Origin of the sequence: Clostridium sp. NSJ-49 (genome assembly GCF_014287725.1) — a bacterium.
In the GTDB taxonomy this organism is placed as follows: Bacteria; Bacillota; Clostridia; order Clostridiales; family Clostridiaceae; genus Clostridium; species Clostridium disporicum_B.
The window spans coordinates 1-46,042 of sequence record NZ_JACOOP010000029.1 but is presented as its reverse complement, the minus strand read 5'-3'; the positions used below and the strand labels follow the sequence as shown (position 1 = coordinate 46,042).

43 protein-coding genes, 1 pseudogene and 1 other annotated feature are annotated in these 46,042 nt (G+C 28.0%); of the genes and pseudogenes, 30 read left to right on the top strand and 14 right to left on the bottom strand.

Features of this window, described 5'->3' with window-relative positions; all coding sequences use genetic code 11:
* The first annotated feature begins 330 nt into the window (after window positions 1–330).
* Window positions 331–948, top strand: coding sequence for a peptidoglycan recognition family protein (locus tag H8S10_RS11265; RefSeq protein ID WP_070205677.1), 618 nt, complete (start codon window positions 331–333; stop codon window positions 946–948).
* 382 nt (window positions 949–1,330) lie between these two features.
* On the opposite strand, the gene H8S10_RS11260 is transcribed toward H8S10_RS11265, so the two are convergent.
* The gene (locus H8S10_RS11260) at window positions 1,331–2,113 is read right to left on the bottom strand and encodes a hypothetical protein (protein ID WP_186838931.1); all 783 of its coding nucleotides are present in this window, start codon (window positions 2,111–2,113) and stop codon (window positions 1,331–1,333) included.
* Window positions 2,114–2,567: 454 nt separating this feature from the next.
* The gene (locus H8S10_RS11255; RefSeq protein WP_186838930.1) at window positions 2,568–2,813 is read right to left on the bottom strand and encodes a TIGR03905 family TSCPD domain-containing protein; all 246 of its coding nucleotides are present in this window, start codon (window positions 2,811–2,813) and stop codon (window positions 2,568–2,570) included.
* Between the two features lie 168 nt (window positions 2,814–2,981).
* On the opposite strand from H8S10_RS11255, the gene H8S10_RS11250 reads away from it, so the two are divergent.
* Window positions 2,982–3,857 (top strand): hypothetical protein, encoded by an 876-nt coding sequence (locus H8S10_RS11250; RefSeq protein ID WP_055265976.1) that lies wholly within the window; start codon window positions 2,982–2,984, stop codon window positions 3,855–3,857.
* On the opposite strand, the gene H8S10_RS11245 is transcribed toward H8S10_RS11250, so the two are convergent.
* A complete protein-coding gene (locus tag H8S10_RS11245; RefSeq protein WP_055265975.1) occupies window positions 3,854–4,387 on the bottom strand; it encodes a DUF4364 family protein in 534 nt (177 codons plus the stop codon). The two genes, H8S10_RS11250 and H8S10_RS11245, sit on opposite strands and share 4 nt — an antisense overlap.
* 121 nt (window positions 4,388–4,508) lie before the next feature.
* Here H8S10_RS11245 and H8S10_RS11240 point away from each other — a divergent pair, with 121 nt between their 5' ends.
* Entirely contained in the window at window positions 4,509–5,261 is a 753-nt protein-coding gene (locus H8S10_RS11240) for a polysaccharide deacetylase family protein (protein WP_186838929.1), read from the top strand.
* Between the two features lie 113 nt (window positions 5,262–5,374).
* The gene (locus H8S10_RS11235) at window positions 5,375–6,046 is read left to right on the top strand and encodes a single-stranded DNA-binding protein (RefSeq protein ID WP_186838928.1); all 672 of its coding nucleotides are present in this window, start codon (window positions 5,375–5,377) and stop codon (window positions 6,044–6,046) included.
* A 52-nt stretch (window positions 6,047–6,098) separates the two neighbouring features.
* Here the strand turns inward: H8S10_RS11235 and dapD are convergent, their stop codons facing one another.
* Window positions 6,099–6,806 carry a 2,3,4,5-tetrahydropyridine-2,6-dicarboxylate N-acetyltransferase gene (gene dapD / locus H8S10_RS11230; RefSeq protein ID WP_055265971.1) on the bottom strand — a complete coding sequence of 236 codons (708 nt, stop codon included), beginning with the start codon at window positions 6,804–6,806 and terminating at the stop codon, window positions 6,099–6,101.
* Between the two features lie 141 nt (window positions 6,807–6,947).
* Between dapD and H8S10_RS11225 the strand changes: the two genes are divergently transcribed.
* Complete coding sequence (locus H8S10_RS11225; RefSeq protein WP_186838932.1) at window positions 6,948–7,487, top strand: cob(I)yrinic acid a,c-diamide adenosyltransferase; 540 nt, start codon at window positions 6,948–6,950, stop codon at window positions 7,485–7,487.
* A gap of 31 nt (window positions 7,488–7,518) precedes the next feature.
* Here H8S10_RS11225 and H8S10_RS11220 read toward each other — a convergent pair whose 3' ends face one another.
* The 4 genes from H8S10_RS11220 to H8S10_RS11205 all read right to left on the bottom strand — a co-directional run bounded on the left by H8S10_RS11220 (window position 7,519) and on the right by H8S10_RS11205 (window position 10,422).
* Window positions 7,519–7,683: a hypothetical protein gene (locus tag H8S10_RS11220; protein WP_172675756.1), complete on the bottom strand. Its 165-nt coding sequence runs from the start codon at window positions 7,681–7,683 to the stop codon at window positions 7,519–7,521.
* Between the two features lie 94 nt (window positions 7,684–7,777).
* Window positions 7,778–8,530, bottom strand: a complete 753-nt coding sequence (gene dapB / locus H8S10_RS11215) for a 4-hydroxy-tetrahydrodipicolinate reductase (RefSeq protein WP_186838927.1) — start codon at window positions 8,528–8,530, stop codon at window positions 7,778–7,780.
* 11 nt (window positions 8,531–8,541) lie between these two features.
* Complete coding sequence (gene dapA / locus H8S10_RS11210) at window positions 8,542–9,420, bottom strand: 4-hydroxy-tetrahydrodipicolinate synthase (protein WP_186838926.1); 879 nt, start codon at window positions 9,418–9,420, stop codon at window positions 8,542–8,544.
* A gap of 18 nt (window positions 9,421–9,438) precedes the next feature.
* Entirely contained in the window at window positions 9,439–10,422 is a 984-nt protein-coding gene (locus H8S10_RS11205; protein WP_186838925.1) for an aspartate-semialdehyde dehydrogenase, read from the bottom strand.
* A 198-nt stretch (window positions 10,423–10,620) separates the two neighbouring features.
* On the opposite strand from H8S10_RS11205, the gene H8S10_RS11200 reads away from it, so the two are divergent.
* From H8S10_RS11200 to hslO, 3 genes and pseudogenes are all read left to right on the top strand, one after another.
* Complete coding sequence (locus H8S10_RS11200; RefSeq protein ID WP_055265962.1) at window positions 10,621–10,872, top strand: small, acid-soluble spore protein, alpha/beta type; 252 nt, start codon at window positions 10,621–10,623, stop codon at window positions 10,870–10,872.
* A gap of 138 nt (window positions 10,873–11,010) precedes the next feature.
* Window positions 11,011–11,784, top strand: a pseudogene (locus H8S10_RS11195) (class I SAM-dependent methyltransferase); the annotation flags it as partial.
* Window positions 11,785–11,800: 16 nt separating this feature from the next.
* A complete protein-coding gene (gene hslO, locus H8S10_RS11190; protein WP_055265959.1) occupies window positions 11,801–12,676 on the top strand; it encodes an Hsp33 family molecular chaperone HslO in 876 nt (291 codons plus the stop codon).
* A gap of 100 nt (window positions 12,677–12,776) precedes the next feature.
* Here hslO and H8S10_RS11185 read toward each other — a convergent pair whose 3' ends face one another.
* Window positions 12,777–13,478, bottom strand: coding sequence for a DUF6873 family GME fold protein (locus tag H8S10_RS11185; protein ID WP_186838923.1), 702 nt, complete (start codon window positions 13,476–13,478; stop codon window positions 12,777–12,779).
* A 133-nt stretch (window positions 13,479–13,611) separates the two neighbouring features.
* Between H8S10_RS11185 and ytxC the strand changes: the two genes are divergently transcribed.
* The 6 genes from ytxC to pheT all read left to right on the top strand — a co-directional run bounded on the left by ytxC (window position 13,612) and on the right by pheT (window position 21,341).
* Window positions 13,612–14,502: a putative sporulation protein YtxC gene (gene ytxC, locus H8S10_RS11180; RefSeq protein WP_186838922.1), complete on the top strand. Its 891-nt coding sequence runs from the start codon at window positions 13,612–13,614 to the stop codon at window positions 14,500–14,502.
* A gap of 248 nt (window positions 14,503–14,750) precedes the next feature.
* Window positions 14,751–16,097: a TrkH family potassium uptake protein gene (locus tag H8S10_RS11175; protein WP_055265956.1), complete on the top strand. Its 1,347-nt coding sequence runs from the start codon at window positions 14,751–14,753 to the stop codon at window positions 16,095–16,097.
* 10 nt (window positions 16,098–16,107) lie between these two features.
* On the top strand, window positions 16,108–16,779 hold the full coding sequence (locus H8S10_RS11170; RefSeq protein ID WP_055265954.1) for a TrkA family potassium uptake protein: 672 nt from the start codon (window positions 16,108–16,110) through the stop codon (window positions 16,777–16,779).
* Window positions 16,780–16,790: 11 nt separating this feature from the next.
* Window positions 16,791–17,573: an RNA methyltransferase gene (locus H8S10_RS11165; RefSeq protein ID WP_055265952.1), complete on the top strand. Its 783-nt coding sequence runs from the start codon at window positions 16,791–16,793 to the stop codon at window positions 17,571–17,573.
* Between the two features lie 61 nt (window positions 17,574–17,634).
* Window positions 17,635–17,855 (top strand) — a binding site (T-box leader).
* Between the two features lie 70 nt (window positions 17,856–17,925).
* The gene (gene pheS / locus H8S10_RS11160; RefSeq protein ID WP_055265949.1) at window positions 17,926–18,945 is read left to right on the top strand and encodes a phenylalanine--tRNA ligase subunit alpha; all 1,020 of its coding nucleotides are present in this window, start codon (window positions 17,926–17,928) and stop codon (window positions 18,943–18,945) included.
* A gap of 17 nt (window positions 18,946–18,962) precedes the next feature.
* Window positions 18,963–21,341: a phenylalanine--tRNA ligase subunit beta gene (pheT, locus tag H8S10_RS11155; protein WP_186838921.1), complete on the top strand. Its 2,379-nt coding sequence runs from the start codon at window positions 18,963–18,965 to the stop codon at window positions 21,339–21,341.
* 276 nt (window positions 21,342–21,617) lie between these two features.
* On the opposite strand, the gene H8S10_RS11150 is transcribed toward pheT, so the two are convergent.
* On the bottom strand, window positions 21,618–22,499 hold the full coding sequence (locus H8S10_RS11150) for a phosphatidylglycerol lysyltransferase domain-containing protein (protein ID WP_186838920.1): 882 nt from the start codon (window positions 22,497–22,499) through the stop codon (window positions 21,618–21,620).
* A gap of 201 nt (window positions 22,500–22,700) precedes the next feature.
* On the opposite strand from H8S10_RS11150, the gene H8S10_RS11145 reads away from it, so the two are divergent.
* The gene (locus H8S10_RS11145) at window positions 22,701–23,237 is read left to right on the top strand and encodes a hypothetical protein (protein WP_186838919.1); all 537 of its coding nucleotides are present in this window, start codon (window positions 22,701–22,703) and stop codon (window positions 23,235–23,237) included.
* Window positions 23,238–23,316: 79 nt separating this feature from the next.
* Here the strand turns inward: H8S10_RS11145 and H8S10_RS11140 are convergent, their stop codons facing one another.
* Window positions 23,317–24,234: a radical SAM protein gene (locus tag H8S10_RS11140; RefSeq protein WP_055265942.1), complete on the bottom strand. Its 918-nt coding sequence runs from the start codon at window positions 24,232–24,234 to the stop codon at window positions 23,317–23,319.
* Between the two features lie 144 nt (window positions 24,235–24,378).
* Here H8S10_RS11140 and zapA point away from each other — a divergent pair, with 144 nt between their 5' ends.
* The 6 genes from zapA (at window position 24,379) to H8S10_RS11110 (ending at window position 32,081) form a co-directional block, all read left to right on the top strand.
* On the top strand, window positions 24,379–25,269 hold the full coding sequence (zapA, locus tag H8S10_RS11135; protein WP_186838918.1) for a cell division protein ZapA: 891 nt from the start codon (window positions 24,379–24,381) through the stop codon (window positions 25,267–25,269).
* Window positions 25,270–25,408: 139 nt separating this feature from the next.
* Window positions 25,409–27,763, top strand: coding sequence for a U32 family peptidase (locus H8S10_RS11130; RefSeq protein ID WP_186838917.1), 2,355 nt, complete (start codon window positions 25,409–25,411; stop codon window positions 27,761–27,763).
* 11 nt (window positions 27,764–27,774) lie between these two features.
* Window positions 27,775–28,116: a hypothetical protein gene (locus H8S10_RS11125; RefSeq protein WP_186838916.1), complete on the top strand. Its 342-nt coding sequence runs from the start codon at window positions 27,775–27,777 to the stop codon at window positions 28,114–28,116.
* Between the two features lie 18 nt (window positions 28,117–28,134).
* Window positions 28,135–30,492 (top strand): endonuclease MutS2, encoded by a 2,358-nt coding sequence (locus H8S10_RS11120; RefSeq protein WP_186838915.1) that lies wholly within the window; start codon window positions 28,135–28,137, stop codon window positions 30,490–30,492.
* Between the two features lie 122 nt (window positions 30,493–30,614).
* On the top strand, window positions 30,615–31,064 hold the full coding sequence (locus H8S10_RS11115) for a DUF523 domain-containing protein (protein WP_055265932.1): 450 nt from the start codon (window positions 30,615–30,617) through the stop codon (window positions 31,062–31,064).
* A complete protein-coding gene (locus H8S10_RS11110) occupies window positions 31,065–32,081 on the top strand; it encodes a hypothetical protein (RefSeq protein WP_186838914.1) in 1,017 nt (338 codons plus the stop codon).
* Between the two features lie 48 nt (window positions 32,082–32,129).
* Here H8S10_RS11110 and H8S10_RS11105 read toward each other — a convergent pair whose 3' ends face one another.
* Together H8S10_RS11105 and glmS are read right to left on the bottom strand one after the other, a co-directional pair.
* Window positions 32,130–32,294 carry a hypothetical protein gene (locus tag H8S10_RS11105; protein WP_186838913.1) on the bottom strand — a complete coding sequence of 55 codons (165 nt, stop codon included), beginning with the start codon at window positions 32,292–32,294 and terminating at the stop codon, window positions 32,130–32,132.
* 22 nt (window positions 32,295–32,316) lie between these two features.
* Window positions 32,317–34,143 carry a glutamine--fructose-6-phosphate transaminase (isomerizing) gene (glmS, locus tag H8S10_RS11100; RefSeq protein ID WP_055265929.1) on the bottom strand — a complete coding sequence of 609 codons (1,827 nt, stop codon included), beginning with the start codon at window positions 34,141–34,143 and terminating at the stop codon, window positions 32,317–32,319.
* Window positions 34,144–35,103: 960 nt separating this feature from the next.
* On the opposite strand from glmS, the gene H8S10_RS11095 reads away from it, so the two are divergent.
* The 9 genes from H8S10_RS11095 to H8S10_RS11055 all read left to right on the top strand — a co-directional run bounded on the left by H8S10_RS11095 (window position 35,104) and on the right by H8S10_RS11055 (window position 45,033).
* The gene (locus tag H8S10_RS11095) at window positions 35,104–35,691 is read left to right on the top strand and encodes a 50S ribosomal protein L25 (protein WP_186838912.1); all 588 of its coding nucleotides are present in this window, start codon (window positions 35,104–35,106) and stop codon (window positions 35,689–35,691) included.
* Window positions 35,692–35,802: 111 nt separating this feature from the next.
* Entirely contained in the window at window positions 35,803–37,530 is a 1,728-nt protein-coding gene (locus H8S10_RS11090; protein ID WP_055265924.1) for a phospho-sugar mutase, read from the top strand.
* Window positions 37,531–37,768: 238 nt separating this feature from the next.
* Window positions 37,769–38,860, top strand: a complete 1,092-nt coding sequence (locus H8S10_RS11085; RefSeq protein WP_186838911.1) for a hypothetical protein — start codon at window positions 37,769–37,771, stop codon at window positions 38,858–38,860.
* Between the two features lie 18 nt (window positions 38,861–38,878).
* Entirely contained in the window at window positions 38,879–39,625 is a 747-nt protein-coding gene (locus H8S10_RS11080) for a WecB/TagA/CpsF family glycosyltransferase (RefSeq protein ID WP_186838910.1), read from the top strand.
* Window positions 39,612–41,150 carry a murein biosynthesis integral membrane protein MurJ gene (gene murJ / locus H8S10_RS11075; RefSeq protein WP_186838909.1) on the top strand — a complete coding sequence of 513 codons (1,539 nt, stop codon included), beginning with the start codon at window positions 39,612–39,614 and terminating at the stop codon, window positions 41,148–41,150. The genes H8S10_RS11080 and murJ overlap by 14 nt, the downstream gene beginning before the upstream one ends.
* A gap of 3 nt (window positions 41,151–41,153) precedes the next feature.
* Window positions 41,154–42,428: a glycosyltransferase gene (locus tag H8S10_RS11070; protein WP_186838908.1), complete on the top strand. Its 1,275-nt coding sequence runs from the start codon at window positions 41,154–41,156 to the stop codon at window positions 42,426–42,428.
* 5 nt (window positions 42,429–42,433) lie between these two features.
* On the top strand, window positions 42,434–43,591 hold the full coding sequence (locus H8S10_RS11065; RefSeq protein ID WP_055265916.1) for a glycosyltransferase: 1,158 nt from the start codon (window positions 42,434–42,436) through the stop codon (window positions 43,589–43,591).
* Between the two features lie 2 nt (window positions 43,592–43,593).
* Window positions 43,594–44,226: a cyclodeaminase/cyclohydrolase family protein gene (locus H8S10_RS11060; protein ID WP_055265914.1), complete on the top strand. Its 633-nt coding sequence runs from the start codon at window positions 43,594–43,596 to the stop codon at window positions 44,224–44,226.
* A 24-nt stretch (window positions 44,227–44,250) separates the two neighbouring features.
* Complete coding sequence (locus tag H8S10_RS11055) at window positions 44,251–45,033, top strand: hypothetical protein (RefSeq protein ID WP_186838907.1); 783 nt, start codon at window positions 44,251–44,253, stop codon at window positions 45,031–45,033.
* A gap of 69 nt (window positions 45,034–45,102) precedes the next feature.
* Here H8S10_RS11055 and pdaA read toward each other — a convergent pair whose 3' ends face one another.
* A complete protein-coding gene (gene pdaA, locus H8S10_RS11050) occupies window positions 45,103–45,846 on the bottom strand; it encodes a delta-lactam-biosynthetic de-N-acetylase (RefSeq protein WP_231071846.1) in 744 nt (247 codons plus the stop codon).
* Window positions 45,847–46,042 lie beyond the last annotated feature (196 nt).

The window sequence follows — 46,042 nt, the reverse complement described above, 5'->3', positions numbered from 1 at the left end:
AGAAATGGTATATTATTGAATGAAAAGAAAATAGTGTAAAGGTATATTTTTACAGAGAATAGGAGGTTTATAACCTCCTATTTGTCGTGTCAAAAAACTTGTTCATTTAGAAATAATTTCATATAAATATATGAATAAAAAATAAAAAGACCGTCTACTGAAATGATTTTAAAAATCATTTCAGAGACAGCCTCTTTTTTTATTTACAAATTATAAAATAAAAGTAATTAATTTAGGTGATTGTACTAGAAAAGATTATTTTATAGGTTAAAATATAACGGTTCTCTTCATGTGAAAATTATAATAGATATAATATGAAGAGGTGTTTTTATGAAAAATGGATTAAAATATATAACATATATAATAGTGATTGCTTGTATAATATTTTTATTTAAACCTAAAATTTTAAAAGCTGTTGGATGGAGCTATAAAGATATATACAATGTTAATATTAAAACAGAAGAAATTGAGAGTATGTATAAGGATTTAGATATACAGTATTTAAGATATGAATGGGCGGAAGAATTAGATATTGATAATGAACCTACAATATTGGTTTATCATCATACAGCAATAAAGAACATATCTCCAGAAGATATAGATAAATTACATAAAAATAAAGGTTGGAAGGGAATTGGATATCATTATTATATAAGGAAAGATGGAACTATTTACAAGGGAAGAGAGGATGAGGCTGAAGGATCTCATGTGAAAGGATATAATAAGAAATCTATAGGTGTTTGCTTAGAGGGAAACTTCGAAGAAGAGTATTTAACAGACGAACAAATAGAAGCGTTAAAGAAGCTTTCAATATATATATGTTTAAAATATAATATAAAGGATATTCTTCCTCATAAAGAGTTAGGAAATACTCTTTGTCCAGGAAAGAATTTTCCATTAGAAGAAATTAAAAATGATATTATAAAAGAGCTTAAAAGTATTAAGTAATAAAGAAAAAAGAGTTGTTTTAAAGCAACGGGTTCCGATTTGAGGTGCAAAGTAATGAAATCACATGCAAAATCACACCACAAATCACAACTATAATCACAGAATTAAAATAATAAAAAATGGAGATAACACTATGTTTAAATTAGTCTTATCTCCACTTTTATTTAATTCACAATGTATTAATATTAGTCGTTATTTCTTATTAATATTATTAATAAATTTTATAAGTGCAAATATTCCTAACCCAATTAAGATTACTATTGTAATCGGTAAAAAAGTTGCTAATACACCAATCATAAGTCCCCTCCTCTAAGTAAAAAGTAATACAGCAGCTCGCCATAATTTAAAATTGTTCCTTTAAATATACTCGACAACTTGAAAGTTAACTCTCAAAATTTCTCTGTATACCTAATAACATAGCAGATGGTCCATCTTTATATATATCATATAAATTACCTATATTTGAGGCTAAATAAAGTTTTCCACTAATTGCTGCAAACTTGTCCCAATATGCACCGCAATTAGACTCTTCTAAATACTCTTTTTGTTTAAGTATATTTGTTTCGGATAATGCCCTTTGTAATTTTCTCACCGAATTCTGATAGTATGTTTGTATCATAGAACTAAAATTATATGAACTTATTTTATCATTGAAGGATAATAAGTGTGCAAACCCTTCATCAAATATAATGTAAGTAAGTTTATCTTCATATATCTTATCAATAACAGGATAGTCAGCATGTATACAAGTATGTGATATTTCATGTGTAATCATTCCTATAATTAATGATACAATATCATCTCCCTCTTTTTCATAACTCATAAACCTTATCAAATCAAAAATAACATATTCTCTCCCATTATGCTCACGAACCATTGCATCGTAAGGTGATGGACATCCAACAGCCAGTATTATATTTACATCATTAATTAAACTTTTCCACTCTGGAAACAATGTTGAAAATAATTCTACATTATATGGAGTAAAACTTATTAAACTTTCATATGTTTTTTCATATATTTCTTTAATCTTTTCTTTATACTCATTTTTAGGTCTATCAAAAGTATATTCTCCTTTGTCTAATATACTATTAAACAGCCAATGACTTTTATAATCATCTTTTCCTACTAAATAACTTTTAATCATTGAATCATCAATATTCATCTACTTCCCTCCAATAGTTTAATTTATTATATATTGCCTAATATATAATAAAAAATCTCATCACTAAATTCCTATTTCGCTCACAAAACAATTGTTCATTATTTATTTAATATTATACTAACATGATTTACAAAAATATTCCATAAGACCTATTTCCACTAGCAATATTGTATGACAAATCACATATCAATTCACATATATATTCTCAAAGATAATATATTTATTATTTTTTTAAAAGACCTGCGATTTTATATGTGATTTATGTTGTGATTATATAGAAATATTTATTTGTGTATCCATTAATATTCAAGTATTTAAGCCATTTATAAAAGAAAAATCACATGTGAATCTTAGTGTGATTCTGAATGTGATTTTAGTTGAGATTTTAGGTTAATTAGTAACTTTTGTACCTAGAAAAGGAACCCGTTGGTTTTAAAGCAACTCTTTTTGTATATTAAGCATTTTTCATTGATAATAAAGCTTTAGCTAATTGATCAGGGCAAGAAGTTCCTTTAGAACCACATTGAATTCCTTGTAATTTATCAATTGCATCGTTAATATTCATACCTTTAACTAGTGAAGAAATACCAAGTAAATTTCCAGCACAACCTCTTACGAAATTAACATTTTCAATTTTATCATCTTTTACATCAATATGTATTTCTGTTGAACAAACACCAGAAGTCTTGTAAATATACATTTAAATGCCTCCCCATAATAAGTAATAACAATAATATTATAAATCCTTATACAATAAAAAGAAAGAATCAAAATAAAATTATGTAATATTGAAAAAATGTGCCAAGTTTTATAAAGATGCATATATTAAAAGTACAAGAGGTTTCAACCTAAAGGAGGTGAAATAAGGGTGAACTCTATATTAGTTTGTAACACAGGAGCAGATTCCCTTTCAAGAATTATTTTAAATGATTTGCATTTAGAAAAGATAACATTTAATTTAGGTGAGAAACCTATAGGACCTAATGGAATCGAGGTCTATGATGATGGGTTTATAACTACTAATAGTTACAGTGACTCAATATCATTTTTTGATAAAAAATATCTTAAAGAGATAAAAAATGCAAAAATAGGACCATCGCCTAATGATTTAATAGTATATAAAAAGAAAGTTTATACTATTTGTGGGGAATCAAATTCAGTAGTAGTATATGATATTCTAGAGGATAAAGCATTATATGAAATTGCTACAGGAAGCTGGCCTTATAGCGTAGAAGCTGATATTGAAAAAGGAATAGCATTCATAGCAAATTTTGAAAGTAATGATATTACAGTTATTAATATGGATAATAATAATGTTATAAAAAAGATAGATGCTAATGAGTATCCTACAAAGGTATTGTTATCTAAAGATAAAGAATTTTTGTATGTATGTGAAAGTTACTTAGGTCATGATAAAAGTGGTTTTTTAGATGTGATTTCAGCTAAAACATTAAAAAGTATAAAGAGAATTACTGTAGGTAGTTCCCCTATGGATGTTATAGAGGGGGAGGAAAACATATATGTATCAAATTTTACTGATGGAACAATAAGCGTAATAAATAAGGGCAACATGATTCTTCAAGAAAGTATATATGTTGGAGGAATGCCTAAAGGAATGATTACTCATGAAAATAAAATATTTGTTTCAGATTACTTAAAAGGAAAGATATATGTTATAGAAAATAACAAAATAAATAAAGTCATAGCAATCGAGTCTGAACCCAATGCCATGACTTTGTTTTAATCTTCATCAGAAAATAAACTTTGCATAATTCTAGTATAAATATCTGAAGGATTATCTTTCCATTTGCTGCATAATGCTTTAGCTTGAGATTTTGTTGGAACAGACACCTTCAAGTCGATTAATAGCATCTCATCTTCGAGAGCTTTAAGATTAACAATAAAAGAATCGCTATTTTCTATAGTATAATCGCTATAAATAGTTAATTCCTTTTTTATATTATCAATTACTGAGGAGATATAATTATCAATTATATCTCTTTTTATTGGTGAAATTCGTTGCGTGAAGAACGAAAGCACCTTTTCACCTTTAGTAGTAATCGTTAAAAGCTTTTTATCATTTTTTTCTATATATTTTAGAAACTCAGAAGATAATAGCTCAGTTATATATTGCTGTAAAGTAAAATAATTAATAAAATTATTTTCTAAAATTATTTCAGTTAACTGAGTATTTGATATTGGATGCTTTAATGATTTTATAACATATAAAACTAATAATTTATTTTCTGCTAATTCTGCTGAATTTTCGTACATACTAAACCTCCATTATATAAGGGTCTATTTTATTATAACATAAATTTAGAATTGTGGAATAATATAGGCATTAATATTATAAATAAAGAATATAAATTATTATGGACAAAGGAGGAGTGATATGTTTAGAAAAAGAAAGATTATAATAGCTATATTTTTGATTATTGGAACTATGGTTACATCTATTATAGGAGCAAAATCTATGTTAGTTAATGGTAATCTTGATAAGAAGCCTATTTTTAAAGTTAATACAGATAAAAAGCAAGTGGCATTAACCTTTGATGTTAATTGGGCTGAAAATGAATATCTGTATGACATATTAGATGTACTAAATAAATATAATGTAAAAGCGACATTTTTTGTAATGGGCAAGTGGATTATTTATCCAGAAGGGAATAAAGAAAAGCTAATAAAGATTAATGAGATGGGACATGAAATAGGAAATCATAGTTATGTTCATCCAAGTTTTACAAAAATTGATGAGACTAGAATGTTAGAGGAATTAACAAAGACAGATAATATTATATACGAAACTATCGGGGTCAAGCCTACGCTATTTAGATTTCCAAGTGGAGATTATAATGATAAAGCATTACAATTTGTTTCAGAAAATGGATATAAATGTATACAGTGGAATTGTGATTCGGTTGACTGGAAGCAATCAGGTAAAGATATTGAATATGAAAGAGTTATGAAAAATGTAAGCGCTGGATCAATAATGCTATTTCATAATAATGCAAAGTATACTCCAAGTAATTTAGATAGAATAATTCCTAAACTCCAAGAAGAAGGATATGAATTTGTTACAGTTGGAGAGCTTACAGATTATGATGAGTACTATATAGATGAAAATGGAGAGCAACATAAAAAATAAATATTAGAAATATATTGAAATTTAAGATAATATTGTATTATAATGGAAATAAATCCTTGTGGGGTAAAAGCAATAAAAAATCAAACTAATTACTAAGGGAGAGAGGGGTAACGATGGATAATTTGATGTTAAATAACAAGATTTATCTTGAAGGAAAAATTGTAAGTGAATTAGAATTCAGTCATGAAATGTATGGAGAGGGATTCTATACTTTTTACATGGAGGTGCCAAGGTTAAGTGATTCTGTAGACTTATTAAATATTACAATATCCGAAAGGCTTATAAGTAATATGAATATATCTGTAGGAAATGAAATAATAGTTTTAGGACAATTAAGATCTTATAATAAGTTTGTTGATGGTTCTAATAAACTGATATTAACTGTGTTTGCTAGAAACATAGAGCCATGTATAGAAAGAAGTAAAAATCCAAATGAAATATTCTTAGATGGATATATATGTAAAGAACCTGTTTACAGAAAAACTCCGTTTGGAAGAGAAATCGCAGATGTTTTATTGGCTGTAAATAGAGCATATAATAAATCAGATTATATTCCAACTATAGCTTGGGGAAGAAACTCAAGATTTTGTCAAACACTTGAAGTTGGAGATAATATAAGGGTATGGGGTAGACTTCAAAGTAGAGAATATCAAAAAAAGGTAAATGATAATGAAGTAATCAAGAAGATTGCATATGAAGTGTCTATATCTAAGATGGAAAGAGTTACAGAAGAAACAGAAAATAATAATAACAATACTTCTCCATCTGAAGAAGGTGCTGTATAATTCATTTATATAAAAAAGGAGCTAATAAGCTCCTTTTTTATATTATAAAATATTAACGTAAATCATCTATAAATTTAGTTTTGCTTTTAGTTTTAGCATCTACATTTTTTATTATTTTAGCGGGTGTCCCTGCAACAACAACTCCAGATGGAACATTTTTTGTAACAACAGAACCTGCGGCTACAACAGAACCTTGACCTATTTTGATACCTTCTAGTATAACTGCATTTGCACCTATAAGAACATCATCATCTATAATGCAAGGTTCTTGGCTTGGAGGTTCTAATACTCCGGCGATTATAGCACCAGCTCCTATATGAACTCTCTTACCAATTTTCCCCCTAGCGCCAATAACTGCATTCATATCAACCATGGTATAATCACCTATTTCTGCTCCGATATTAATTATTGCTCCCATCATTATAATCGAGCTTTTACCTATCTTAACACCCTCCCTAATTATAGCTCCAGGTTCAATTCTGGCATTTATTGAAATGATATCTAATAGTGGAATAGCAGAATTTTTTCTATCAGCTTCTAGACGATAATAGTTAATATTCTCTTTGTTATCAATTATAAACTTTGATATGTATTCAAATTCACCGAATAATATATAAAAGTTATTAGAGCCATACCACTCTATATTTTTATCGTTAATATCATTTAGAGAACCATTTATATAAGCTTTTATTGGTGTAGATTTTTTTATGTTTTTTATATATTTGACAATCTCATCATGATCATTAAAGTTATAACTCATAATATCCTTCCTTTCAAGATTTAGATTAAATAAATTAATCGTAATTATTATAATTATAATAAAGAAATAATAAGAATATGATTAAATGAAAATTATTTACTAAAGTATAAGTTTGTAATAAAATTTTTAAGAGGAGTGATTATTATGAAGCTAGAAAAAGGATTAGTTCAGGTATACACAGGAAATGGGAAAGGTAAAACTACAGCATCTATAGGCTTAGGAATAAGAGCATATGGTAACGGATTAAAAGTTATTATGATACAGTTTTTAAAAAGTGGTATTACTGGAGAACTAAATGTCTTAAATAATTTAGGAGAAAATTTTAAAGTTTATAGATTTGAAAAAGAAAAAGATTTTACTTGGAATCTTACTGATGAGCAAAAAGAAGAGTTAAAGAAAGAAATAACAGAAGGATTCGATTTTGCAAAGAAGGTAGTAAAAGAAGATCTGTGTGATATGTTAATTTTAGATGAAGTTATGGCATCTGTTAACGGAGGATATATTAAAGAGGATGATGTGGTAAAATTAATTGAAAACAAGCCAGAGAATATGGAAATTGTTTTAACAGGTAGAAATGTACCTAAATCTATAGCAGATAAAAGTGATTTGATAACAGAAATGAAAGATATAAAACATTACTTTAATAAGGGTGTTCCAGTTCGTAAAGGAATAGAATTTTAAATTAAAAAGAAGAGTTTTAAAACTCTTCTTTTTAATTTCCTGCAGGATTATAGTGCTCGCTAGATACACCTTCTCTCTTTACTGATTTATGCTTTCTATTAGGGTTATGATTATGACCTTCTTCGGTTATTGGAGTTTGATAATTACATTTTTCCATTCTAGCGTATTTATTATCGGGTTGACTATCTTTTGGCATATTAAACCTCCTATAAATTGTTTTACAATTATAGTATGTCTATATGCTATAAATATTATTAATAAAGATGATAAACATTAGTTTAGGCCTTTAATTAAAAATTAAGCATACTTTCCATATCATATAATCCAGGAGATGTAATTTTACTCATATACTCACAAGCTTTTAAAGCTCCAATAGCAAATACTTCCCTTGAAATAGCTTTATGGGTTAATTCAATTACTTCGCCGGTTCCAGCAAAGATTATTTCGTGATCACCCACTATTGAACCACCTCTTATTGCATGTAGAGCTATTTCTTCTTTTTTACGTTTATTTTTACCGTAGCGTCCATAAACAAAATTAGTTTTAGTGTCTATAGAGTTAGATATTGTATTAGCTAGTAATAAAGCTGTTCCACTAGGAGAGTCTACTTTTTGATTGTGATGCTTTTCTATTATTTCAATATCATAATTATCGTATAAGAGGGGAGTAATTTTCTTTAAAATTATATTTATTAGATTAATACCGTAAGACATATTAGCTGATTTAAAAATAGGAATAATATCAGCTTTTTCTTTTATCAAATCTAAGTCACTAGAGCTATATCCAGTAGTACATAATATTAATGGCTTTTTTGTTTTTTCGCTTAATAATATTAAGCTTTCTAGAGCTGTTGGTCTAGAAAAATCTAATAATACATCATAGGTGGTATTTATATTTGATAAGGAAGTAAAAACAGGAAATTGAGTATCACAAGGATATTTATCAACACCGGCTATAATATTTAAGTCTGGAAATTGACTTATAACATCTGTTATAACTTTTCCCATTTTTCCACAACATCCATTTAGAAGAATTTGAATCATAAAAACACCCCTTAAATTAAATTATAATTTTCTAATGTTTTAACTAATTTAATTTTATTTGTATCATCCATTTCATAAAGTGGAAGTCTTAAATTTCCAACATTTTTTGATAATAAGTTAAGAGCTGTTTTAACAGGAATGGGATTGGTTTCTATAAACAGCATATTACAAAGCTCTAAATAATCTAGTTGTAGTCTTAAAGCTTCATCATAATTTCCATTTAAAAATTCTGATGCAATATTATGGATTACTTTAGGAACTATATTAGCAGCCACTGATATAACACCAAGGCCACCTAATGACATTATAGGAATTATCTGATCGTCATTTCCAGAATAAATATCAATTGAATCACCACAAAGTGCTTTCATTTTAGCAATTTGACTAATATTACCGCTAGCTTCTTTTATAGCAATTACATTATTTAGAGTAGATAACATTAAAAGTTGCTCAGGAGTAATATTCAATCCCGTTCTACTAGGAACATTATATGCAATAATTGGAGTGTTTACAGAATTGTTAATTGCTTCAAAATGCTTTATAAGACCTTTATTATTAGTTTTATTATAATAAGGTGTAATGATAAGTAGGCCATCAACACCAACACTTTCTGCATATTTGCTCATGTTAATGGATTTAGTAGTATCGTTAGTACCTGTACCAGCAATAACTGGTATTCTATTTTTTACTACATCTACTGTGAATTTAATTGTATTTTTCCTTTCTTCTTCTGTCATAGTTGTAGCTTCACCAGTTGTACCACAGATTATTATAGCATCAGTTCCTTCAGAGATATGCCATTCAAGCAATTCTTCAAGTTTATTATAATTAATTCCACAATCATTAAAAGGAGTAACTATTGCAACTCCAGAACCTTTAAAAATTGACATAATATGACCTCCTATAAATTATTTTATTAATGTTTCAAGGATTTGCACCGCATTTAAAGCAGCACCTTTTCTCAAGTTATCGCCTACAACCCAAAGATTAAGACCATTTTCAATGCTAAAATCTCTTCTGATTCTTCCAACAAAAACATTATCTTCTCCATCTACAATAATAGGCATAGGATATTTTAATGATTCTTTTTCATCATAAACAGTTAACCCACTAGTGTTGTTGAAAATAGTTATTATATCATCTAAATTATAACTATTTAAAAGCTCTACATTTATGCTCTCGCTATGACAGTTTAATACTGGAACTCTAACTGTCGTAGCTGTAATTTTTAAGTCATTATCATGAAGAATTTTTTTTGTTTCATTTATCATTTTTATTTCTTCTTTTGTATATCCATTATCTAAAAATACGTCAATTTGAGGGATACAATTATTAAAAATTTGATAAGGAAATTTAGTAGGGGTTATTCCAGAAGCACCATTTTTAAAATCATTAATTCCTCCAATTCCTTCGCCAGATACAGCTTGATAAGTTGAATATATAATTCTCTTTAGTCCATAATTATCTTTTAATGCCTTTAGTGGAATCATAGCTTGTATTGTTGAACAATTTGGATTAGCAATTATACCTTTATGGTTTTTTAAATCTTCGGGATTTACTTCTGGAACTACTAGAGGAACATCATCATTCATTCGCCAAGCATTAGAGTTATCGATGACGATAGCACCATATTTAGTGAAAAGTGGAGCAAAGTATAAACTTGCATCACCACCTGCAGAAAAAAGAGCATAATCAATTTTTTTATCTTTTATATTATTTTCACTAGTTTCTTGAACTAAATAGCTATTACCTCTAAATTTAAGATGGGTTCCATTAGACTTTTTTGAAGCGAAAAGGTAAAGCTGATTAATTGGAAAATTTCTTTCTTCTAAAATACTTAGAAATTTTCTTCCAACATTACCGGTAGCTCCGACTATTGCAATATTGTACATAAGTTATCCTCCTACAAATAAGTAAAATAAATTTAAATTAAATAATCTTTATTTAGGAATTTTTAATCTAATTAAGTTAATTATTCACCATAGTAACAATATATGAGGGACAACTAAATAAGTTATAAAAATATAGGGGGATAAATATAATGTTGTTGGAGAAAATACATATAACAAATTTATTAAAGGGGAACTAATATGAGTAAAACACCATTAAAAAAAATTATTAAATCAAAATTAAAAAGTAATAAAGAATTAACACCTGAAGAGCTTTTAAGAGAAAAAATAAAATATGAAATAGCAGATGAATTAGGATTAAAGGAGAAAGTTGATGAGTATGGATGGGCAGGTTTAACAGCTGAAGAAACAGGGCGTATTGGAGGTATTATGACTAAAAGAAAGAAAGAATTAAAAATACCTACTAATGATGAGATCTTAGGTAGAAAGTAAATTAAATGTTATTTAGCATAAGAATAAAAAATATGATAAATAGAAGTTTCGGTTATCGTTGACTAAAAGTACTTTTACATATATTATAGTTTGTAGAAAAATATAGCTTTGGGTTAGTTATATTTCTACAAATTTTACCTAAATAAATCACTACAAGTGAGGGGGGATTTTATGGCATATGGTGAATTCGCCAAAATCTACGATGAACTTATAAATGAAGATATAAATTATGATGAAATGGTTAGTAGAATAATTGATATTTGTAAAGAAGAAAATATTAATTTTAATAACTATTTAGATGTAGCTTGCGGAACTGGAAATGTTACTATACGCTTAGCTACAAAATTTAAAGATGTTTTTGCTGTAGATTTATCAGAAGATATGCTACGTGAAGCTTTTGAGAAGTTTAAAGTTAATAAGATAAAAGGTAAAGTAATATGTCAAGATATGACTGAGTTAAGATTAAATAAAAAATTTGATTTAATAACATCAGTTCTGGATTCTACAAATTACATAATTGATGAAGAAGGAATAGTATCTTATTTTCAGTCTATAAATGAGCACCTAAACGATGATGGAATATTTATATTTGATATAAATTCATATTATAAACTATCACAAATATTAGGAAACAATATATATACATATAGTGAAGAAGAAGTTTTCTATACATGGGAAAATACTTTCGAAGATAATTTGCTTTCAATGTTCTTGACCTTCTTTGTTAAAAATGGAGATTTATATGAAAGATTTGAGGAAGAACATTTAGAAAGAGCTTACAAAGAAGAAGATATTGAAAAATATTTAAAACTTGCAAATTTAGAGATAATAAATAAATTTGATGGATATACTGATTGTAAAGTTAAAGCGGATAGTGAAAGATTAGTGTATGTTGTAAAGAAGAGTAGATAATTTGGAGGGAAGTTAAATGAAAGATACAATTATAACAGCGACAGCTAAAGAAGGAATGGTTAGAATTATTGCAGGGTCAACTACAAATTTAGTTGAAAAAGCACGTGAGATACATGAATGTACACCAGTTGCAGCAGCAGCTTTAGGAAGATTGTTAACTGCAGGTGCTTTACTAGGAAGTACGTTAAAATCAGAAAAAGATGTAACTACTCTTAAGATAAATGGTGGAGGAGATGCAGAAGGAGTAGTTGTAACTGCGTATAAAGGTGGTATAGTTAAAGGATATATAGGAAATCCTTATGGAGATTTACCATTAAACTCAAAGAATAAATTAGATGTTGGTGGATATATAGGAAAAAATGGAAATTTAATTGTGATTAAGGATTTAGGATTAAAGGATCCATATGTAGGGCAAGTACCGATATTTTCAGGAGAAATAGCTGAGGATTTAGCTTATTATTTTACAGTTTCAGAACAAACACCTTCTGCTGTAGCGTTAGGAGTTTTAGTTAATACTGATTATTCAATAAAATGTGCTGGTGGTTTTATAGTACAAATGATGCCAGGTGCTGATGATTTATTAGCAGATGTAATAACATATAGGTTAGAAGAAATTCCATCAATAACGACTCTTCTTGATGAAGGTAAAACAATCAAAGAAATAATAGAATATATTTTTGATGGTATGGATCTTAAAATATTAGAAGAAGTTGAACCTGAATTTAAGTGTAACTGTTCAAGAGAAAAAGTTGAAAAGGCATTAATATCTATAGGCGAGAAAGAGCTTAGAGAAATTGCTGAAGAAGGAAAAGATGAAGAGCTAAAATGTCATTTCTGTAATGCTAGCTATGTATTTACAAAAGAAGATATACAAAAATTATTAAATAGTTAATGTTTTACACCACTAAATTGTTATAGTTTAGTGGTGTTTTTTAATAACAAAATATATTCAACTTTTAAGATACTTATACGTATTATATAAAAGAGTAAATTTACAGACATAGTAAGCTGCCTCTATCAATTAACTTGCCTTCATGTAAATAAACTGGAGTAATATCATATTTGTTTAAAAAATGTTTTATTTCTTTTCCATATTTATATTTGTTTAAATTACCAAAAAAGGCTAAAGAGTTATCGCATATTTTTCCACCAACTCCACCAATAAAACCATAATTTAGTCCTGGTAATAATATATCTCCAGGAGGAAGTAGTAAAATATCATAACCTTCAGTTTTTAAAGTATCATATATTCCTTTATCATTTGTTATGATAGCTTTATTTCTAACCGGTAGTATTGAGCATTTAGAATAGCCTTGTTTAACGTTGATGAACTTTTTATTATCCAAGGAAGAGATAAGATTCTTATCTGTATATTTAAAATTATGGATAATATCATCGTCTAATATTGCGGCATTTAACATGATATTTCCAGGATATTTTTCTGCAAGAGAACTAAAACTTTTTATATAGGTAATATCATATAGTTTAAGTTTTTCAATAAAAGTATCATCAATATCTTTTTGTATAATTATTTTTTTTTCTTTTTTATCAATTATATTTAATTGTATATCTACGTGACCATCAATAGCATCATATAATATTGGATTTTTTGGTACTTCTATAAAGTTTATATTAAGTTTTGATAGCGAATTTTTTTCAGTTGTTGTAGTTCTATAATCAATAAATGCAACCATATAAGCCCACCTTTAATAATTTTAATATAAACGTATATGAAAAATAATAAAAAATCAAGGGTTGTTTACCTAAGATTGATAGTATATAGATAATTTTTTTATACATACTATTATTAAGAAGGGAGTGAAATCTATGATAGTATTGAATTTACGTCGTAATGATGATTTTGATTTCGTAAAAGAGCTACAAGAATTGAGAGACATACTAAAGAAAAAAAACATTACGATAGGGATAGTAGAAAGTTTTGAAGGTGACACTCATTCAGTTAAGGTTATATGTGATGAAAAGTGTTATGACGAAAAAGTTAAAAATACACTTTATTTATATATAAGTAATATATTATATAATATTATACTTGAACAATATAGAAAAAAAGAGATGTTTGACTTTCTAATGGAAAATTACTTTTTTTTAAAGCAAGATGAAATATTAGAAGTTGAAGAGATTATTACGAGCGTTTTAAAAGGGGATTCTACAGTAAATGATGATAGAATGATATATTGTATAAATAAAGTGAATTCTATAATTGAAAAAATAAAAGAATGTTTAGAAGAAAATGAAGAGATTAATATTCAAGGGTTTATAACTTTTAGAATGAAAGAACTAAGGCAAGGGATTGAAGATGTAATAGAAAAAGTTGTAGAAGAATACATGGTAGAAAAAGAATATAAGGAATTTGTGAAATTATTAAAATACTTTGTTGATATTCAAGAGAGCAGAATTGATGAAATAAATATTTATATACAAGATGGTGGAGGATATATTATTAAAGATAAATATGGTAATGATATATTTGAAGAATTTATTAAAGAACTTTCAGAGTGTAAGGTAGATACAGAAGCTAATATAGAGGATATTATAATAAGTGGCTTAATTACTAATGCACCTAAAAGTGTAATAATTCATGGGAAAGATAAATGTAATAATAAAGAGTTCATAAATACAATAATTAATGTCTTTGGCGAAAGAGCATATTGTTGTAAAGGATGCAGTGAGTGCAAAATAGTTAAGACAAAAATCTAGTTATGTTATTATTAAGAAAAATATAGTTTCTAATTTTTAGATTTAGGAATTATTAAAATAGATTATTTTAAGGCGACTAGGATAGTCGCCTTTATTATATTACTAATAAAATTTTATACAGTACTATGAAAATAAATGTAAAGATGGTAAAATACATGGAGGACAAATATTACTACCCAACAAATAAAAATAATATATGTAGAGCAAAATAATAAAAGTAGTTAAAATGAAACCTACGAGGTGAGGATATGCAATTTAATTTAAGAAAAAGTAATAAACTTAAAGGAGTACAGATTTTAGCATTAGGTTTCTTAGTAGTGATATTAATAGGTGCTATAATTTTAACGTTACCGATATCATCTGCTACTAGACAATATACTAATTTTTTAGATGCACTATTTACATCAACATCAGCTGTTTGCGTAACAGGGTTAGTAACGCTAGATACTGGAACTCATTGGAGTATGTTTGGTCAAACAATTATTATGCTTTTAATTGAAATTGGTGGCTTAGGATTTATGTCTTTTACAACACTGATAGCAATTATATTAGGTAAAAAAATAACATTAAGAGATAGGTTGATATTACAAGATGCTATGAATACATTTAATATTCAGGGACTTGTAAAGATGGTTCAATATGTATTAACATTTACTATAACTGTTCAACTATCAGGGGCACTTTTATTTTCAACACAGTTTATTCCTAAATATGGAATAGGTAAAGGGATGTTCTATAGTTTATTCCATTCTATTTCAGCTTTTTGTAATGCTGGATTTGACTTGTTTGGTAACTTTTCAAGCTTAACAAGTTATAGTAGTAATTGGGTAGTTATATTAGTAGCTAGTGCTCTAATTATTATTGGGGGTATTGGTTTTGCTGTTTGGATTGAAGTATATAACTTTAAAAGTATGAAAAAACTTTCTATACATTCTAAAATGGTTATTTTAGTTACTGCTATTTTGGTTGTAGGAGGAACAATACTTATGTTTATTTTCGAACATAATAATCCAAATACATTGGCAAATATGAATATAGGAGATAAGCTTGTAAATTCATTTTTTGCAGCTGTAACTCCAAGAACTGCAGGATTTAATTCTATTTCTACAGATGGAATGACAAATGCAGGTAATTTATTAACAATTATACTTATGTTTATAGGTGGATCTCCAGGATCAACAGCTGGAGGAATTAAAACAACTACAATAGGAGTATTAATAGTAACTGTTATTTGTGTTATTAGAGGTCGTGAGGATGCAGAAGCATTTAAAAAAAGATTTCCTAAAGAGTTAGTATATAAGGCTTTTACATTATTTTTTATAGGTGGAGTTTTAGTGATGAGTGCTACTATGCTTTTATCATATACAGAACAAGGAGCATCATTCCTTTCACTTTTATATGAAACTACATCAGCTTTTGCAACGGTAGGATTAACTGTAGGATTAACTCAACAGCTTACTGAAGTAGGTAAGGTTTTAATAATGATAATGATGTATTTAGGTAGAGTTGGCCCATTAACAGTAGTTCTATCATTAATGAGAAACAAAAAAAATAATGGTGTAAAATATCCAGAAGGAAAAATTCTAATAGGTTAGGAGAGTAATTATGTCAAAAAATAAACAATTCGTAGTTATAGGGTTAGGGAGATTTGGAGAGTCTGTTGCAAAGACACTTTATGGATTAGGCCATGATGTATTAGCTATAGATATGGATGAAGATATGGTTCAAGAGATTTCAGACTCTGTAACACATGCAGTACAAATGGATGCAACTGATGAGTCAGCTCTTAGAACGTTAGGGCTAAGAAATTTTGACGTTGCAGTAGTAACAATAGGTTCAAATATACAAGCTAGTGTTATGGTAACACTTCTAGTTAAAGATCTAGGAGTTAAATATATAATAGCAAAAGGACAAAGTGATTTACATGCTAAGGTATTATATAAAATAGGTGCAGATAGAGTAGTATTACCAGAAAAGGATATGGGAGTGAGAGTAGCTCATAATCTTGTATCTGCAAGTATTTTAGATTATATAGAACTTTCACCTGATTATAGTATAATGGAAATGAAAGCTTTAGAAGAGTGGAATGGAAAGAATCTTACAGAGTTAAAGCTTAGAAGTAGGTATGGAATTAACGTAATGGCTATAAAGAAAGATGATGATATAAATATTTCTCCAAGTGCTGATGAAGTTATTTCTTCAGATGATATAATAGTAGCTATTGGATCAGCAGAAGATTTAGCTAAAATAGAAGAAATTATGGCTAAACAAAAATAGAGGTGTATAAGTTGATATCAATAGAAAGTAAAGAAAATGCTTTTTTTAAATTAGCTAAAAAGTTAAAAGATAGAAAAGGTAGAAGTAAAGAACAAAAATATATAATCGAAGGTTTTAGGTTGATACAAGAAGCATTTAAAGCAGGATGCAAAGTAGATTCTATTGTTGTAAATAATGATGGTGCAAAGAAAATAAATCAATATTTAGAACAGTATATAGACTGCGTAAAAGTATATTTAATGGAAGATAGCCTTTTTTCGCAGCTTACTTCAACTGAGAATCCACAAGGTATAATTGCATTATTAGAAATTGAAGATAACAGAGAAAATTTAAATGGTGATTTTTATCTTCTATGCGATAAAGTTCAAGATCCTGGTAATTTAGGAACTATAATTAGAACTGCTCATGCAGCAGGAGTAACTGGAATAATATTAACAAAAGGTACTGTAGATATATATAACGATAAGGTTATTAGATCTACTATGGGTTCTATATTTTATGTTCCAATAATACATGATAATGATTTAACTTTTTTAAAAGGACTAAAAGATGATGGATTTAGCTTAGTTGCTACATCTCTTCAAGAATCTAAGGATTTCTTTAGAGAGGACTTAAGTGGAAAGATAATTCTTTCAGTAGGAAATGAAGGAAATGGTATCAGTGATGAAATATTTGAAATGGCAGATATCAAAGTGAAAATACCAATGCCAGGTGGAGCAGAGTCATTAAATGTAGCTATAGCAACATCAATAATTTTATTTGAAAGAGTTAGACAAAATATATCAAATAAATAAATTTACATAAAACTATTGAAAATATTGTCTTTTAGATGTATAATCAGTTGTAATTTAATATAAAAATACTATGATTGAGAGAGTAGATATAAAGACTTTTTCAGGGAGAAAAGGTCATGACTGTAAGCCTTTTTATTAGAATTTATATTGAAGTTCACTCAGGAGTACTAGCTGTGAAACAAAGTAGTAGCTAGCGGTTTTTGCCGTTATTAAAATTAAGTTGGATATTTGTTTTATAATAAATATCAATTAGGGTGGTAACGCGGATATTTCGTCCCTTTGTAGGGGGCTGAATATCCTTTTTTTATTAAAAAAAATACCATAATTTAATTCGTTAGAAGGGAGAATACAAATGCAAGAAAAATTATTAGCAATTAAAGAAGCTGCTTTTGATGAAATATCTGCTGCAGAAAATAGTGGAGCATTAGAAGAAATAAGAGTTAAATACCTTGGGAAAAAAGGGGAACTTACTACTATTCTTAGAAGTATGGGAGCTTTATCAAAAGAAGAAAGACCAGTAGTTGGGAAGTTAGTTAATGAAGCTAAAAATGAAGTAGAAGAAAGATTAGAAGAGGTTAGCAAAAAGATTAAGGAAAAAGAAAAGAATGCTAAACTTGCTAGTGAAGTTATAGATATATCGTTACCTGGTAAAAGAAATGTTATAGGGAAAAGACACCCATTAGATTTAACATTAGAAAGTATGAAAGAAATATTTATTTCAATGGGATTTACTGTAGAAGAAGGTCCAGAAGTTGAATTAGATCATTACAACTTTGAAGCATTAAATATACCTAAAGACCATCCAGCGAGAAGTGAACAAGATACTTTTTATATAAACGATAATATAGTACTTAGAACTCAAACTTCTCCAGTTCAAATTAGAACTATGGAAAAACAAGAACCTCCTATAAAGATGATATCTCCAGGGAAGGTTTATAGATCAGATGCTGTAGATGCTACTCACTCACCAATATTCTATCAAATGGAAGGTTTAGTAATTGATAAGGGAGTTACTTTTGCAGATTTAAAAGGAACTTTAGAATTATTTGCTAAAAAGATGTTTGGAGATAAGGTAGTAACTAAATTTAGACCACATCACTTCCCATTTACAGAGCCATCAGCAGAAATGGATGCAACTTGTTTTGTATGTGGTGGTGAAGGTTGTAGAGTATGTAAAGGAAGCGGATGGATTGAAATACTAGGATGTGGAATGGTTCATCCTGAAGTATTAAGAAATTGCGGAGTAGACCCAGAAGTTTATAGTGGATTTGCCTTCGGATTTGGTGTAGATAGAATGGTTATGCTTAAATACGGAATAGATGATATCAGATTATTATACGAAAGTGATATGAGATTTTTAAATCAATTTTAATTAGGAGGTAAAGTGAGATGAAAGTACCATATAATTGGTTAAAAGATTATGCAGAAGTAAATGTAGATGCAGTTACATTAGGTGATAAATTAACTCTTTCAGGTTCAGCTGTAGAAGAGGTTATTATACAAGGTGACAATATAAAAAATGTTGTGACGGGTAAAATTACTAAGATTGAAAAGCATCCAGATGCTGATAGATTAAGTGTATGTCAAGTAAATATTGGGGCTGAAGAAGAAATACAAATAGTTACAGCAGCAACTAATATGAAAGAAGAAGATGTAGTTCCAGTTGCTCTTCATAAATCAATTTTAGCTGATGGAACTGAAATTAAAAAAGGTAAGATGAGAGGTGTAGTATCTAACGGAATGTTCTGTTCTGAAGAAGAATTAGGAATTGCTGGAGATGAACCAGTTCATGGATTAATGATATTACCACAAGATGCACCTCTTGGAATGGATATAAAAGAATATTTAGGATTAAATAAAGCTATATTAGATTTTGAAATTACTTCAAATAGACCTGACTGTTTAAGTATAGTTGGTATGGCTAGAGAAACAGCAGCAACGTTAAGAACTTCTTATAAGATGCCAAATATGAGCTATGAAGTTAAGTCATCAGCTAATATTAATGATGAATTAAAAGTTGAAGTTAGAGATGATTTATGTAGAAGATACATGGCTAGAGGTGTTAAAAATGTAAAGGTAATGCCATCGCCAGGTTGGATGCAAGAAAGACTTTTAGAAGCAGGGGTTAGACCTATTAATAACATAGTTGATATAACTAATTTTGTTATGTTAGAGATTGGTCAACCAATGCACGCTTTTGATGCTAGACAAATAGAAAGCGGTAAAATAGTTGTTGAAAAAGCTAAAGATGGAGAAAAGTTTACTACTTTAGATGAAGTTGAAAGAGAATTAACTTCAGATTTCTTAATGATTAAAGATGGAGAAAAATCAGTTGCTCTAGCTGGAATTATGGGTGGATTAAACTCAGAAATTCAAGATGATACAACAGAAGTTATTTTTGAATCAGCAAACTTTGAAGGAACTAATATAAGAGTTAGCTCTAAGAAGTTAAACTTAAGATCTGAAAGTTCTTCAAGATTTGATAAAGATATAGATCCAAACTTAGCTAAACTTGCAATAGATAGAGCTTGTGCACTTATTTGTGAACTAGGTTGCGGAGAAGTTATGGAAGGAACTATAGATGTTTATAATCAAGTTAAAGAAGAAGGTTCTATAACTGTAGACTCAGCTTGGATTAATAAGTTCTTAGGAACAGAGATATCTAAGGAAGAAATGAAAGAAGCTTTAGATTCTCTAGATTTAAAAACAGAGATTAACGGTGAAATGTTAGTAATAACTATACCAACATTTAGAATAGATATAGCTATAAAAGAAGATATTGCTGAAGAAGTAGCTAGAATTTATGGATATGATAAGATTCCAACAACAGTATTTAAGGTATCAACTGAGAGAGAACCTAAATATAAGAATGAATTACTAACTGATAAAGTTGTAGATATAATGATTGGTAGTGGTGTAAATCAATCTATTAGCTACTCATTTGTATCACCTAAGGTATTTGATAAAGTTAATGTACCTGAAGATAGTGAACTTAGAAATGTTGTAAAGATAAAGAATCCATTAGGTGAAGATTACAGTGTAATGAGAACTACTACTTTACCATCAATAATGGAATGTTTAGCTAGAAACTACTCTAGAAATAATGATTATGTCAGATTATTTGAAATAGGAAGAGTATATATTCCTAATGAAGTAGAAACTGAGCTACCAACAGAAAAGAATATTTTAACTATAGGTATATATGGAGATTGCGATTACCTTGATCTTAAAGGTATAGTTGAAAATGTAATCGAAGGATTAGGGATAGATAAAGCTAAATATGCTCGTGAAAGTGAAAATCCAAGCTACCATCCAGGAAAAACTGCTGCATTAATGGTTAGAAATAAGAAAGCAGGAGTATTTGGAGAAGTTCACCCAGATGTAACTGAAAATTATGGTATAGATGTAGATTGTTATGTTGCAGAATTAGATTTAGATATGTTATTCCAAGCAGCAACAACTGTAAAGGCATATAAACCATTACCAAAGTTCCCAGCTGTAACTAGAGATATTGCACTTTTATGTGATGACTCTATATTAGTTGCAGATATAGAAGATTGTATAAGAAGAGCTGGTGGAAACTTAGTAGAGAAAGTACAATTATTTGATATCTATAAGGGAGCACAAATACCAGAAGGTAAAAAGTCAATTGCTTACGCTATAGCTTACAGAGATGAAAAGAAAACTTTAGAAGATAAAGATATATCTAAAGTTCACGATAAAATTCTAAAAGCATTAGAACACAAACTAGGAGCTGTGTTAAGATAAGTAAGCCTCCAAATCTTAGATTTGGCAAGGCGAACTTACTCCTTCGACCTAAGGAGAAGGAGTTTCTCCTAAAAAATTAAATCACAGATTTAGCTAGTGAAAGTTATACAGAGTATAAATGACGATCCAAATCTTGAAGTTGGATATCGGAATTTATGCATAGCTAAGTAAGCCTCCAAATCTTAGATTTGGCAAGGTGAACTTACTCCTACGAACGTATGTGAGTAGGAGTTTCCTTTTAACTTAAAAACAAAGTAGTAATTCGTTTTTGAATTACTACTTTATTTTTATAAAATATTTATTTAAAACTTTATAAGGGTGATAAGATTCTTTTGATTTTTGCAAACCTTCATGACCACAATCTTCTTGTCTATTTACGTAGATAGTATCACTAAAGCTTGTTTTTAAAAATTCATTATTAATAAAAGCATATACACCACGATAGTTTGCATTACATTTTTCGATATGGATTATTGCTGAATCTTTAAATTTTTCTCCAATTGAAAAACCAACTAACTTGTTATCAACATATAATGCTATAGATTTCAAAGATAAATCATCAAGTGAATATAAAATATTTTTTACAGCTATAGGTTCTATCAATAGCTCTTTAGAGCAAATACATTTTTTATTTTCCCATTTATTTAGAAGATCTAAGCAGTCTTCAATAATTTTTTCATTATTAATAGACGAATAATTGTAGTTGTATAAATTAATAAAATTATTGTAATGATTTCTTTTTTTATGATACTTCTTCCCTTTAAGGTTTATCAAATCACTAGTAAGATAGATATATTCAAATGATTTTTTATTTTCAAGTATTTCTAAGTCATAATTGTTTTTTAGTAGCTCAATATGATCACTATCAATATCACCTAATAGATATTGATAATTTTCATAGTTTGATTTTAAATAATCTAAAGTTTTATATAATGATTCTACATTTTTATAATAAGGCATCATGAAGAAAAAGCCTTTTTCATCATCATATTTTTGAATTACTAAGGTATCGTAAATAGTAGTTAAATTAGTTTTACAAAGGTCTTTCCATAAATATAGTGAATTAAAAGAATATTCATATGAAGATGTATTTATAAAATTAGAATAGTAGTTTATCAAGTTTTTATCTTTATAAGAAATTGGATGTAAATCTAACAAAACTGTCCTCTCCTTTGTGAAAAAATATATATAGTTTATAATATTTTTTTAGAAAAGAGATGGTGATAATTATAATGATATTTAGAAAGATAAATAGAAACTTGTAATTATATATGAATATATGTAAAATATAAAAGAAAAACTATTAAGTATTAATTAATAAATTTCTATTATGAAGAAATAGACATTAAGGAGTAGACAATGAGTAGTATAAATAATAAAGTTTTAGAAGAAAAAATTGGACAACTTAAAAAAGCTATTGAGATAGTTGGTGGACAAGAAGAAATAATAGATAAGTGGAGTAATAATGACAAAATAATGAATTATATTATTACTAAACTTTTTGAAGAAGGTAAAGTAACATTTAATGTTTGTAATAAAGAATACTCTATAAATGAATTATTAGGTATAAAATTAGATTATGAGAAATATTTCTTAAAAAATAAAAATAAAACTATTGAGAATATAATTTATAAGATTAAAAAGTATGATACTAGTCTTGATTCATTAATAAGAAAATATAAAAAGACAAGAGGAATTGAAGAATATAATAAAATGTTCTCTACATTAGAAAAGACGTATAGAAGAGATATTAATATGATAATTTTAAGAGAAGTTGATAATGTTGCAGTAGAAGCATTGTTTGCTGGTGAAGAAGAAAAGTACTATGGGGAATACTTAAATCAAAAAAAGAAAGCATTACTAGATGGAGTTATGAGTAAGATGGGAATAGTTTAATTAATAATTAAGAATTAGTAAACAAGAATTTATTTATAAAAGTCAGCGAAAGCTGACTTTTTATATTAATTATTAATCTTTAACTATCTATAGATTTTACTCCTTCATTTTTAAAGCTAGGAACGTAACTTTCGGAACTAGTACCTTCCTCTTGGATAAATCCGTTTTTTACACCTATACTTATTGCATAATTTACAAGTGAATCATAAATTTTAGGATTTATAGATTTATTTATTTCCGGAAAGTTCTTAGCATTATGTAAAGGAGTGTATTGATTCATAAAAGATATATATATATCATCTCCGAAGTTGTTATAAAGTGTATCTATAACCTTCTTAGAATCAAACAAAAGACCAGGTAGTAATAAATGCCTTACTATAACTCCTTTTTGAATTATATCATCTTTGAATTGTGGCTTACCTACTTGTGAAACCATTTCTTTTATGATTTCTAATGTATTTTTGCTATAGCCTTGAGCCTTTGAATATTTAATTGCATATTTATCATCAAAGTATTTAAAATCTGGTAGATAAACATCTATATATCCATTAAGCATTTTTATAGTTTCTAATGAATCAAATGAATTAGTGTTATAAAGTATAGGAATATTAAGTCCTTTGCTTTTTGAGATTTTTAAAGCTTCAATTATTTGAGGTACATAATGTGTTGGTGTAACTAAGTTAATATTATGGGCTCCTTGAAGTTGAAGTTCTAAAAATATTTCTGACAATCTTTCTATAGATATTTCTAAGCCATTTCCTTCTTGTGATATAGAGTGATTTTGGCAAAATACACATTTTAAGTTACAATTAGAGAAGAAAACTGTACCAGATCCGTTATTTCCAGAAATACATGGCTCTTCCCAATAATGAAGTTTAGCTCTTGCTATTTTTAATGAAGCAGTAGAATTACAAACACCTATTTGGCCATTAAGCCTATTTACATTACAGTTTCTTACACAAAGAGTACATTTTTCTAATAAAAAATTATAGTTCAATATAAACACCTCTATGAAAGTATATCAAGGTTAAGAAAATTTATCAAATAATCTCCTAAACTGTGGTATTAACTAAGGAAGGTATAGTTATTTAAAGCTTAATATGGTATAATATAAGTAATTATAGTAAACGAGGGGTGTAACATGAACACGGTAACGGTTAAGATAAATGGTGTGGAATATAATTTAAAAGGCAAAGAAAATGAAAAATATCTGCTAGCAGTAGCAGAGTATGTTGATGGTAAGTTCAAAGAAATATCAGCAAATAATAATAAGCTAAGTACCACAGCTGTTGCTGTATTATCAGCCTTAAATATTGCTGATGAATATTTTAAGTGTGAACTAGATAATGAAGAATTAGTTAAAAGAAAAAATTCTTTAGAAGAAAAGTGTATGGCTCTAAAAGAAAGACTTAAAGAAGTTAAGGTAGATTCTGAAGAGTATAACAAAACAAAGAACAATGAGATTGATAATTTAAAAAGTATTATTTGTTCTATGGAAGAGAAAATTAAAGAAGTTGATAATCTATATAGTACAATAGATAATTTGCATAAAGAATTAGAAGAAACAAAGCAAAAGTTACAAGCTGAAAAGGAAGAATTAGAAAAGAATTTTGTAACAAAAACAGAAGAGTTAAAACAAAATTTTGCTTATGAAAAAGATAGTTTAACAGAATCTTATGATAGAAAAGTAGAAGAATTAAAGAATGCTTTAGAAGGTAAAAAACAAGAACTTACTTTACTTAATTTAAAAAATGAAGAGTTGAAAAAAGCAGAGGTTTCTTTAAAAGATGAAGTAATATTAAAGGAAAAAGAAATTGAAGAGTGTAAATATAATAGTGATGAAATTAAAAAACTAAAGAGTAGAATAAATAGTATAGAAAATGAAAAAGAAGTTCTTAAAAAGAGTAATAAAGAGTTGAAGTTCAAATTGCAAAATTCAAGATATAAATTATTAGACTTAGAGAAAAAATTAAATGATGCAAATTTTAACCTTGCAATAGAGAAAAAAATAAAAAATCCATTGTTAAAATAAGAGTCTGTCCTATTGCGGACAGGCTTTTCTTTTAGAAATATGGTTAAGTTAAGATGGAAAAGTAAATATATTTATGATATAACAAAATAAGTACAAAATAAACAAAAGAGTAAATTTAAATTATATAGGAGAGATTCTTATGAAAAGAGTGGAAGTTCTAGCTCCGGCTGGTAGCATGGAAAGTCTTTATGCTGCGATAAATAAAGGTGCTGATGCAGTATATCTTGGAGGAAATAAGTTTTCAGCAAGAGCATATGCATCAAATTTTGATAATGATAATATGATTAAAGCTATAGATTATGCTCATAGTTATGACGTTAAGGTATATGTAACATTAAATACTATTCTTAAGGAAAATGAAATAGATGAGGCTGTAAAATATGTAGGATTCTTATATGAAATAGGAGTAGATGCTTTAATAATACAAGATGTAGGCTTGCTAAAGAGGGTAAGAGAAGATTTTAAAGATTTTGAATTGCATGCATCAACTCAATTAACGGTACACAATGGAGAAGCAGCTTTATATTTTAAAGACAAGGGGTTTCATAGAATAGTTTTATCAAGAGAATTAAGTTTAGATGAAATTAAATATATATCTAAAGATTTAGCTATAGAGACAGAAATGTTTGTTCATGGAGCATTATGTATAAGTTATTCTGGACAATGTTTAATGAGTTCTATTATAGGTGGAAGAAGTGGTAATAGAGGTAGATGTGCTCAACCGTGTAGAATGGAATACACTTTAAAGGGTGAAAAGTCTGGTGAAAAAAGAGGATATCTATTAAGTCCTAAAGATATGTGTACTATAGAAGATGTAAATGAAGTTATAAATACTGGTACGTATTCATTAAAGATTGAAGGTAGAATGAAGAGAGCTGAATATGTGGCAGGTGTAGTTGATAACTATAGAAAAGCAGTAGATAAAGCTTTATTTAACTCAAAATATGATAGTCAAGCTGGAAAGAGACAGTTACTTCAATTATTTAATAGAAGTGGATTTACAAAAGCATTCTTACAAAAAGATACAGGCAAGGATATGATGAGCTATAATTCACCTAAAAATGCAGGAATTCCATTAGGAAAGGTTGATAATAATAGTGAAGTAGTGCTGAAAGAGGATATTAAGCTTGGTGATGGAATTAGATATAGAGATAAAGGATTTACATTAAGTAAGATGCTTTTAAATGGTAATGAGATTAAAGAAGGTAAAAGAGGAGATAAAGTAAAAATATTTCCAATAGATTATAAAAAAGGTGATGAATTATTTAAAAGCTTAAATAAAGAGTTATTTGATGAATTAGAAGGATATTTAAAACCATTTTATAAGAAGATACCATTAAAAGCTAATGTAAGATTTGAGATTGATAAACCTTTTTATTTAGAAGTTACTTACAATGGAAAAGACTACAAATTCTTAGGAGAAGTCGTTCAAAGGGCTGAAAAAAGACCATTAGATAAAGAGAGAATAGAAGATGCTTTAAAAAAATCAGGAGATGTTCCTTTTAAATTTGAAGAAGTAGTTTTTGAAAATTTTGAAGATGGATTTTTAAGAGTAGCTGATTTAAATAATTTAAGAAGAGATGCGTTAGAATCTATAGCTAAAAGCATAAGTAAGAGTTATAGAAGAAGAAGACCTGATAAGATAATATATAAAGATAATATAATTAATAAGGAAAATATAAATGAAGTATTTAGCTGTATTACAAAAGAACAGGCAAATGCATTAATAGAATGTGGAGCTAAGGATATAGCATTTGATTTATTTAGTAGAGAATTAAATGCTTTGAGATCAAAGGATTTAATAGAGTTTAGTGAGAAATATAAAGGTGATATTAGGTTTTATGTAAAGACATCTACTATAGTTAAAGGTGAATTTAACTCTGTATGTGAAACTATAAATAAGGTTAAACCTTATATTAAAGGTATAGTTAGTTCTAATGTAGGGATAATAAATGTATTTAAGGATGAGTTATATATAATTGGTGATTATAAATTAAATATAATGAATTCAGAAAGCTTAAAATTTTATCAAAAGGATATAGAGTTACCTACTTTAAGCTTAGAACTTAATAGAGGAGAAATAAAAGCTCTTGCTAAAAAAGCAAAAGGAAATATGGCTATGATAGTTTATGGCAAACCAGAGCTAATGATAAGTGAATATTGTCCTATAGGAAGTACTTTTGGTGGAAAAAATTCAGAACAGAAGTGTAATATTGCATGTTCAAAGGATAAATTTACACTTATTGATAGAGTTAATGAAAGATTAAGAGTTATGACTGATCTTTATTGTAGAAGCTATATATTAAATCCTGTTCCATTAAACTTATTTGATGAAATAGATTCTATAAAAGAATTTGGAATAACATCATTCAGATTTGATTTTAGAGATGAAAGCTATGATGAAGTTAAGAAAGTTTATAATATTTATAAAAATAATTTAGACTTTGAAAGTAAAGATTATACAAAAGGACAATTTAGAAGAGGAATAGAGTAAGAGGGATGGTCATGAAAATAATTGCTATATTATTACTTTTTATAGGATGTATCTTTAGTATATATGAAATGATAGATTCTAATAAATTAATAAGATATGAGTGGTTTAAAAGTCTTGATAGAAGTAAAAAAATTAATGCCACAGCATTGTTAAAAAATTTTTGGAAGAAAAATATAATTTTAATAGCATTGATGCTGGGAATGATTTTAATAGTATTATCTACTTTTAGCAAGACTGGGAATAGATACGAAAATATTATAAGTATAATATCAATAATTTTTGCTGTGCTTTTTATAATCTTTAGTATTTTAAGTAGAATAAAATATGATAATAAGATAAACGAATTTAAGTAGGTAAATAAGGAGAGAGTTATGAAAGAAAAAACTCTAAGAGTGCTAGAATTTAATAAAATTAAAGATAAATTAAGATCATATGCAATAACAGAGAGTGGTAAGAGATTAGTTGACGAACTTGCGCCATATAAGTCTATATTTGAAGTGAAGAATAAATTAGAAGAAAGCAATGAGGCTTTAGATATACTTATAAGAAAAGGAGCACCGCCATTTGAAGGGTTATTTGATACAAGAGAAGCTTTAGAAAGAGCGGGAAAAGGTGGAGTTTTAACAGCTGGTCAACTTTTAAGAATTGGTGGAATGCTTAGATGTTCTAGGAGATTTAAAGAGTATATTGAAAGAAAAGAAGATGAGATATCATATAAGCATTTAGAAGACTTGGCATATATTCTTACACCGATAAGAAAGTTGGAGAGTGATATTGAAAATGCCATAGTTTCTGAAGAGGAAATAAGTGATAAGGCAAGTGGAACTTTATATGGAATAAGACGAAGTTTAAAAGAGAAAAATTCATCTGTAAGGGAAAAGATTAATTCTATAGTTAGAGCTAATTCTAAGTATTTACAAGATTCTCTTTATACAATGAGAGGAGATAGATATGTAATACCTGTTAAGGCAGAATATAAAGGTGCCGTTCCAGGATTAGTACATGATCAAAGCTCTACTGGAGCTACTTTGTTTATTGAACCAATGAGCTTAGTTAATTTAAATAATGAAATAAAAGAACTTATGCTTAAAGAAAAGGCGGAAATAGAAAGAATATTATCTGAACTTTCTTCAAAAGTATATGATAATATCGAAGAAGTAAGGAACAATTATAAAATTTTAACAGAGCTAGATTTTATTTTTGCGAAAGGTAAATACGCATCAAATCTAAATGCAGTAATACCTACTGTTAGAGAGGATAGAAGCTTTGATATAATTGGAGGAAAACATCCTCTTATTGACCCGAAGGTAGTTGTTCCTTCGGATATATATTTAGGGGAAGAATTCACAACACTTATGATTACTGGTCCTAATACTGGTGGTAAAACAGTAACTTTAAAGACTGTTGGACTTTTACACCTTATGGCATTAAGTGGATTGTTAATACCAGCAAGAGATGGATCAGCAGTAGGTTTCTTTAAAGAAATATTTGCAGATATTGGTGATGAGCAAAGCATAGAGCAATCTTTATCAACTTTTTCATCTCATATGACTAATATAGTATCGATTTTAGAAGATGCTGATGAAGATTCATTGGTGTTATTTGATGAATTAGGTTCAGGTACAGATCCAACTGAAGGGGCTGCTTTGGCTGTAGCGGTAATTGAAACACTTAAAAATAGAGGTACTAGACTTATAGCAACAACTCACTATAGTGAGTTAAAAGGTTATGCGCTTAGAACAGTAGGAGTTGAGAATTCATCTGTAGAGTTTGACGTTGAGACTTTAAAGCCTACATATAGGTTGTTAATTGGTATTCCAGGAAAGTCAAATGCATTTGAAATTTCTAAAAGACTTGGATTAGGTGAAGATATAATTGTAAAAGCTAAAGATTATATGTCTAAAGAAAATCTTCAATTTGAAGATCTTATTAGAGATTTACAAGAAAAGAGCATAATTGCTAATAAAGATGCAAGAGAAGCAAAGAGAATAAAAGAAGAAGCAGAAGAGCTTAAAAAGAAATACGAAGAAAAACTTCAAAAGTTAGATAAAGTTAGAGATAAGGCATATGAAGAAGCAAGAAGAGAAGCTAAAGATATAATAAGCAGAGCTAAAGATGAAGCCGATGAAATAGTTAAGGCTATGCGAGAACTTGAGAAAATGGGAATTGCAGAAGGTGGAAGAAATAGGCTTGAAGCAGAAAGAAGAAAGCTTAAGGAAAGTCTTGAAGAAAAAGAAGCTGCAATGATTAAAGTAAGAGAAAACAATGGAGAGCCTTTAAAAAATGTTACACTAGGAATGGAAGCATTTTTACCTTCTTTAAATCAACGAGTTATTGTAATTTCAATGCCTGACAATAAAGGTGAAGTACAAGTTGAAGCAGGTATAATGAAAATAAATGTTAAACTAAAGGATTTAAGAAAAGTTGAAGTTACTCCAGTAAAGAAAGAAAAGAAAAAAAGAGAGGTAAAGTTAAATTTAAAATCTGTTGAGAGTAGAATAGATTTGAGAGGAATGGATGCTGAGGAAGCGTGTTATAGAACTGATAAATATTTAGATGAAGCATATATGGCTAATTTAGGAGAAGTTACTGTTGTTCATGGAAAAGGTACTGGAATTCTTAGAAAAGCTATAAATGATATGTTAAAAAGACATCCTCATGTTAAATCATATAGACTAGGTGTATATGGTGAAGGTGGAGATGGAGTAACTATAGTTGAGTTAAAATAGATACTAGTTGGGGTAAAGATTTTATATATCTTTGCTCCAATTTTTATGGATAAATTAATTGTTATGTAATTTAAAAGATAAATAGACTATGCTATAATTGTAGTATATTGGAGGGATATTGTATGTATTTAATTAGTGCTTGTTTATGTGGTGTAAATTGTAAATATAATGGTGGTAATAATTATTCTAAATATTGCGATGATTTATTTAAAAGTGGTAAGGCAATACTTATTTGTCCTGAACAATTAGGGGGATTACCTACTCCTAGAGTTCCTAGTGAAATGAATAATGAAGCTGAGGAAATATTAAAAAGAAGAGGTAAAATATTAACTAAAGATGGAAGGGATGTTACAGAAGAATTTGTAAAAGGCGCAAAAGAAGTTGAAGAAATTGCTAAAAAGCTTAATATAGAAGGTGCTATATTAAAAGATGGTAGTCCTTCGTGTGGTGTTAATTATATTTATGATGGGACTTTTAAGGGAAATAAAATAAAAGGTAGAGGTATTACTGCAGAAATTTTAGTTCAAAACGGAATTTCTGTTATAAGTGAAAATGATATAGGAGGAAAATAGATGGGGATATTTGATTTTTTCAAAAATAAAGAACATAAAAGAGTAGAAGATGAAGAAAAAATAGAATATATAAATGAAGAAGATAGTTATGGGGAAAATGAAGAAATAAAAACAATAGAAAGCATCCAATATAATTTTAAAATAGAGGAAAGTTTTGATGAAATAAAATCTAAAGAGGTAGAGCAGAACTTTGAAGAAATGTCTCCAGAGAGATTAGATTATATAATCACTGAAGAAATTTTAAAAGTAATTGAAAACTATACAGATTTTGATTCTGTACAAGACACTGTTAAAGAAGCTACAAGAGCCATTGGTGTAAGAAACGTTGAGCATGTTAAAGATTATTTAAAGGGAAGAGTATCAAAACCACAAAGATGGAAGATGAAATATGAAGAATTAGGACAATGGGGTAGGACGGTTGAAAATGCGGTTCTAACCATTTTATATGGATTTGGTGAGGATGGTGTTGATGAGTTATTAAAGATATCTGTAATGCCGTCAGAAGTAAGCTTTAAAGCTATTAATTTGCTTTGTAAGCTTGCAGCAAGAGATATTGAAAGACAAAAAATTATTGATTCAATAATATATATTATGAAACCATTAAGAGAAGATGAAATTATTAGAGTTTTAACTTTCTTATCTCAAATTAAGAATAGTGCAAAAGTAGATAGACTATTAGAGTTATATTATAAAAAATATTTATTAGATAATAATTTAGAATATGCTTATGATACTGTAATTAATAGAATTAATTTAAGAGGAAGTTATATAGAAGATGAGCTTATATTTTTTAAAGTGTTAGCTCTTTATGATGGAAAATTAGACGCAGATTTAATACTAAAAGGTGAAAAAGGCATTATAGATTTTACTAATGTGCCAGACGATATTAGAGTTAAAGCAGCTGTAAGTTATTATTCATTAAATAAAGATGATAATGAAATAAATTATAGATTATTGTACTTAAAAGATAACTCTTTAGATTTAGAATTACGAAAGTTTTTATCAACTGTAATTTAATAAAGAAATATGAAAATAGCTAGAGATTTTATCTCTAGCTATTTTTATCTATTTAGATAAAGTTAATAAACTTTCTAAGTCAGCAATTATTGTTTTAATTAAATCTATTTTACCTTGAGCATAATCTTTTTCATTTAGAAGATTAATATATTGGTTCATTAATGCTTCGGTTTCTTTATATTGGTTTAAAAGTCTCAATACCTCTTCGTGCATTTTAATACCTCCAACAAAACAACTACTCAACTGTTACAGACTTAGCTAAATTTCTTGGCTTATCAACATCGCAACCTTTTTGTTTAGCTATATAGTATGCAATAAGTTGAAGTGGAACTACACTTACAAGCGGTGTTAATAAGTCTATAGTTTTTGGAATATAAACTAAATCATCACAAACTTCTTTAGCTATAGTATCACCTTCATTAACGACAGCAAATATATTACCACCTCTAGTAGATACTTCTCTAACATTACTAATCATCTTATCTTTTAAGAATTCTTGTGTTAAAAGAGTAATAACAGCAGTATCTTTTTCTATTAATGCTATAGGACCATGTTTTAATTCTCCAGCAGCATATGCATCACAATGAATGTAAGATATCTCTTTTAACTTTAATGAACCTTCCATTGCAACTGCATAATCTAACCCTCTACCTAAGAAATACATATCTTTATGGTTATAGTGTGATGATGCAAATTTTTGTAATGAATCTTTCATAGTAAGAGCTTTTTCTATTTTATCAGGAATTTGTAATAATTCAGACTTAATAGTTTCAATCTCTTCATCACTTAAAGTGTTTTTTAATGATGCAAAATATAATCCAAGAATATAGAAAGCTGCTAATTGAGTTACATATGCTTTTGTTGAGGCAACTGCGATTTCAGGTCCAGCTAAAGTATAGAATACATCGTCAGCCTCTCTTGAAACAGATGAACCAACAACATTAGTTATTGCTAATATTCTTGCACCTTGTTTTTTCCCATCTCTTAATACTGCAAGTGTATCAGCAGTTTCACCAGATTGAGAAACTACAATTATTAAAGTTTTATCTGTAATCATAGGATCTCTATATCTAAATTCTGAAGCTATATCTACTTCTACAGGGATTTTTGCCAGTTTTTCAATAACTGTTTTACCAACTACACCAGCATGGTAAGCAGTACCACAAGCTACTATATATATTTTATCAAAGTTTTCAAGATCTTCTTTAGTGAAGGTTATATTATCAAGAGTAATCTCTTTATTTAATGATATTTTACCTAATAAAGTATCTTTAACAGCTCTTGGTTGTTCATGAATTTCTTTTAACATAAAGTCTTCATATCCACCTTTTTCAGCTGCATCTACATTCCAAGTAACATGATAAATTTCTTTATCTATCTTTTCGCCTTCCTCAGTTTTAAGCTCTACACCATCTTTTGTTAAAATAACAAATTCCTTATCCTCTAAAAGATAGACATTTCTAGTGTAATTTAAAACAGCAGGAATATCTGAAGCTATAAAGAATTCATCTTCACCTAAACCAACTATTAATGGACTATCTTTTCTTACTGCGATAAGTTTATCAGGTTCATTTTTATTTATAACACCTATGGCAAAGCTTCCTTCTAATTTTGAAGTTGCTTTAACAACAGCATCAAATAAATCACCATCATAATAAAAATCTATTAAATTTGGTATTACTTCTGTATCTGTTTCAGAGAAAAAAGTATATCCTTTAGAAATTAGCCACTCTCTTAATTTAATATAATTTTCTATTATTCCATTATGAACAACACTTAAAGTTACATTAGCATTAGAGTGTGGATGAGAATTAACATCAGATGGTTCTCCGTGTGTAGCCCATCTTGTATGACCGATTCCAATATTACCGTTTATAGGCTTTTCATTTAAACTATTTGCAAGATTTTGAAGACGACCTTTAAACTTTCTAACTTCTATTTCTCCATCGTTAATTACTGCAATACCTGCAGAGTCATATCCTCTATATTCTAATTTTGATAAACCTTCTACTAAGACAGAAGAAGCCTGTCTTTTTCCTACATATCCAACTATTCCGCACATAAATTTAATCTTCCTTCCTATTCTCTTATAATAATTAAGTTATAACTATTGTTTTCAAAAAGGGTATAAAATCCCTATAAATCCAAAACCAATAGGTGGTTTTAACACCAAGTTAGTGTTGTCCTACAAATCACTTCATAGATTTACTAACTGTTAACGGTAGTGCGATACCGTGGGGCACCCGCCGAAGAATTCGATACTCCCCATCCTCGTCAACTTAAGTGAGATCCTAAATCTTTGATTTAGTTGGTGGAAATTACTCCTACTGTATAGGAGTTTCCCACAACCTAAATAAATCTCTGATTTGGTTAGGCGAACTTACTCCTACACAGTAGGAGTTTCCTATTCAATCTAACAAATCTTTAATTAGTTAGATGAACTTACCTGATTTTTAGCTGAAATTTTTATATGAAAATCTTAGATTCAGTTCGCCTATATCACTCGGCATAAGCTGAGCGGCTTAAAAAATCCAAATCTACGATTTTTCATCTTACTAATTTTATTTATTAGTAAGGATTATCACACTTAAGTTCTGGCGCTTTTTATTTTTGTGATAAAAATTAAACTCTATAATATTGTCCTCCTTTCTTTGAAAAATTATTTAACGACTTAATTCTATCATAAAAATTATTTTTGTCTAGAATAAATATTTCAAAAATTGGAATCTTAATTATAATATAGTACAAAATTTGCAAGTTGTTACATGAAAAAAATGATGAAAAAACTCAATAAAAATATCATTATATTTTATAAATAGTTTTTTATAAAAAATTTTCAGTTTATTAATGTTTATATGGATTGATTAGATAAAACTTTAAATGAATGGAATGAAGTTCAGTAATTAGAGGAATTTATTCATAGAAATATATTGTTTTTTTGGATAAACGTAAAAGAAATGAATAAAAGATAGATTTTTTGTTAAGAATATTCAAGAGAGTTTTATTGATAGGAGGAATTATTTTGTCAAATTTAGAATTGAAAATAAGAGATAAAAATATACCAAATAGTGCAAAGAAATCTAGAAAGAATGGGAATATTCCTGGAGTGCTATATGGAAAAGCAATAAATAATTTAATGTTTGAGGTTGGAGACTTAGAATTTATACATGAAATATCTTCAACTGGTGAGCATGGAATAATTGATGTACTTTTAAATGGAGAAAATCATAAAGCTTTAATTAAAGAGATACAAAGAGACCCTGCAACAAATAAAATTATTCATTTAGATTTAGAAGAGTTAAAAGGTAAAGATAAAATTGTTTCATCTGTACCAATACACTATGTTGGAGAAGAATATATAAATCGCAGAGGAACAGTATTACAAAAGGAAAAAGATAGCGTAAAAATCGAATGCAATGTAGATTCTTTACCAAAATTTATAAATCTAAATGTTGGTGATGGAACAGTAGGTTCTGTATATAAGCTTGGAGATTTAGAAGTTGCATCAGAAATATCAATTTTAGATGATTTAAATTCAGTTGTAGCAGCAGTTAGTTATGAAAGAAAAACTGTTTCAGATGATATGGATGCAGTAGAAGAAGCAGAATAAAATTATGGAGTATGAGCTATAGCAATAATTGCTAAAAAAGCTCATACTTTTTATTTGAAAATTTCCAAAAATGTTATATAATATACAAGATAACATTTAGGAGGTATAAGTATGGGATACAAAGAAAAGTATAATTTATGGTTAAACTCAAAAGACATAAATGAAGAAATTAAGGAAGAACTAAGAAGTGTTACTAATGAAAAAGAAATTGAAGATAGATTTTATAAAGATTTAGATTTTGGTACTGGTGGATTGAGAGGGATTATAGGAGCTGGTACTAATAGAATGAATGTTCATACAGTGTCTAAAGCAACACAAGGATTTGCAAATTATTTAAATAATTCATTTGAAAATCCATCTGTAGCAATAGCATATGATTCAAGAAATATGTCAAAGGAATTTGCTGAATCTGCAGCATTAACACTTTGTGCTAATAATATAAAGGTATATTTATTTGAAAGTTTAAGACCTACACCAATGCTTTCATATACAGTTAGACATTTAGAGTGTAAGGGTGGAATAGTTATAACTGCTTCTCACAATCCAAAAATATATAATGGATATAAAGTTTATGACGAATTTGGTGGACAAGTAACTGATGAGAAGGCTAACATAATAATAAATGAAGTAAACAATGTTTCAGATTTTAGTCAAATCAAGATAATTACTAATGAAGAAGCAGTTAATAGTGGACTTTTAGTATATATAGGAGAAGAAGTTGATAAGGCTTATATAGAAGAAGTTAAATCATTAACTATAAGAAAAGATTTAGTAGCTAGCAAAGCCAAGGATTTAAAAGTTATATATACTCCAATACATGGTAGTGGAAATATGCCTGTAAGAAGAGTTTTAAAAGAGCTTGGATATGAAAATGTTGAAATTGTTAAAGAACAAGAGATGCCAGATGGAAACTTCCCAACAGCACCATATCCAAATCCAGAAGATCCAAAGGTGTTTAAATTAGCTTTAGATATGGCAAAAGAATCTAATCCAGATATAATCTTTGGAACTGACCCAGATTGTGATAGAATAGGTGTAGTTGTTAAAGATAGTAAAGGTGAATACCAAGTATTAACTGGGAACCAAACAGGATTATTATTAAGTAACTATATATTATCAGCATTAAAAGAAGAAAATAGACTTCCTGAAAATGGAGTTATTATAAAGACAATAGTTACTTCTGAAGGAGTAAAAGAAATAGCTAAAGCTTATGATATTGAAGTGATGGATGTACTTACAGGATTTAAGTATATTGGTGAAAAGATAAGAGAATTCCAAGAATCAGGAGATAAAAAATATATCTTTGGATTTGAAGAAAGCTATGGATATTTAGCAGGTGAATTTGTAAGAGATAAAGATGCAGTAATAGCTTCTATGTTAATTGCAGAAATGACTCTTTATTATAAAGAAAAGGGAATGAGTCTTTATGATGCCCTAATAGATTTATATAAAGAATTTGGATTCTTTAAAGAAGATTTAATTTCTATAGAACTTAAAGGTAAAGAAGGTCAAGAAAAGATTGCTGCATGCATAGATTCTTTAAGAAACTCAACATTAACTGAGGTTGACGGAGTTAAGGTAAACACTAAACTAGACTATAGATTAAGCAAAGAAGATGATTTAGTTAATAATACAGAAAAAGTAATCAACTTACCAAAATCTAATGTTCTTAAGTTTATACTAGAGAATGGTTCATGGTTTGTTGTAAGACCTTCAGGTACAGAACCAAAAATGAAAATATATCTAGCTATTAAAGGTAATGGATTAGAAGATTCTGCTGAAAAATTAACTAGATTTAAAGAAAGTGTTATGACTATAGTTAATGAAAAGTTAGTTTAAATTGAAAACTGAATTTTTATATTAGTTATTTAAAAATAACTAGAAGTTAAAAATAAAAGCTACTGGGAAACCGGTAGCTTTTATTTAATTTAAGAAATAAGACTGTTAACTATATTGGGGATAATTAAGAGAGGTTAATAAATAAAAGAACAAAAGATTCACTTTATGGTTTTATTTGAAAGTTTTATAGGAATAATGTATTATGATAAAGAAATAATCTACTAGAGGAGTGTAATATATGGATTATAATGCAATGATTAAAGAAAAATTAGGTAAACTTTTATTTTTAGAGATAAATATTAAAGGATTTAAAGAAAATATAGGTATCCCTGAATATGTTACATTGAAAAATAATGAATTATATATGCCAATAGATTCAAAATATATAAGTTCAAATATACAAAATGAAATAAAATTAAAGAATATTCCTATATATTGTTTTATTGAAGGTATGTTTACTGCTATAGGCTGTGATGAAAACTTAAGATTTAATGATGACTATGAACTAATTTTAGATTACATAAAAGATACAGAAACTTGTATAAAATCTTTAATAAGCAAAGCTATAGAAAAGGATGAGCTTTTAGAGGGATATCTTTTACTAAAAGGTTATTATAGATATTCAAAGGATTTAGATGTTTATAAAAAGCTTTTATTAGTAGGAGAAGCAATAAGAGAAAAGGATAGCTCATTTAGTGAAATACTTATGGGGGATATAGAGTATGCAGAAGAAAGGCTTTTAAAGATAACAGAAGGTTACTTATATAAAGCTATGATATTAAAGGAAAAAGGTGAATTTGAAGCAGCGAGAGTAGCATTAAATGAGTATTTTAATAAAGGTGGAAAAGAGACTGAAGAAATAAAGATTTTAAATCAAGATATTAATAATATTGCTGATTATGAAAAAGCTATAGCTTTACTAGAAAATAATCCAACTAAATCTATAGAGATTTTACTTAGCTTATGCAATGAGTTTGATGAGAATCCATTGATTTACTACTATTTAGGAATAGGATTCAGAAAGCTAGAAAATTATGACAAAGCGATTTATTACTTAGAAGAGAGCATAAGAAGAGAAAGTGGTATTTTAGAGGTGGTAGTAGAACTTGGTCTTAACTATGCTTGTATTGGAGATTATGAAAAGGCTATTGGATTATTTAAAAAAGCTTTTGAAGTATCAAGGGATGTAGAAATTTGTACAAATATAATAATGTGTTACTTAAATATAGGAGATATGGAAAATGCTAATCTTCATTTAGAAATTGCTAAGAAGCTTAATCCTGAAGATGAAATAGTTAAACAAATAGAGAACATTATAAAAAATAAGTAATTTAAAGAGGAATGTTATATGATAGAAAATAGAGAGGGATATATAGAGATTTTAGGGTATAAAATTTTTTCTGGAACTAAAAAAGAATGCTTAGATAAGGTCTTTTCCTATGAGAAAGTTCATGTTATATCTGGTAATCCAGAGGTGCTATACACAGGACTTAGAAATGAAAAGTTATTAGAAAATTTTAAGTCAAATAAAGCACTTATTATTCCAGATGGGGTAGGAACACAAATTTCAGGACGGATTTTGAAAACACCAGTAAAAGAAAAAATTGCTGGAATAGAATTAATGAAAGAAATAATTAAAAGATGTAATGAGAATGGTGAAGGAGTTTATCTTTTAGGAGCTTCACAGGATAGCTTAGATGCTTGTAAAGATAAACTTTTAGAAGAGTACCCACAGGTAAAAATAGTTGGTGCTAGAAATGGATTTTTTGATATTGAAAATGCAGATGAAATTATAAATGATATAAAAGATAAAAAGCCATTAGCATTATTTGTTGCTATGGGATGTCCAAGACAAGAGAATTTTATAGTTAAGTATATGGATGAGCTTCCAGTGAAGATTTTTATGGGTGTAGGTGGAAGTTTTGATGTAATAGGTGACAAAGTAAAAAGGGCACCGAGGTGGATGATTAATATAGGGATGGAATGGGCATATAGAGTTATAAAAGAGCCTTTTAGAATTAAAAGGCTTGGAAGTATTCCTAAGTTCTTATGGCTTGTTGTGAAAGATAGAGGAACAAGTTATGAAGGGAAATAAAATTTTTAAAGCAACCTTTGTTGTTATGATTGTTACTTTACTTAGTAGAGTTTTAGGGATGGTTAGAGATATCTTGGTTGCATCTAATTTTGGAGCTGGAGTGTATACTGATGCATATAAAGCGGCTGTTTCTATTCCTGATAATCTATTTACTATTATAGGGCTAGCAATATCAACTGTATTTATACCGATGATAAGTAAAGTTAAATACGAAAAAGGTAAGGAGGAAATGTTTAAATTCTCTAATAATATAATAAGCATTCTCTCAGCTATTTCGGTATTGCTTTTAGTATTTGGACTTATATTTACAAAAGATTTAGTTAAGATTGTAGCAACAGGTTTTGATCAAGAAAGAATGGATTTAGCGATTACATTAACGAAGATTAGCTTAATCAATTTATTATTTTTATCGATAAATGTTTGTTTTCTTTCTATGCTTCAGGTTTGTGAAAAGTTTATTTTACCTTCGATTTTAGGATTATTCTTAAATTTACCTATGATAATTTATTTAGTTTTATTTAAGGATATAAGTATATTAGGGTTAACTGTAGCTAATGTAATAGGAAATGCCTTACGTGTAGTAGTTCAAATTCCAGCCCTTTACAAGGAAGGCTATAGAATTATTCCTCATATAAATTTAAAAGATGAGAGGATAAAAAGAGTACTGATATTAGTTGTGCCAGTAATTATTGGAGCTGGAGCTAATTCGTTAAATATGATAGTTGATTTAAATATATCTTCAACTTTAGATGTAGGGTCTATGTCAGCTTTAGATTATGCTCAAAAGATTATAGTATTTATTAATACGGCCATTACAACGTCGATCGTATCTGTATTATATCCTGTTATGAGCAATAAATTAAACGAAGGTGATAATGAAGGATTTTTAACATATTTATGCAAATCAATAGTTATAATATCTCTATTATTAATTCCAATTGCTTTTGCAATAATACTGTTAAATAAAGAAATAGTTACAGCTTTTTATGGAAGAAATCAGTTTGGAGCTAGTGCGATTACATTAACATCTATAGCTCTTTTAGGTTATTCAATGCAAATCCCATTTTTAGGAGTACGTGATATATTAAATTCATCACTATTTTCAATGCAAAAAACGAAGATAACGACTATAAATGGTGTTATAGGAGTTGTAGTTAATATAGTTTTAAGTATAACATTATCGAGAAAAATTGGACTTTTAGGAGTAGCTATAGCATCTTCTATTACGTCAGCTGTAACTGCAATTTTACTATTCTATTCCACTAAGAAGGTTATAGGAAACATTGATTTAAGAGATATGTTAAAAAGCTTATCTAAGATTACTATATCTGCATTTATTATGATATTTATAGTGAAGATAGTTAATGATTTCTTAGGTATTAGTAATCCTTTTATGGTCTTAATTATAGATGGTGCTATTGGTAGTATAGTCTTCTTTACAGGATGTATTGTACTAAGGGTTAAAGAGTTAAAAGAAATATTAGATATGCTGCTTAAGAAGTTTATAAGAAAAGAGGTTAGATAGGATATGAAGATATTATTTATTGCTTGTTATTCTCCTTTGATAAATAATTCTGCGTCTATAGAAACATTACAATATTTGAATAACTTAGCTAAAGATAATGAAATTGATTTATTAACAGTAAATTTTCCTGAAAATTCGATTTATTATGATGAGTATATTTTAAATATGCTAGATAAGAAAGTTAATCTTCATATTATATCTGGAGGTAAGATTTTCGAAAAGATAATGCCTAAAAAAACTCTTAATAAAGATGAAGATAATAATGCCTCAAATAAAAGTAGTTTCTTAAAGAAGAATTTAAAAAAGGCAAAAGCTATAGTTGCTGTACCTGATATGTACTTAAATTGGGCTAGGAGAGCATCAAAGTATGGAATTGAATTAGTGAAGAAGAATAATTATGATGTTATTTTTTCGATGCATGAACCACCATCAAGCCATATATGTGCTTTAAAAATAAAAGAAAAGTTTAAAGATATACCATGGGTTACATATTGGAGTGATCCTTGGCTTAAAGATTCTACAAGAGAAGGTATTGGAAGTATAAGAAAGAGCATCGAAGGACGTTGGGAAAAGATGGTGGTTGAGCTTTCAGATAGGTTTATTTTTGTAACTAAAGCTAATAGAGATGATTATGTTAAAACATATAATATACCAATAGAAAAAACTTACATACTTACTAGAGGGTATGATAGTAATTCTTATAGAGATATTAAAGCTTTAGGAATTCCAGAGAAAATAGATAATTTTAAAGTGAATTTTGTTTATGCGGGTGAAATTTTTAGTAAATTAAGAGATGTAAATCCATTTATAGATGCTGTAAATCAAATTAAAGAAAAAGATATTGAATTATTTAACAGTCTTAATATTTTATTCTTTGGGAATATAGATGACAAATCAGTAGAGAGTAAATTAAAATCTGTAGAAAATGTAAATGTATCACCGAGAATTCCTTATAAAGAAGCTTTATCTTATATGTTAAATAGTGAAGTGTTACTTTTATTTGGAAATAAGAATTCTAAACAAATACCAGCAAAAATTTACGATTATTTTGGAGCAGAAGGTAGAATATTTGTAATACTAGGAGACGAAAATGATCCTATAAAAGATGTAGTATTAAATAATGATAAATGTATAGTTGTAAATAACAATGAAGATGAAATCATAGAAGGTATAAATAAAATTATTGAGTTGGTTAAGGAAAATAAATTAACTAAACCACTAAAAGAATATGAGTGGGCAAATATTTCAGAAAGATTAAATAAAATATTAAGGGGGTAGACAATATGCATATAATGTTTATACCTTCTTGGTATGCAAATGAAAGAAATAAGGTTCATGGCAGTTTTTTTAAAGAACAAGCATTAGCACTACAAAGTAAAGGTGTTAAAATAACAGTAGCTTATAATGAGATATGGCCACTTACATTAATAAATAAGGTTAAAGAAAAAAGTGGATTATATTTTAATATAGAGGATAACTTAAGGACGTACAGATATAAGAATTATAATTTTATTCCTAAAAGTCCATTGATGTTTAAAGTATTCAATAAAAGAATGGAAAAATTGTTTAAAGAGATTGAAAAAAAAGAAGGTAAAATTGATATAATTCATGCACAATCATCATTATGGGGTGGTATTAGTGCTGCATATTTATCGAAAAAGTTTAATGTCCCTTTAGTTATAACAGAACATTCATCTGTTGAAAGAGGTCCTTATATAAGAAAAAGCTATATTCCATGTATTGTTGATTCTTATAATACTGCGAAAGAATTAATAGCAGTTGGAAATGGGCTGAAGAGAGAATTAGAAGAATTAACTAAACGTGATGATATTAAAGTTATAGGTAATTTAATTCATTTTTCTGATTTTCAATTAAAAGATAGAAAACCAAATGATAAGTTTATATTTTTTTCCTTAGCTTTTCTTGAAGGTGAAAAAGGATTTGATACTTTAATAAAAAGTTTTAGTAAAGCATTTAAAGACACAAATAACTGTGAATTAGTTATAGGTGGAGATGGCAGTCAAAGAGAGTGGTTAGAATTGTTAGCTAATAAAGAGGGAGTTAGTAATAAAGTAACATTTCTAGGTGCATTATCAAGACATGATGTGTCTAAGTGGATGAAGCAGGCTGATGCTTTTGTATTACCATCTAGATATGAAACTTTTGGTGTTGTGTATATAGAAGCTTTAGCAAGTGGAACCCCTGTTATTGGAACCTTTAATGGTGGAGCAGAGGATATAATAACTAAAGATAATGGGTATATAGTTAATGTTGATGATATTAATGCTTTAGCTAATGCTATGGAGAAAATGGCTATGAATAAAGATAAATTTATCCCAGAAAAATTAAGAGAAGATTGTTTTAATAGATTTAATCCAGATGTTATTGCAGATAAGATAATATCTGTGTATAAAAATATCATAAAAGAAAGTGAGTTTTAGCTATGGATTTTAAACAATATAAAATAGATGAGTTTATAGGGGATTTAGCAAGTGATTTATCATCACCAGGAGGGGGAAGTGTTGCTGCTTTAGTAACAGCTTTAGCTTCTGCATTAAATTCTATGGTGTATTCATTTACTATAGATAAAAAAACTTTTGAAAGTCTTAATCAAGAAGAGAAGAAAAAAATGATAGAGCTATCAGAAGAAAGTAAAAAACTTATACAAGAGTCGTTAACTTATATGGATAAGGACAGAGAAGCTTTTACAAACCTTATGGATTGTTATAAGTTGCCTAAAGAAACAGAAGAAGATAGAGATATAAGAGGTAAAAAGATATTAGATAATACGATATTATCTATGAACGTTCCCTTAGAACTTGCTGAGAAAGCTATAAAATTTTATGATAATATAGAATTTGCTATAAAATATGGAAATAAAAACTTGATATCAGATGGAATTGTTGCAGCGATTCTTTTACATAGTTCTATTGAATCTGCTATAGTTAATGTAAAGGTCAATTATTTTAGTATAAAGAATAAAGAATCTGTAAGTTTTGTTCTAGATAGGTGCAAAGAACTTATGAATGAATCTTTAGAAAGAAAAAATAAAATAGTTGAGAGTTTTGAAGGCTAAACTAAGGTTTTTAGGAGAGAAGATATGAGTTTACTAATAAAGGTTGAAAAGGCTGTAGATCTTTTAAAAACTAAGTGTTTGATGAAGTTCAAACAAAGGATATATAGTGGTAAGAAATATAATATTAAATACCTATTTGAAGAAAAAAAAGGCTCAAAAGATTTATTGATTGTTTTTACGGCTTGTACAAAAGTTGGTCAAAAGGCAAGATATAATTATATTAAGACTTTAGAGGAATTTAAATGTAATAAACTTTTTATTTTGGATGATTTTGGGTTTGATGAAAGAGGAGCTTATTATTTAGGAAAAGATAGAGATTTCGCTATAGAAAAAGATGTGGAATCTTTAATTAATGATATTTGTAAGAAAATAGAACCTAAAAAAGAGTTTTATATTGGGTCAAGCAAAGGTGGATATGCTGCACTTTACTTTGGAGTTAGAAGAAAAGATACTTATATTGTAGTTGGTGCTCCACAGTATAACTTAGGTAATTATTTAAATTTACCTGGGCATACAGAAATTCTTAAGTATATTATGGGAAATTGTAACCAAGAATCTATAAGTATATTAAATGAATTATTAAAAGAGGCATTAATTAAAAATAAAGAGAATAAAAATAAGATTTTTCTTCATTATTCAGATAAGGAAGAGACTTTTGAATCAGACTTAAAACCACTTATAGATGAATTAATAAACTTGAATTATGAGAGTGAATTTGATTTAGAACATTATGAGAGTCATGCAGAACTTACTAAATATTATCCTCAATATATAAAAAAGATACTAAGTAAAAATCTTAGTAGATGAAAATGTGATTAATAGTTTAAAAATCTCCTTGTATTTTGCAAGGAGATTTTTGTTTGTTATATTAATATTTTAAGGAAGTTGATCTAAAGATTTAAATTCATATCCATCGGCTCTTATTTGATCTATTACAGCACCTAAAATATTTGTATTTGTTTTAGAAACTGCATGTAATAACATTATGCAACCAGGGTGGACACCGTTTGTAATTTTCTTCATAGCGTACTCTTCTGATGGTTGCTCGTCTTTTAGCCAATCTTTATAGGCAAAGCTCCAAAAAATACTTTTATACCCTAAATCTTTTGTCATCTTTAAAGAGTTAATTGAATATTTACCCATTGGAGGTCTGAAGAATTTAGGCATATCTGTGCCAACGACTTCTCTATAGGCATCTTCTACTTCAGTAAACTCGCTTTTGAATTTTGAAGGATCTGTTATAGATGCCATTGATGGATGGTGAGAAGAGTGATTACAAACTAAATGGCCTTCGTCAGCCATTCTTTTAATTATTTCTGGATTTTGAGTAATATACGGCTTTACTACGAAGAATGCCGCTGGAACACCTTTTTCCTTTAAAATGTCTAATATTTTTTCAGTATAACCATTTTCGTATCCTTCATCAAAGGTTAAATAAATAACTTTACTCTCTGTATCACCTAGGTAGTAAGCATCATAATCTTTAAGAATATTTACAGATTCTTTTGGACCTTCAGGAAGTGTATCCTTACCTCTATTTACAAAATACCAATTTAGTTCAGAGTTTTCTGGGACAACACTAGCATTTGCAGTATATGCAAATGTTGATGTTAAAGTTATTAATAGTGTTGGAATAATTTTTCTTATTAATTTTTTTGAAAACGTCAATATTATCACCCCTTATAAATTATTCATTATAGGGTTAATCATATTTCTTAACCCTTATATATCAAGGCCTTTATGGCCAAGATTTTTTATATCACTCAAATTTTTCAGTATCATTTTTGCTCCTTTGGATAAAACTAATAGCATATAC

Bases quoted from the DNA above. Each gene is read 5' to 3' on its own strand.
- H8S10_RS11265 (WP_070205677.1), top strand. From the start codon at position 331: ATGAAAAATGGATTAAAATATATAACATATATAATAGTGATTGCTTGT.
- H8S10_RS11085 (WP_186838911.1), top strand. From the start codon at position 37,769: ATGGATTATAATGCAATGATTAAAGAAAAATTAGGTAAACTTTTATTT.
- dapD (WP_055265971.1), bottom strand. From the start codon at position 6,806: ATGAGTTATAACTTTAATGATCATGATGAGATTGTCAAATATATAAAA.
- H8S10_RS11130 (WP_186838917.1), top strand. From the start codon at position 25,409: ATGAAAAGAGTGGAAGTTCTAGCTCCGGCTGGTAGCATGGAAAGTCTT.
- H8S10_RS11235 (WP_186838928.1), top strand. From the start codon at position 5,375: ATGGATAATTTGATGTTAAATAACAAGATTTATCTTGAAGGAAAAATT.
- H8S10_RS11220 (WP_172675756.1), bottom strand. From the start codon at position 7,683: ATGCCAAAAGATAGTCAACCCGATAATAAATACGCTAGAATGGAAAAA.
- H8S10_RS11080 (WP_186838910.1), top strand. From the start codon at position 38,879: ATGATAGAAAATAGAGAGGGATATATAGAGATTTTAGGGTATAAAATT.
- hslO (WP_055265959.1), top strand. From the start codon at position 11,801: ATGAAAGATACAATTATAACAGCGACAGCTAAAGAAGGAATGGTTAGA.
- zapA (WP_186838918.1), top strand. From the start codon at position 24,379: ATGAACACGGTAACGGTTAAGATAAATGGTGTGGAATATAATTTAAAA.
- dapA (WP_186838926.1), bottom strand. From the start codon at position 9,420: ATGTCAATTTTTAAAGGTTCTGGAGTTGCAATAGTTACTCCTTTTAAT.
- H8S10_RS11240 (WP_186838929.1), top strand. From the start codon at position 4,509: ATGTTTAGAAAAAGAAAGATTATAATAGCTATATTTTTGATTATTGGA.
- H8S10_RS11205 (WP_186838925.1), bottom strand. From the start codon at position 10,422: ATGTACAATATTGCAATAGTCGGAGCTACCGGTAATGTTGGAAGAAAA.
- H8S10_RS11110 (WP_186838914.1), top strand. From the start codon at position 31,065: ATGGGGATATTTGATTTTTTCAAAAATAAAGAACATAAAAGAGTAGAA.
- H8S10_RS11185 (WP_186838923.1), bottom strand. From the start codon at position 13,478: ATGGTTGCATTTATTGATTATAGAACTACAACAACTGAAAAAAATTCG.
- H8S10_RS11120 (WP_186838915.1), top strand. From the start codon at position 28,135: ATGAAAGAAAAAACTCTAAGAGTGCTAGAATTTAATAAAATTAAAGAT.
- H8S10_RS11105 (WP_186838913.1), bottom strand. From the start codon at position 32,294: ATGCACGAAGAGGTATTGAGACTTTTAAACCAATATAAAGAAACCGAA.
- H8S10_RS11260 (WP_186838931.1), bottom strand. From the start codon at position 2,113: ATGAATATTGATGATTCAATGATTAAAAGTTATTTAGTAGGAAAAGAT.
- ytxC (WP_186838922.1), top strand. From the start codon at position 13,612: ATGATAGTATTGAATTTACGTCGTAATGATGATTTTGATTTCGTAAAA.
- H8S10_RS11070 (WP_186838908.1), top strand. From the start codon at position 41,154: ATGAAGATATTATTTATTGCTTGTTATTCTCCTTTGATAAATAATTCT.
- H8S10_RS11055 (WP_186838907.1), top strand. From the start codon at position 44,251: ATGAGTTTACTAATAAAGGTTGAAAAGGCTGTAGATCTTTTAAAAACT.
- H8S10_RS11175 (WP_055265956.1), top strand. From the start codon at position 14,751: ATGCAATTTAATTTAAGAAAAAGTAATAAACTTAAAGGAGTACAGATT.
- H8S10_RS11245 (WP_055265975.1), bottom strand. From the start codon at position 4,387: ATGTACGAAAATTCAGCAGAATTAGCAGAAAATAAATTATTAGTTTTA.
- murJ (WP_186838909.1), top strand. From the start codon at position 39,612: ATGAAGGGAAATAAAATTTTTAAAGCAACCTTTGTTGTTATGATTGTT.
- pheS (WP_055265949.1), top strand. From the start codon at position 17,926: ATGCAAGAAAAATTATTAGCAATTAAAGAAGCTGCTTTTGATGAAATA.
- H8S10_RS11060 (WP_055265914.1), top strand. From the start codon at position 43,594: ATGGATTTTAAACAATATAAAATAGATGAGTTTATAGGGGATTTAGCA.
- H8S10_RS11125 (WP_186838916.1), top strand. From the start codon at position 27,775: ATGAAAATAATTGCTATATTATTACTTTTTATAGGATGTATCTTTAGT.
- H8S10_RS11170 (WP_055265954.1), top strand. From the start codon at position 16,108: ATGTCAAAAAATAAACAATTCGTAGTTATAGGGTTAGGGAGATTTGGA.
- H8S10_RS11255 (WP_186838930.1), bottom strand. From the start codon at position 2,813: ATGTATATTTACAAGACTTCTGGTGTTTGTTCAACAGAAATACATATT.
- H8S10_RS11200 (WP_055265962.1), top strand. From the start codon at position 10,621: ATGAGTAAAACACCATTAAAAAAAATTATTAAATCAAAATTAAAAAGT.
- H8S10_RS11115 (WP_055265932.1), top strand. From the start codon at position 30,615: ATGTATTTAATTAGTGCTTGTTTATGTGGTGTAAATTGTAAATATAAT.
- H8S10_RS11145 (WP_186838919.1), top strand. From the start codon at position 22,701: ATGAGTAGTATAAATAATAAAGTTTTAGAAGAAAAAATTGGACAACTT.
- H8S10_RS11065 (WP_055265916.1), top strand. From the start codon at position 42,434: ATGCATATAATGTTTATACCTTCTTGGTATGCAAATGAAAGAAATAAG.
- pheT (WP_186838921.1), top strand. From the start codon at position 18,963: ATGAAAGTACCATATAATTGGTTAAAAGATTATGCAGAAGTAAATGTA.
- dapB (WP_186838927.1), bottom strand. From the start codon at position 8,530: ATGATTCAAATTCTTCTAAATGGATGTTGTGGAAAAATGGGAAAAGTT.
- glmS (WP_055265929.1), bottom strand. From the start codon at position 34,143: ATGTGCGGAATAGTTGGATATGTAGGAAAAAGACAGGCTTCTTCTGTC.
- H8S10_RS11090 (WP_055265924.1), top strand. From the start codon at position 35,803: ATGGGATACAAAGAAAAGTATAATTTATGGTTAAACTCAAAAGACATA.